Raw genomic sequence first — 56,562 nt, 5'->3', positions numbered from 1 at the left:
TCCAGCGCTACAGCAGCGCCGAGCTGGTCGACCTGATGGTCGGGCGCGAACTGGGCGAGCACATCGACCTCGGTCGCCGCCAGATCGGCCCACCTTTGCTCAGGGTCGACAGGCTCAGCCGCGGCGACAAGGTGCGCGAGGTGTCGTTCGAGGTGCGGGCAGGGGAGATCTTCGGGGTCTCAGGGCTGATCGGCGCTGGCCGGACCGAGCTGCTGCGCCTGATCTACGGCGCCGACCGCGCCGACAGCGGCAGCATCGCCCTCGGCCAGCCGCCCCGGCCGGTGGCCATCGATTCGCCCAAGGCCGCCGTGGCGGCCGGCATCGCCCTGGTCACCGAGGATCGCAAGGGCGAAGGCCTGCTGCTGTCCCAGTCGGTCAGCGCCAACCTCGCCCTGGGCAACCTGGGTGCGGTGTCCCGTGGCGGTATCCTCGATGCTGGCGCCGAGCGCGCCCTGGCCGATCGGCAGATCGCCGCCATGCGCATCCGCAGCGCAGGCCCGGCCCAGGCCGTGGGCGAGCTGTCCGGGGGCAACCAGCAGAAGGTGGTGATCGGCCGCTGGCTGGAGCGCGACTGCCAGGTGCTGCTGTTCGACGAGCCGACCCGAGGCATCGATGTCGGCGCCAAGTTCGACATCTATGGCCTGTTGGCCGGGCTGGCGCGCCAGGGCAAGGCGCTGGTGGTGGTGTCCAGCGACTTGCGCGAGCTGATGCTGATCTGCGACCGCATCGCCGTGCTCAGCGCCGGCCGCCTCATCGATACCTTCGCGCGTGACGACTGGAGCCAGGACCAGCTCCTCGCCGCCGCCTTCGCCGGCTACCAGAAACGTGATGCGCTGCTGCACGATGCAGCGCCCAGGATGGACGCATGAAGACCACACCTCTCGAGACCTCGGTCAGCGCATCGGTGCGCCGCGCCGGCAGCTACTTCGGCCTGGGCACCTACCTGGGCCTGGCCGGGGCTTTGCTGGCGATGATCGTGCTGTTCGCGTTCCTGAGCAGCCATTTCCTGTCGTACGCCACCTTCAGCACCCTGGCCAATCAGATTCCCGACCTGATGGTGCTGGCGGTGGGCATGACCTTTGTGCTGATCATCGGCGGCATCGACCTGTCGGTGGGCTCGGTGTTGGCGCTGGCCGCCTCGACGGTCAGCCTGGCGATCCTCGGCTGGGGGTGGAACGTGTTGCCCGCGGCGCTGCTGGGCATGGCCGTGGCGGCCCTGGCCGGCAGCATCACCGGTGGCATCACCGTAGCCTGGCGCATCCCCTCGTTCATCGTCTCCCTCGGCGTGCTGGAGATGGCCCGGGGCCTGGCCTACCAGTTCACCGACTCGCGCACCGCCTACATCGGCGATGCCTTCGCCTGGTTCTCCAACCCCATCGCCTTCGGCATTTCGCCGGCCTTCATCATCGCCTTGCTGGTGATCGTCCTGGCCCAGCTGGTGCTGACCCGTACCGTGTTCGGTCGCTACCTGATCGGCATCGGCACCAACGAGGAGGCCGTGCGCCTGGCTGGCATCGATCCGCGCCCCTACAAGGTCCTGGTGTTCGCCCTGATGGGGCTGCTCGCCGGGCTGGCCGCGCTGTTCCAGATCTCCCGCCTGGAAGCGGCCGACCCCAATGCCGGCGCGGGCCTGGAGCTGCAGGTGATCGCCGCCGTGGTGATCGGTGGCACCAGCCTGATGGGTGGGCGCGGCTCGGTCATCAGTACCTTCTTCGGCGTGCTGATCATCTCGGTGCTGGCCGCCGGGCTTGCGCAGATCGGCGCCTCGGAACCGACCAAACGCATCATCACCGGGGCGGTCATCGTCATCGCTGTGGTGCTCGACACCTACCGTACCCGGCGCGCAGGCCGGCGGAACTGAAACCATGGCAACCATCAAAGACGTCGCGGCACTGGCCGGTATTTCCTACACCACCGTGTCCCATGTACTGAACAAGACCCGCCCGGTCAGCGAGCAGGTGCGCCTGAAGGTCGAGGCGGCCATCGCCGAACTCGACTACGTGCCCAGCGCCGTGGCCCGTTCGCTCAAGGCGCGCAGCACCGCGACCATCGGCTTGCTGGTGCCCAACAGCGTCAACCCGTATTTCGCCGAGCTGGCCCGTGGCATCGAGGACGGCTGCGAGCGCAATGGCTATTGCGTGATCCTCTGCAACTCCGATGACAACCCGCAGAAGCAGCGCAGCTACCTGCGCGTGCTCCTGGAAAAGCGCATCGACGGCCTGATCGTCGCCTCGGCGGGCCAGGCCCCCGACCTGCTGGAGAGCCTGGCCAGCGTGCGTACGCCGATGGTCATCGTCGACCGCGCCCTGGAAGGCGTCGATGCCGACCTGGTGCGCATCGACCATGAGCAGGGCGGCTACCTGGCCACGCGCCACCTGCTGGAGCTGGGCCACCGCGACATCGCCTGCATCGGCGGCCCGGTCGATACCGGCGCCAGCCAACTGCGCCTGGCCGGCTTTCGTCGTGCCATGGCCGAGGCGGGGCTGGCGGTGGCCGAGGGCCGCGAGCTGCATTGCGACTTCACCAGCCCGGGCGGCCATGCCGCCGCGGCCCGCTTGCTGGATGGCGCGCGGCCCACGGCGATCTTCGCGGGCAACGACATGATCGGTTTCGGCGTGCTGCGCGCCGCCGCCGAGCGCAATATCAGCGTGCCAGGCGAGCTGTCGGTGATCGGCTTCGACGACATCGAGCTCAGCCGCTATGTCTACCCGCCGCTGACCACCGTCGGTCAGTCGATCCGCGAACTGGGCGAGAGCGCTGCGCAATTGCTGCTGGCACGCATCGCCACACCCCGGCACGGTGCGGCGCAGCAGCGGATCGTCGCGCCTCGCATCGTGCTGCGTGAATCCACCGGGCGGCGCCCGGACCTGTTCAATGACTATCGCTGAGGAGCGCCCATGCATGCCAAGGTAGTGGTGGTCGGCAGCCTCAACATGGACCTGGTGGCGCGTACCCAGCGTCTGCCCCGGGCCGGCGAGACCCTGGCCGGCGACAGCTTTTTCACCGTACCCGGCGGCAAAGGCGCCAACCAGGCGGTGGCGGCGGCGCGCCTGGGCGCCAGCGTGGCGATGGTCGGCAACGTCGGCGACGACGCCTATGGCCAGCAGTTGCGCCAGGCCCTGGAGCGCGAGGGCATCGATTGCCAGGCGGTCGGCGTGTGCGCCGGCGTTTCCAGCGGTGTGGCGCTGATCATGGTGGATGCCGCGAGCCAGAACTCCATCGTCATCATCCCCGGCGGCAACGGTTTGCTGACGCCTGCGACGGTGCAGCGCTTCGACCGGTTGCTACAGCAGGCCGAGGTGATCATCTGCCAGTTGGAGGTGCCAGCCGCCACGGTGGCCTGGACGCTTGCCCGCGGGCGCGAACTGGGCAAGACGGTGATCCTCAACCCCGCGCCGGCCAGCGGCCCCTTGCCGGCGGACTGGTTCGCCCACATCGACTACCTCACCCCCAACGAAAGCGAAGCCGAGGCCCTGGCCGGCGTGCCCGTCACCGACATCGACAGCGCCCGGCGTGCCGGCGAGCGGCTGCTGCAGCTGGGAGCGCGCAAGGTGATCGTGACGCTGGGGCCCCTGGGGGCGATGTTCGTCGATGGGGCAGGCAGCCGGCACTACCCGGCGACGGTGGTCAAGGCGCTGGATACCACGGCGGCCGGCGACACCTTCATCGGTGGCTTTGCCGCGGGCTTGGTGCGGGGGATGGAGGAGGGCGAAGCGATCGCCTTCGGTCAGCGCGCCGCCGCGCTGTCGGTGACCCGCGCCGGTGCCCAGCCTTCGATCCCCTACCTGGCGGAAGTGGCGCCATGCGGAAGACAATAGCGTCCTGTCCCGGACCCTTGCCGCGCTCGGGCATGGCGAGGGGGTCTGCTAACTAACTGGAGTCACGCTCATGTCCACCTCGACCATCACGGCTCCCCAGTCCGCCCCGTGCGACCTGATCATCGATACCGACCCCGGCGCCGACGACCTGGTGGCGTTGCTGCTGGCCATGGCCTGCCCGGCAGAGCTGAACATCCGCGCGATCACCACCGTGGCCGGCAACGTGAGCCTCGGCAAGACCTCGCGCAACGCCTGCCTGGCTCGGGAGTGGGCTGGCCGCGAAGACATCCCGGTCTACGCCGGGGCAGGGCGCCCGCTGGTGCGCAAGCCGGTGCATGCCGCCGAGGTGCATGGCGAGGAGGGGCTGGAGGGTGTGGCTGTCCATGCGCCCAGGCAAGGCCTGGCTTCGGGCAGCGCCGTGCAGTACCTGGTCGACACCCTGGCTGACGCCGAGCCGCACAGCATCACCCTCGCCATGCTCGGCCCGCAGACCAACCTGGCCCTGGCGCTGGTCCAGCAGCCGGGCATTGCCAGGGGCATCAAGGAAGTGGTGGTCATGGGCGGCGCCCACTTCAATGGCGGCAATATCACCCCGGTGGCCGAGTTCAACCTGTATGCCGACCCTCACGCCGCCGAAGTGGTGCTGGCCAGCGGCGTCAGGCTCGCCTACGTGCCTCTGGACCTGACCCACAAGATCATCACCAGCGACGAGCGCTTCAGGCAGTTGGCCGCGATCGGCAACCAGGCCAGCAAGCGTGTGGTGGGTATCCTCGATGCCTACGTCAAGCACGACATGGACTTGTACGGCATGCCCGGCGGCCCGGTGCACGACGCCTGCGTCATCGCCTACCTGCTCGCGCCCGGTTTGTTCAGCGGTCGGCGGGCCCACATGACGGTCGACAGCCGTGAAGGCCCGACCTTCGGTCAGACCATCGTCGACTGGTATGGCGTGCTCAAGCGTCCGGCCAATGTGCTGTGGCTGAACGACGGCGATGCCCAGGGTTTCTTCGACCTGCTCAGTGCGCGTCTGGCCCGATTGCAATAGCCGCCTGCGACGTGTAGCGCTCGAGCACCTGCTCGATGAAGCTGCGTGCCGCCTCGCTGCCGCGTTCGCGTACCAGCAGGTCGACGGCGATCAGCAGCAGTTCCTCCGGCGTGCCAGGGCTGTAGGCGCTCTGGCCCTCGGCCCATTTGACCTTGATGTCGGCATCGATGCTGTGGCTACTCATGGGAGGCTCTCGTACTGGCCCGGGCTGTGGGTCGAACACCTGACCCTGGCGTTCGAAAGGAGGCGTGATGCGCTCCGCTTCTTGCAGTAAATCATGCCTTTGCGCGGATGGCACGGCGACGTGAGCCTAAGCGGTGTGGCGTGCGGTGCAAAATCCGGTCACGATTACCCTTCGTCATGAGCGGCAGGTTCAGGCAGACTTGTCCGGTTTTGCAACAAACTGTGAGTGACGCTGTCGCATCAGGCAGTGTCCCGTGATCGATTAGGAGGATTCATGTTCCGTACCCGTGCTTACCTGGCGACCTTGCTGGCGGCTGCAGTCCTGGCAGGTTGCAGCACTGGCGGTTCTTCGGGCGCTGGCGGCAGCGCCCCGGCCCCTTCGGCCGGCAACGATGGTCGCTGCGAGGCCAGCGGCGCCGATTTCGCCATCGGCAAGCAGGGCACCGCGGAGTTGCTCGAGCAGGCGCGCAAGGCCAGTGGCTCGCAGTTGGCGCGGATCCTCAAGCCCCATGACGTGATCACCCTGGAGTATCGCTCCGAGCGCTTGAACCTGAATGTCGACGACCGCGGTGTGGTCACGCGCGTCAACTGCGGCTGAGTGTCGGTTGGGGTAGGGCGGTGGGTTGCAAAGCAGCCCCAATGCCGCACCCACAAAAAACCCGCCATGAAGGCGGGTTCTTTGTATCGGTCGCCGAATTACTCCGGACGAACCTGCGCAGCCTGCATGCCCTTCTGACCGCGCTCGGCAACGAAGGAAACGGACTGGCCTTCTTTCAGGCTCTTGAAGCCGTCGGTTTCGATGGCCTTGAAGTGTACGAACAGGTCGTCGCCGCCGCCTTGTGGGGTGATGAAGCCGTAGCCTTTTTCATCATTGAACCATTTGACGGTGCCGGTTTGGCGATTGGACATGAGGTGAATCTCCAGAAACATGGTTTTTTTTCGAGGTGCAATGTTGCCGAGGCTACGGAGCACCGGCACATCATAGTCTAATTCTGCGTATCTAGCGCCTGTTACCTTCGCCGGATACTGATCCAGGGCAAACAAAATGTGAATCGCCCGGTAAAAACCGTCAGCTTTTCGGCGCGCAGGCCTGTCGCACGACCGTCTGTGCCCGCTGCATCAGCTTGGCGTCAACGCCGTCCTTGCTGTCCAGTTCCTCGATCTCGGCTTTGGTGAAGTTCTTTTCGATGGCGTCGGCGCCACATTTGCAATGCTTGTCCGCCGTCTTGGCGTCGACGCCCTGTCCGGTGGCCACCTGGACGCATTGGTCCATGTAGGCGCCTTTCTTGCCGGCAGGCCACTGCGCATGCGCCGCCAGGGGCAGCAGCAGGGCACCAGCGGCGGTCAGGGCCAGAAGAGACTGAAGTCGCATAACCAGACACTCCTTGGGTTGGGTCTCATCAAGAGTAGGATGCTTCAGAGACTCTGATGGGAAATTTTCCGTACAAGTTCACCCGAACGGCTCAATTTCCAAATATTTCTGCCTGGCGTACAGCCCGCGTGCTAGGATGTTCGGCTTGCAGCTCATCACTAACAGCTCGCAGCTTAATTTTCCAGTCACTCTGGTTCGTCCCTGACAGGCCGAAAAGGTCTCTGCCACTGTGAGGCAGGCTTTCCCACGGGAAAGGCAGGGCGGATCTTGTACTGGCTCATCCCAACCCATGTGACCTTTGGTAGGGGTCACCACTAGGAGAGGAGGCGCCATGCCCGTAATTACTCTTCCCGATGGCAGTCAACGTACGTTCGACAAGGCCGTCACCGTTGCCGAAGTCGCCGCATCCATCGGCGCGGGCCTCGCCAAGGCCACCCTGGCCGGCAAGGTCAACGGCAAGCTGGTCGACGCCTGCGACCTGATCGAGAACGACGCCACCCTGCAGATCATCACGCCCAAGGATGAAGAGGGACTGGAGATCATCCGCCACTCGTGCGCCCACCTGATCGGCCACGCGGTGAAGCAACTGTACCCGACCGCCAGGATGGTGATCGGCCCGGTGATCGACGAAGGCTTCTACTACGACATCGCCTACGAGCGTCCTTTCACCCCCGACGACCTGGCCGCCATCGAGCAGCGCATGCAGCAGCTGATCGACAAGGACTACGACGTCATCAAGAAGATGACCCCGCGCGCCGAAGTCATCGACGTGTTCAAGAACCGTGGCGAGGACTACAAGCTGCGCCTGGTCGAGGACATGCCCGACGAGCAGGCCATGGGCCTGTACTACCACGAAGAATACGTCGACATGTGCCGTGGCCCGCACGTGCCGAATACCCGCTTCTTGAAGGCCTTCAAGCTGACCAAGCTGTCCGGCGCCTACTGGCGTGGCGACGCCAAGAACGAGCAGCTGCAGCGCGTGTACGGCACCGCCTGGGCCGACAAGAAGCAACTGGCGGCGTACATCCAGCGCATCGAAGAGGCCGAGAAGCGCGACCATCGCAAGATCGGCAAGCGCCTGGGCCTGTTCCACCTGCAGGAAGAAGCGCCGGGCATGGTGTTCTGGCACCCGGCCGGCTGGACGGTCTACCAGGTCCTCGAGCAGTACATGCGCAAGGTCCAGCGTGACAACGGCTACCTGGAGATCAAGACGCCGCAGGTGGTCGATCGCTCCCTGTGGGAAAAGTCCGGGCACTGGGCGAACTATGCCGAAAACATGTTCACCACCGAGTCGGAAAACCGCGACTACGCCATCAAGCCGATGAACTGCCCCTGCCACGTGCAGGTGTTCAACCAGGGCCTGAAGAGCTACCGCGAACTGCCGCTGCGCCTGGCCGAGTTCGGTGCCTGCCACCGCAACGAGCCGTCCGGCGCGCTGCACGGCATCATGCGTGTGCGCGGCTTCACCCAGGACGATGCGCACATCTTCTGCACCGAAGAGCAGATGCAGTCCGAGTCGGCCGCGTTCATCAAGCTGACCCTGGACGTCTACCGTGACTTCGGCTTCCAGGACATCCAGCTCAAGCTGTCCACCCGTCCGGAAAAGCGCGTCGGCTCCGACGAGCTGTGGGACCGCGCCGAAGGCGCGCTGGCCGCGGCCCTGGACGCCGCCGGCCTGCCGTACGACCTGCAGCCGGGCGAGGGCGCCTTCTATGGCCCGAAGATCGAGTTCTCGCTCAAGGACTGCCTGGGCCGCGTGTGGCAATGCGGAACCCTGCAGCTGGACTTCAACCTGCCGATCCGCCTTGGCGCCGAGTACGTCTCCGAAGACAACGGCCGCAAGCACCCGGTGATGCTGCACCGTGCCATCCTCGGTTCGTTCGAGCGTTTCGTCGGGATCCTGATCGAGCACTACGAAGGGGCGTTCCCGGCCTGGCTGGCGCCGACCCAGACGGTGATCATGAACATCACCGACAAGCAGGCCGATTTCGCCCTCGAGGTGGAAAAATCCCTGAACGGTAGCGGTTTCCGTGCCAAGTCCGACTTGAGAAATGAGAAGATCGGCTTTAAAATCCGCGAGCATACTTTGCTCAAGGTCCCGTACCTTTTGGTTATAGGGGATCGCGAAGTCGAAACGCAGACCGTCGCCGTACGCACCCGTGAAGGCCAGGACCTCGGCTCCATGCCGGTATCCCAATTCACCCAACTGCTCGCTGACGCAGTTGCCCAGCGCGGTCGCCTAGAATCGGAGTAATGACTATTAAGCGTGAAATGAGAAACGATAAACGAACTGCACCGAAGGCCCCGATCAACGAGAATATCTCGGCACGCGAGGTTCGGTTAATTGGAGCCAACGGCGATCAGGTTGGCATCGTCTCGATTGATGAAGCGCTGCGTATCGCTGAAGAAGCGAGACTGGATCTGGTGGAGATCTCTGCCGACGCGCAACCGCCTGTCTGCAAGGTCATGGACTACGGCAAGCACCTCTTCGAGAAGAAGAAGCAGGCCAACGAAGCCAAGAAGAACCAGAAGCAGATCCAGATCAAGGAAATCAAGTTTCGTCCAGGGACGGAAGAAGGGGATTACCAGGTAAAACTACGCAACCTGGTACGTTTCCTTAGCGATGGGGACAAGGCCAAGATCTCTCTGAGATTCCGCGGCCGTGAGATGGCCCACCAGGAGCTGGGGATGGAACTGCTGAAGCGGGTCGAAGCCGACCTCGCCGAATACGGTACCGTCGAACAGCATCCGAAGATGGAAGGACGCCAGCTTATGATGGTCATCGCCCCCAAAAAGAAGAAATAACCTCCTGGGCACGGCAGGCCTAATGGTTATGTGTAATTTATCGAATGCGGAGTTCCAAACATGCCAAAGATGAAAACCAAGAGCGGTGCTGCGAAGCGTTTCCTGAAAACCGCTTCCGGCTTCAAGCACAAGCACGCTTTCAAGAGCCACATCCTGACCAAAATGTCGACCAAGCGTAAGCGTCAACTGCGCGGTGCCAGCCTGCTGCACCCGTCCGACGTGGCAAAAGTCGAGCGCATGCTGCGCGTACGTTAATTCTGGTCAACGATAGAGGAAGTTACTCATGGCTCGTGTAAAGCGCGGCGTCATCGCTCGTAAGCGTCACAAGAAAATTCTGAAACTGGCTAAAGGCTACTACGGTGCGCGTTCGCGCGTATTCCGCGTCGCCAAGCAGGCGGTCATCAAGGCTGGTCAATATGCCTACCGTGACCGTCGCCAGAAGAAGCGTCAGTTCCGCGCCCTGTGGATCGCTCGTATCAACGCCGGTGCCCGCACCAACGGCCTGTCCTACAGCCGTCTGATCGCTGGCCTGAAAAAAGCGTCGATCGAAATCGACCGCAAGGTTCTGGCCGACCTGGCAGTGAACGAAAAAGCGGCGTTTGCTGCGATTGTCGAGAAAGCTAAAGCCGTCCTGGCTTAAGTACCCACGACAATCACCTGGCGGCGCTTGCGGCGCCAGGTGTTGAACGTCATCGATAGGGGAAGAGCCTGCAAGGTTCTTCCCCTATTTTCGTATCTGGAGTCTGTACATGGAAAACCTGGATGCGCTGGTCTCCCAAGCCCTGGAGGCCGTGGAGCGCGCTGAAGACATCAATGCCCTGGAACAGATCCGGGTTCAATTCCTCGGCAAGAAAGGCGAGCTGACCCAGGTGATGAAGACCCTGGGCAACCTGCCAGCCGAAGAGCGCCCCAAGGTCGGTGCGCTGATCAACGACGCCAAGGAGCGCGTCACCGAAGTGCTCAACGCACGCAAGGCCGCTTTCGAAGAGGCCGAGCTCAGCGCTCGCCTGGCGGCAGAATGCATTGATGTGACCCTGCCAGGCCGTGGCCAGACCTCCGGTGGCCTGCACCCGATCACCCGTACCCTCGAGCGCATCGAACAGTTCTTCACCCATATCGGCTACGGCATTGCCGAAGGCCCCGAGGTCGAAGACGACTACCACAACTTCGAAGCCCTCAACATCCCCGGCCACCACCCGGCCCGGGCGATGCACGACACCTTCTACTTCAATGCCAACATGCTGCTGCGTACCCACACCTCGCCGGTGCAGGTGCGGACCATGGAGTCGACCCAGCCTCCGATCCGCATTGTCTGCCCGGGCCGCGTGTATCGCTGCGACTCGGATATCACCCACTCGCCGATGTTCCACCAGGTCGAAGGCCTGCTGGTCGACCGTGGCATCAACTTCGCCGACCTCAAGGGCACCATCGAGGAGTTCCTCCGGGTGTTCTTCGAGAAGGAGCTGGCGGTGCGCTTCCGTCCGTCGTTCTTCCCCTTCACCGAGCCGTCCGCCGAGGTCGACATCCAGTGCGTGATGTGCTCTGGCAACGGCTGCCGGGTGTGCAAGCAGACCGGCTGGCTCGAGGTGATGGGCTGCGGCATGGTCCACCCGAACGTGCTGCGCATGTCTGGCATCGACCCGGAAGAGTACCAGGGCTTCGCCTTCGGCATGGGCGCCGAGCGCCTGGCCATGCTGCGCTATGGCGTCAACGATTTGCGTCTGTTCTTCGACAACGACCTGCGGTTCCTCGCGCAATTCCGCTAGGTCCGTACTTGACGCAATTTTCAGGAGAACAGCATGAAATTCAGTGAACAGTGGCTGCGCGGTTGGGTAAACCCGCAAGTCTCCCGTGACGAACTGGTCGCTCGCCTGTCCATGGCCGGCCTCGAAGTCGACAGCGTCACCCCCGCTGCCGGCCAGTTCAGCGGCATCGTGGTGGGCGAAGTACTCGCCACCGAACAGCACCCGGACGCCGACAAGCTGCGCGTGTGCCAGGTCAGCAACGGCCAGGAGACCTTCCAGGTCGTCTGCGGCGCCCCCAACGTGCGCCCGGGCCTGAAGATCCCCTTCGCCATGATCGGCGCCGAGCTGCCGGGCGACTTCAAGATCAAGAAGGCCAAGCTGCGTGGCGTCGAGTCCTTCGGCATGCTCTGCTCGGCTGCCGAGCTGCAGATCAGCGAAGAGAACGACGGCCTGCTGGAGCTGGCCGCCGACGCCCCGGTAGGTGAAGACATCCGTACCTACCTGAGCCTGGACGACGCCAGCATCGAGGTCGACCTGACCCCGAACCGCGGCGACTGCCTGTCGCTGGCGGGCCTGGCCCGTGAAGTCGGCGCCCTGTACGCCGCCCCGGTCACCCGCCCGCAGGTGCCGGCCGTTGCCCCGGCCCACGACGAAGTGCGCCCGGTCGACGTCCTGGCCCCGGCGGCCTGCCCACGCTACCTGGGCCGCGTGATCCGCAACGTCGACCTGTCCAGGCCGACCCCGCTGTGGATGGTCGAGCGCCTGCGCCGCGCCGATGTACGCAGCATCGACGCTGCCGTCGACATCACCAACTACGTGATGCTCGAACTCGGCCAGCCGATGCACGCCTTCGATCTCGCCGAAATCAACGGCGGCATCCGCGTGCGCATGGCCGAGGAGGGCGAGAAGCTCGTCCTGCTGGACGGCCAGGAAGTCGCCCTGCGTAGCGACACCCTGGTCATCGCCGACCACACCCGCGCCCTGGCCATCGCCGGCGTCATGGGCGGCGAGCACAGCGGTGTGTCCACCGAGAAGACCCGCGACCTGTTCCTCGAGAGCGCCTTCTTCGAGCCGATCTCCGTCGCCGGCAAGGCCCGCTCCTACGGCCTGCACACCGATGCCTCGCACCGCTACGAGCGTGGCGTCGATTCGCAACTGGCCCGCGAAGCCATGGAACGCGCTACTGCGCTGGTCCTGGAGATCGTCGGCGGCGAAGCCGGCCCGATCGTCGAGGCCGTCAGCGAGCAGCACCTGCCCAAGGTCGCGCCGATCACCCTGCGCGCCGAACGTATCACCCAGATGCTCGGCATGGAGATGGACGCCGCGCAAGTCGAGCAACTGCTCAACGCCCTGGGCCTGAAGACCAGCGCCAGCGGGGCAGGGCAGTGGACCGTCGAGGTTCCGAGCCATCGCTTCGATATCAGCCTGGAAGTCGACCTGATCGAGGAGCTGGCCCGCCTGTACGGCTACAACCACTTGCCAGTGCGCTACCCGCAGGCACGCCTCGCGCCCCAGTCCCGCCCGGAAGCCCGCGGCGAACTGCCGACCCTGCGCCGCCTGCTGGTCGCCCGTGGCTACCAGGAAGCCATCACCTACAGCTTCATTGACCCGAAGCTGTTCGAACTGTTCAGCCCCGGCATCGAGCCTCTGCTGCTGGCCAACCCCATTTCCAGCGACATGGCCGCCATGCGTGCGTCCCTGTGGCCGGGCCTGGTCAAGGCGCTGCAGCACAACCTCAACCGCCAGCAGGACCGGGTCCGCCTGTTCGAAAGCGGCCAGCGCTTCGTCGGCCAACTGGGCGACCTCAAGCAGCAGCCGATGATCGCCGGCGTCGCCACCGGCAGCCGCCTGCCCGAAGGCTGGGCCAACGGCCGTGACGGCATCGACTTCTTCGACGTCAAGGCCGACGTGGAAGCCCTGCTGGGCTATTCCGGCGCCCTGGACGCGTTCACCTTCGTCGCCGGCAAGCACCCGGCCCTGCATCCAGGCCAGACCGCCCGCATCGAGCGCGACGGCAAGGAAGTCGGTTACCTCGGCGCGATCCACCCGGAACTGGCCAAGACTCTCGGCCTGGACCGCCCGGTGTTCGTCTTCGAGCTGGTGCTGGGCGATGTGGTCGAAGGCCGCCTGCCGACGTTCAGCGAGCTGTCCAAGTTCCCGGAAGTGAGGCGTGACCTGGCGTTGATCGCAGGTCGTGATGTAGCTTCTAGCTCGGTGCTTGACGTAATTCGTGACAATGCAGGCGAATGGCTGACAGACCTCAGGCTGTTTGATGTCTACCAGGGTAAAGGTATTGATCCTGATAGAAAAAGCCTCGCCGTTGGCTTGACCTGGCAGCATCCATCGCGCACTCTTAACGACGATGAGGTGAACGCGACCCTGCAAGATATCCTCACCTCGCTCGAACAAAGGTTGAACACCACGTTAAGGAAATAGCGTATGGGTGCTCTGACGAAAGCTGAGATGGCCGAAAGGCTGTACGAGGAGCTGGGGCTCAACAAGCGAGAGGCCAAGGAGCTGGTCGAGCTGTTTTTCGAAGAAATTCGGCACGCACTTGAAGAGAACGAGCAGGTCAAGTTGTCCGGTTTCGGCAACTTCGACCTTCGCGACAAACGCCAGCGGCCGGGCCGCAACCCCAAGACAGGGGAAGAGATCCCGATCACCGCACGCCGCGTCGTCACCTTTCGTCCAGGGCAGAAACTGAAAGCCCGGGTTGAGGCCTATGCTGGAACCAAGCCATAACGACGAGCTGCCCCCCATTCCGGGCAAGCGCTACTTCACCATCGGTGAGGTCAGTGAGCTCTGTGCGGTAAAACCGCACGTGCTGCGTTATTGGGAGCAGGAGTTCCCGCAGCTCAACCCGGTCAAGCGCCGCGGCAACCGGCGGTATTACCAGCGCCAGGATGTGCTGATGATCCGCCAGATCCGCGCGTTGCTGTATGACCAGGGCTTCACCATCGGCGGGGCGCGCTTGCGGCTCTCCAGTGATGAGGCCAAGGATGACACTACCCAGTACAAACAGCTGATTCGGCAGATGATTGCCGAGTTGGAAGATGTACTGGTGGTGCTCAAGAAGTGACCTGACGCCGGCGAGTGGAAAGTTTTTTGAAAAAAAGCTTCCATTTATCAGAAGGTTAGGGTACATTTCTCAACGTTCTCAGCGGTATCGAGAACAGTTCGGGGCGTAGCGCAGCCCGGTAGCGCACTTGCATGGGGTGCAAGGGGTCGAGTGTTCGAATCACTCCGTCCCGACCAAAAATCCCTAGAAAATCCAAGCACTTACGGGTGCTTGGATTTTTTTATTTCTGCCATTTTTGATGGCTGATCTAACAATGACCGATCTGGTTGCCAATTGGTTGCCAATTGAGATTGGCTTTTCTGTATTGTGCCTATATGTATCCATGCCTCCGTTGTGTTGGACGTCCATTTGCGTGTGTCTCAACGGACAGGCAACACCAGGCACCCGCCCCCCATTTCTGAGGTGCGAGTTTATTTCGCCAATTACCTAAGCTCATCAAGGGTTTGCGATGGCACCAATGCTTCTTACCGAGTATCAACGCCTTTATATTGCCTGGCTGCTCACTCGGCGTGCGGCTGGTGATTCGGTTGAGTCACTTGCCTCGACCCTTGTCGACTCACAGGTTGATCTTAATCCCCATCAGGTCGATGCAGCGCTTTTTGCCTGCCGCAATCCCCTGTCACGCGGGGTGATCCTAGCTGACGAGGTGGGCCTGGGCAAAACCATCGAGGCCGGACTGGTGATCTCGCAGCGCTGGGCCGAACGGAGACGGCGCATCTTGATCATTGCTCCCGCTAATCTGCGTAAGCAGTGGCACCAAGAGTTGCAGGACAAGTTCAATCTGCAAGGTCTGATTCTGGAAGCCAAGAGCTACAACGCGCTTCGCAAGCAAGGCGTTGGAAACCCTTTCGTGTTCGCCAATGGCCCGGTGCTCTGCTCTTATCAGTTCGCCAAAGCCAAGGCGAAGGACGTCAAGGCCATTGCCTGGGAACCGCCCCTTGTCAGACTCGGCCCTTATGGAACTCGCCCGTAACACGGGGGCGGACAAACTCAAGAACCACGGATTCGAAAAGGCCGACGTTGTTGCGTCCGATGAAAAAGCCTTGCTTGCTGGCGCCGTCGTCGCCGAAGTCAACCCGGATTCCTACAAGTCAGCAATATCAAATGTGAAGCAGGGACTGGCCATCGGATTCATGCCCTTTGACACCAAAGATGGATTTTCCAATGAGCCAGATCCCGCACAGCGAAGTAAACGAGGCGAAGCGATTGATGGACTATCTGAGGTTTGAGGTGAAGGCGGCGGTATCGGTGGTGAGCTGAAAGGTGTAGCGCTGAGCAATCGGCCCGAATGACTCAGTGCTCCAGGTGCTTTCTGTGTCTGGAGCAGAGGGTTTTCTGTTCGCGAAGCGGACTTTGAAGATGAGATCCGGCCGCAAAGGCATATCCGAGGGAACGAAGTGAAAGCGACCGAAGCCAATCTGCTCAAGTTTCTCCGCAAGTCACCGCAGTTTGTCATCCCGATTTATCAGCGCAATTACTCCTGGACAGAAGAACAGTGCCGTCAGCTGTGGTCGGACATCCAGCGTGCCGGACGTGAGAAGTCCGTCAATGCCCATTTCATCGGCTCCATCGTGTATATCGAGCGCGCTCTGTCGTCGGTCACCAGTCCGGACTCGGACACCCATTCCACGCACATCCGGACAGTGATTCCACGCTGATCCGGACACTTATTCCACGAGCATCCGGACACCGATTCCATGGCCATCCGGACACTTTCCAGGCAGGCAGCTACGCAGGATTTATTCACTACCATCGACCTCTTTTTCGAAGCAGAGAGGTCGTCGTGGAGCGTTTGTCCATGCGTAAAATCCGTGAGGTGTTGCGCCTCAAGTTCGATTGCGGGCTGTCTGTCCGTAAGATCTCCCGCAGTCTGGGCATAGGCCACAGCAGTGCCGGTGATTACCTCTGTCGCTTTGCCGCCAGCGGCCTCAGTTGGCCCTGTTCGCTGTCCGATGCGGAGTTGGAGCAGCAGCTGTTCCCGCCACCGCCGGCGGTATCCTCCGAGCAACGACCGCTGCCCGATTGGGCCATGATCCACGCCGAGCTACGCCGGCCGGGCGTGACCCTGGCGCTGCTCTGTAAGCGTCTGGCCAACACACCTCCCCGATTCCTCCAGCTAGCGGCATGGTGTCCACCTGTTTTTGGTGGACACCATTTCAAGCCCCTTGTGGAGGATCTCCCGTGTCAGGCCAACGCCGCTCCTATCCCAAATCCTTCAAGGCCCAGATCGTCGAGGAGTGTACCCAGCCCGGCGCCTCGGTTGCCGGTGTGGCCTTGAGCCACGGCCTTAACGCCAATCTCGTGCATAAGTGGATTCGCCGCCAGCAGGCACAGCTGCCCGCTGTACCCTCAAGTTTTATTCCGATTCCTCTCGTCCCGAGCCTGCCGGCTACCCCGAGTGCGGCCGACATGGCCATCCAGATCGCCATTCCCCATCGGGCCGGCAAGCTGTCGGTGCAGTGGCCGGGCAACGACCCTGAAGGCTGCGCCCGCTTCCTGCGCGAGCTGCTGAAGTGATCCGCATCGAGCGCATCTGGCTCGCCACCGAGCCGCTGGACATGCGCGCCGGCACTGAAACTGCGTTGGCCCGGGTGGTTCAGGTTTTCGGTGCGGCGCAGCCGCACTGTGCCTACCTGTTCACCAACAAGCGCGCCAACCGGATGAAGGTGCTGGTGCACGATGGCTTCGGCATCTGGCTGGCCGCTCGCAGGCTGAATAAGGGGCGCTTCGTCTGGTCGGGCAACTGGCAGGGGCAGCCGTTGGAGCTCAGTCCCGAGCAGTTGCAGGCCCTGGTGATCGGCCTGCCCTGGCAGCGTCTTGGGCCGGATGCCGAGATCAGGCTCCTGTAGCCGACGTGCAATTAGGCCAATGGCCTATCGCCGAGGGCGCCGGGATTCCTCACACTCGACGCCATGAACCCTGCCGCTTTCGATCAGCTGACACCCGAGCAACTGCGCCAACTGGCCGCGCAGTTGAGTCAGCGCGTCGATCACCTGGAAACGCTCAACCAGCGGTTGAACCACGAACTCGCCGTGCTGCGGCGCCACCGCTTCGCCCGCCGCAGCGAGCAGCTCAATGGCGACCAGCTCGATCTGCTCGACGAGATGATCGATGCCGACATCGCCGCCATCGAGGCAGAGCTTGAGGCGGCCCGACCAAAGTCCGCCAAGTGCGAGCTACGGCAGCAGCCCAAGCGAGCGCCTCTGCCGGCCGAACTGCCGCGCACGCTGATACTTCACGAGCCGGACAGCACCCAGTGTGCCTGCGGCTGCCAGCTCAAGCGCATCGGTGAAGACGTCAGCGAGAAGCTCGACTACCCCCGGGCACCTTCACCGTCGAGCGGCATATCCGTGGCAAGTGGGTCTGCGCCCAGTGTGAAACGCTGATCCAGGCCCCAGTGCCGGCGCAGGTGATCGACAAGGGCATCCCGACTGCCGGGCTACTGGCTCAGGTCATGGTGGCCAAGTTCGCCGATCACTTGCCGCTATACCGCCAGGAAAAGATCTTCGCCCGCGCCGGACTGGCTATCGCGCGTTCCACGCTGGCGCAATGGGTCGGCGCTTGCGGTGTCCAGCTGCAACCCCTGGTCGATGCCCTGCGCGACTGCCTGCTCCAGCAGGACGTCATCCTCGCCGACGAAACCCCGGTGCAGATGCTCGCCCCGGGCACGAAGAAGACCCAGCGGGCTTACGTCTGGGCCTATGCACCCAGCCCCTTCGCCGACCTCAAGGCCGTGGTCTACGACTTCAGGCCGAGCCGGGCTGGCGAGCACGCGCGCAGCTTCCTGGGCGACTGGCAGGGCAAACTGGTCTGCGACGACTTCGCCGGCTACAAGGCCAGCTTCGAGCAAGGCGTGACCGAGATCGGCTGCATGGCCCATGCCCGGCGCAAGTTCTTCGACCTGCATGCCGCCAACCAGAGCCAACTGGCCGAGCAGGCCCTCCAGTACATCGGTCAGCTGTACGAGGTGGAGCGCGAAGGGCGAGAGCTGCTCGTCGAACAGCGACGGCAACTGCGCCAGGACAAAGCCAGACCGATCATCGATGGCCTGCATAGCTGGATGCTTGGGCAGCGGCAGAAGGTGCCGGAAGGCAGCGCGATCGCCAAGGCACTCGACTACAGCCTCAAACGTTGGGCAGCGTTGGTGCGCTACCTGGATGACGGCAACCTACCCATCGACAACAACTGGATCGAGAACCAGATCCGTCCCTGGGCCCTGGGGCGTGCCAACTGGCTGTTTGCCGGCTCTCTGCGCAGTGGCCAGCGTGGCGCAGCCTTGATGACGCTGATCCAGTCAGCCCGCCTGAACGGGCACGATCCGTACGCCTACCTGAAGGACGTGCTCACGCGCCTGCCGACGCAGAAGGCCAGCGCCCTGGCCGAGCTGCTGCCGCACAACTGGGTGCCCGCCAGCAAGGTGTGATGCCCGTTCGCTTACCAAGATAAGAGGGCGCGAAGTTGATGTCTAAGGTTTTGAGGGATAGCAGGTGGGTACTTTTAGGTGGCGCAGTGATACTTACGCTCTCGCTTGGGATTCGGCACGGTTTTGGACTCTTTCTGGCCCCGATGAGCGCGGAGTTTGGATGGGGCAGGGAGGTTTTCTCATTTGCAATAGCCATCCAGAACCTGGTCTGGGGGCTGGCTCAACCGTTTGCAGGCGCCCTGGCCGATCGATATGGCGCCGGTAAGGTCGTGGGGGTGGGCGGCATACTGTACGCAGTGGGCTTGGTTTGCATGAGCTTTTCCGACTCACCCTCCACACTGCTCATGAGCGCAGGTGTGCTCATCGGGATTGGGCTCTCGGGCACCTCATTTTCGGTGATACTGTGGGCGTGGTCGCTCGCGCGCTGCCTGCTGAAAAACGAAGCGCTGGAATGGGGCTTGCCAGCGCAGCGGGCTCGTTTGGTCAATTCGCAATGCTTCCTGGGTCGTTGGGTTTGATCCAAGGAATTGGTTGGGAGAAAGCGCTGTTGGTTCTCGCGCTATTTGCCTCATTGATCATTCCCCTGGTGATCATGTTGAAGGATAAGCCAATCGAGAAGCTGCCTGGTGAGCAAACCATGATTGAGGCCCTCAAATCGGCAAGCTCCCACCCTGACTTTTGGTTGCTGACATTTGGTTTCTTCGTTTGTGGATTCCAGGTCGTGTTCATAGGCGTGCATTTACCTGCCTATCTGATGGACAAAGGACTCAGTGCTCAAACCGGTACCACCGTCCTTGCCCTTATCGGGCTGTTCAATATTTTTGGCACTTACACCGCCGGCTGGCTGGGTGGTCGACTGTCCAAGCCAAAGCTCCTGACTGCATTGTATCTGTTGCGAGCTGCAGTCATTGTGGCCTTCGTTTGTTTCCCAGTTAGCGCTGCATCTGCCTATTTATTTGGAATGGCGATGGGCTTTCTCCGGCTCTCTACGGTTCCATTGACCAACGGAGTAGTGGCTGCGGTGTTTGGTGTGCGCAATCTGTCAATGCTTGGCGGCCTCGTCTACCTCTTCCATCAGGTAGGGGCATTCCTTGGGGGATGGGTCGGTGGGGCGGCTTATGACATCACGGGTAGTTATGACGTGGAAAACCGCTATTGCGCTCAGTCTGATGGCAGCGGCAGTTAACTGGGCCGTACGGGAGCAGCCTATAGCGCGAGTGCCTGCAAGCGTACCTGCTAGTTGAGTGTATGGTACCAACGCAATTTGGGTCGTGTTCTCCGGAGTACAAGCGTACTCCGCATAGCGGCAAACACACCCTGACGATCGCACCATGTGCCTGAAGCCCCCAGCGGCGCGATTGAACCGCACCGGTTTTCCAGGGCGTCATATGGACACCGCTGTGATTTTTAGCCTTCGGCACGTTGCTTCGGATTTCGTCCGTTGTACCTCCATACCAGCTGATCCTGGAGAGGGAGCTTGGTAGGCCGTTTCGGGGCCCGCGCGTATGCCCATCAGCTCGATAGCGAGCTGGCTAGCATCGGTGTGGGTCACTGAGAAACGGCCCGCATAAAGTGCACGCAACCCTCGGGATCTTAGGTCGGCCATTTCTTTGAGATCTATTGCCTGCCGAACAAGCAGGCTCTGGAGTCTTTTGCAGTTTTCGCTGCGTTGCAGGCCGTCGACAACCTCACACTGGTGGCTTGCTCGGTCTGTCAAAAAACTCTGAAGCGATAGGAAAATCCTGCCAGCGATCTCACTATTTTGTTGAGAATTCTTCCCATCCTTGCGATGCAATCCCAACGCGCGTGTCTACAACGCCGATCATTGAGAGTTCACGAAAAACGATCTATGTCATCACGAACAATCATTTTACACGACTTTCTGTCCGGCCTAGGGTGGTTCTGTGAAGCAAAGAAGCACAGCCAGTGGCGGATTCTAGATCCGAGGTTGTGGAACAAAAATAATTTATCCACTGCTACACGGAGTCAACGTGAACCATGTCCTTGATTCGCTCGATGCACCTCGTCTGCCTACTACTTACCAAGAGCTGGTTGCCAAGCAGCAACGGCTGGTAAGTATCCTCACCGCAGCAGTCCTTTGTCCCTACGCCGCTTTCGTGATCGTGGCGGCATTCTATCCCCATTTACTTGCTATCAAGATTTCAACAGATAGTGTGATTAATGTGGCGTGGCCGTTGGGCGTGTTTTTTGTGGTCGGCTCTTGGCTACTAACCGGTATCTATAACAGTTATGCCAATGGCGAGCTAGATAGACTTGCCGATAAAGTTTGTGGAGAGGCCGTATCATGAAGAAGTTTAATATCAAGCCCTTCGTTTCAATACTCATGATCGTTGCCGCGAATCGGGCTCTCGGTGCTGATGCTATTCAAAATGCTGAGCGGCAACCGTTGAATTTAACGGCGATTGTAATGTTTTTGCTTTTTGTGGTTGCTACCCTATTTATCACTTACTGGGCGGCCCGCAAAACTAGGTCAATGGACGACTTTTACAACGCTGGTGGTGGTATTACCGGCTTTCAGAATGGACTGGCCTTGGCTGGGGATTATATGTCCGCTGCCGCGTTGCTAGGCGTGACCAGTATGATCTACTTCAACGGGTTCGATGGAGTTCTGTACTCGGTCAGTTTTTTTGTTGCGTGGCCTCTTTTGCTGTTTCTCTTTGCTGAACGTATTAGGAATCTCGGTCGAACTACGATTTCCGATATCGCGTCCTTTCGCCTCGATCAGCAAAGAATAAGAACTCTGACTGCCTTCGGATCCCTGACAGTTGTTTGCTTTTACTTGGTCGTACAAATGGTTGGTGCGGGGCAGTTGATTCAACTGCTGTTTGGCTTGCCTTACAACTATGCCGTCATTGCTGTGGGACTGCTCATGGCAATCTACGTGACGTTTGGCGGCATGGTTGCAACAACCTGGGTGCAAATCATCAAGGCGGGATTGTTGTTGGTTGGAGGCACTTTGCTAGCAGGGTTGGCGCTCAGTCAATTTGGCTTCTCATTTGAAAACCTTTTCAGACAAGCCGTTGATGCGCATCCCCAGAGTGACGCTTTTCTGATGCCCAGCAAGCTCGTAGCAGACCCCCTTTCGATGCTGTCTCTGTCACTTGGCTTGGTATTCGGAACCGCTGGTTTGCCGCATATCCTAATGCGCTTCTTTACTGTTCCGGATGCTAAACAAGCACGTAAGTCCGTGTTCGTTGCGACGGGCTTTATCGGCTTCTTCTACCTGATAGTGGCAATCTTGGGACTGGCGGCAGTCGTGATCGTGGGTAAAAACCCTGCATTTTTCGAATCAGGTATCGTTGGTGGCAAGCTGATCGGCGGCAGTAATATGCCTGTCATGCACCTGGCCAAGGCGGTGGGTGGTAATTTGCTGTTGGGCTTTATCTCCGCTGTTGCCTTCGCCACCATTCTAGCTGTAGTGGCTGGACTCACCATGGCGGGTACCTCAGCGATAGCCCACGACCTCTATGTTAAGGTGTTGAAGAAAGGCGTGGTCACTGCAGAGTCCGAGCGTAGGATCTCAAGACTGGCCTCCGTCGGAATTGGCATCGTCGCAGTGGTGCTTGGGATACTATTTAAAGATCAGAACATTGCGTTTTTGGTTGCTCTGACATTTGGTGTGGCTGCGTCCGTTAACTTCCCAATTCTTGCACTCTCTCTTTATTGGAAAGGGCTGACCACGCGTGGGGCGCTTATTGGTGGAGTTGCCGGTCTCATATCGTCAGTGACACTGGTTGTTTTGTCTCCGGCGGTTTGGGTTAAAATTTTAGGAAACCCAGAGGCGATTTTCCCCTACGACTATCCAGCAATTATCTCGATGAACGTTGCATTCTTCTTCACATGGCTTGGATCTATTACAGATCGCAGCAACTCAGCCTCCCTGGAACGGCAAAAATTTGCTGGTCAAGTATTCAGGGCGCGGACTGGGATTGGCGCAGATAAGGCCGTGTCGCACTGATCGACTGGTTGTCTTGTGCGCTAGATGCGTAGTGAAATCGTGATGATCAAAGGAGAGTGTCATGCAGATTCGTGATAATGGTTTACGTTATTCGCCAATTACAATAATTCTTCACTGGGTTTCGGTAATTGGCTTACTCGCATTATTTGTTTTTGAGGTGATGATTGGGAGCGATATGTCTGGTTCTATAGGGCTGGTAGAAGCTCAAAATCTAACAGGGCTGATTGTATTTGTTGTAGCTACATACAGGCTTTGGGCGCGTATGAAGAGCTACCATCCTTTGCCTGTCGGTACGCCGAATCCTATCGAGGTAATCATTAGTCGATCTGTCGCTTTTGCATTGGTGTTGGCTACCGTGTTATTGCCGATCGCCATCTGGGGGGGGCGCGCTGCTGAAGGGGTTCCGGTGTCTCTACCAGGTGGAATCACACTTCCGATGGTGTTTTCACAAAGTTCAACACTAAAGTCCGTAGTTGATGTGCTCTTTAATATAGGGTCGAGTGCGTTCTTGGCTGGTTTGGCGTTGCATATGTTTGGTGCTTTCAAGAATCACTTCCTCCTAAAAAATGACACGCTCAAGCGAATGCTGGGCAAACAAGTGGAGTTGTGAACATGGATATTTCAGAATCTTCAGTGAACTCTATTGAGCAAATGTGCGGCGTGGACTATCCCATCTTTCTGGCGGGAATGGCTGCCATATCAGGCCCACAGCTGGTAGCGGCTGTTGCCAATGCTGGCGGTATGGGAGTGATGGGTGGGTTGCGGCTTGCGCCCAAGACGCTGCGACGTTGGATTCACGAGGTTCGTTCGCTGACGGATAAGCCCTTTGGAGTCAACCTGGTACCTCAGTTTGGCGGGCCTGATGTATTCGAAGCGCAATTCCAGGTGATCCTGGAGGAGAGACCGCGTCTACTGTCCCTGTTTTATGCGGAAGACTACTGTAAGGATATGATACCCCGCGCCAAAGCAGCAGGAATGCTGGTAATGGTGCAGGTTGGCACTGTAGCGTTGGCACGGACAGCGTTGGCTGCGGGGGCGGACATCATCGTTGCCCAGGGCAGCGAGAGTGGCGGTCATTTGAATCGTGGGACGATCAGTTTACTGAGTCTTTTGCCCGCATTACTGAAGGAAGCCGCTGGCAAACCTGTACTCGCTGCGGGGGGCATCACTAACAGACATGACGTGAGGACTCTGATGTCGATGGGCGCATCGGGGGTACTGGTTGGCACTGCTTTCGTTGCCACCGAAGAGTCCAATGCTCACCCACTTTATAAAGAGAAAATTGTCGAAGCGACCGTTGACGATACCGAGTACCGTACGGGTTATTCGTTTGGCTGGACATACGGAACGCCTCATCGAGTAATTCCGAATCGCGATCCCTGGAACCTGCTTCGTCTGATGGGGGGCGGCGCACGTTCGATTGACAAGCCTCGTTTGGCAAAAAAACTGTCGCTTTACGCCGGTCAAGGGGTAGGGAAGATCGATAGTGTTGTTCCTGCGGCGCAACGTATGGCCGAGCTGATTCAGGGTCTTCCTGAGGAACCATCACGATTACCGGAGGTCATCGCCAGAATTGAGACGGCAGCCTAGTCTCAGCGCCCGGAGGTCTGCGGGTGTTCAGCACAGAACGCCCGAGAACCTAGCTCCAGTGCAATATCCAAGAACGCCTTCATGGCCGATGATTGAACGCTTTCGGCGAGACGTATAAACACCGTGGACACGTTAGCAAATTCGGGAGGGAGGCTATGGCAACGGATGGCATGACGCACACTGCTATTCTGAGCCACGGACTTCGGTAGAAGGGTCACACCTAAACCTGCGGATACACACGTCAAGATACCGTCAAGTGTGCCCAGCTCCATGATTTGATTTGGTATTAGACCGGCCTGGTAGAACCAATTTTCCAGGGTCGATCGATAGAAGCATCCGGTTCGGAATACCAGAACCGTTTGTGAGGGAACCTCAGCCATCAGCGTTTCAAGATTATCGAACTGAGTGCTGCTGACCAAAACGAGCTCTTCGTTAAAGACCTCATCTTGAATTAACTTCGTGTTTTGATGGAAGCCTCCTACGAAGGCACCATCGATTTTATGTGTTTCGATAGCCTTGATCAATTCGGTTGTAGTGCCCGTCATGAGCGATAACTTGACGGTCGGATGTAGCTCGCGATAACGCGTCAATACCTGAGGGAGGCGGATAGCTGCTGTTGTTTCCATTGAGCCTAAACGCAATGGGCCGGCAGGTGTCCCGCAGTCTACGAGAGCTGTTCGGCTCTCGTCCGTCAATCGCAGAATGCGTTGAGCATAGCTAAGGAAGGTTTCGCCAGCAGGAGTCAACGTGACGCCAGTTTTTTTTCTAATGAACAGCTCGTGGCCTAACTCAGCTTCGAGCTCTTTTATTCGCATGGTGACGTTGGATTGGACAGTATTCACCTGTTCGGCAGCCGCTGTGAAGCTACCCAAGTCGGATACCGCACAGAAAATTTTAAGCTGACGCATCTCCATGCTGAATACCTATCTTTAAAGATGATTGATAACAACTGTTGAAATCATTTTACCTTATGAAGGACGATTGCGTAAAGTGGACAAGTTTGAATTGGATTGGAGCCTTACTGATGAGCGATGTCACAATCGACCACATATTTGCAGGTGGTATCACGGAACTGCAGCCAGAAGGGCAGAGCACCGGTATTTATAAGAAAAAGTTATCATGTCCAGCTTTTGTAACACGGAACGGAATCGTCGGAGACCAGCAGGCCGATAGACGAGTGCACGGTGGCCCGGAAAAAGCGGTACACCATTATGCTACCGAGAATTACAGTCTGCTTGCCGCTGAATTTCCTAACAGTGCTGATAGTCTGGTAGCTGGTAGCTTGGGTGAGAATATTTCTACCCGAGGGATGAACGAGAAAAATGTATACATTGGTGACATCTATCAGGTGGGAAGCTGCCTGATACAGGTTTCGCAACCCAGGAGCCCTTGTTGGAAAATTAATCACCGGTTCGGCGAAGAAAAAATGTCCATGTTCGTGGTGAATGAGCATTTGACAGGCTGGTATTACCGAGTACTTCGTGAAGGTTCGTTTGATGTCGGGGATGCCATACAGCTAATCAATCGAGAGACCGAGGAGTATTCAATTAAGCGGTTTTGGCAGATTCAGCTCGCGCACCGTCCTGAGTTGGATGATCTGATAAAGTTGAGCATCACACCAGGGCTCGCACGGGATTGGTGCCAGCGATTGGCTGGGAGAGCTGAATGGCTGAGAAAAAAGTATGCGTCATAATATGCAATAGATGCGCTCCCTGAGGCGGGTGCGCATTTAGGGCTAGGAAACCTTCGTCTTTGAAAACGGAACGCCGAAGGTGCATGCAGTGGCAAGCACGAGCCCTATTGCTGCGGACACCAATGATGATGCAAACGATTGATGTTGAGCATAGAGATAGCCGGCTAACAAGGGGCCGATTATCTGACCAATGCCGTAAGACGCCGTTAATATCGCAATTAGGTTGAATTTAATTGTGTGTGAAATACGTTTGGCCGCTGGCATCACAATTGTCACGGTGCCCATGAAAGTGGCACCAACAATCAGTGCGCTCGCAAGGTAGCCAATAGCATTGGGAGCCACCACTGGCAATACAACACCAACAGCTTGCAGCAAGAGGTTGGTGCGCAGCGTGACCCGGGTTCCGTAAAGTTGATGAGCCTTGTGCCAGAGGTAGCAGGATGGAGCTGCCCCCAAACCGAACACCGACCAGACATGAATAGGGTTTATGTCGCCTAAGCTATCCTTGACAAGCATAGGAAGGTAGGTGGCAGTGATGATATACCCGAATCCTGCCAGGCCATATGAGGTAATCAACGACCAAGCGCCCAACGGGATATGATGGCTTGCGTTATCCGCACCGTGGGCATGCTTTAAGTGTACCGAACGGTTATCCAGCGTGTAAATCGCGATAGCGCCCAGGATAAGACTGCCCACGCCTAAAGCCGCCCACAGTTGAGCGCTGCTGGCATTGAACGTCTCAACCAGTGCAAGAAGCTCTGCAGATAACAGTATGCCAATACCGACTCCTGCAAAAAGCATGGGCGCACCGCTTTGATGTCCTTTATGTTGCAATAGCCACAGTGACGCCGAAATCATTGAAATCGCACTGAACACACCAGCGAGGCCACGGATGATGATGATCGCACACGGTGAGTCGGTGATCGCGAGCGCGAAGAGGCAGAGAATGCTTGCGACAATGGACGCGATTACCCATTTTGAAGCCAGGTGAGCCGCTAGGCGTGCGGAAAGAAGCGCTCCAATTAAATAGCCTGCATAGTTTGCTGATGCAGCAAGAGTGCCCTCATGAACAGTAATGACGCGTTCATGTACCATAATCGGATAAATGCCGGTATAGGCGAATCGACCAAAGCCCATTCCTACGGCCATCGCCAGTGCGGCGGCGATGGCTGATATGAAAAGCTTTGTGTCGCTTTTTTCAAGAGCTCCTGAGAGCTGGGTAGTCATTTGAAATTCTCCGAGTAGGTGCTTTTGAGAAGCGCTTTGAAGCTGTTAAATGATGGGGCTGAGAAACCAGCGCGCCAAACAAGCCAGGTTGTGCTTGGAAAATCAGTAGCTATCTTTACATGATGAGTATTTCCACTGATTTTTAATACGCTATCAGGGATGACGCTATAACTTTGGCCTGCTGCAACGCACGCAAGCATGAGGTGATAAGATCCCACTTCATTGACTGCTATAGGTCTATCAGTCCAGGACCTCTTGCTTGCTATCCATTCCGTCACCGCGTTTCGATAGCTACAGCCATATTGAAATGCTGCGAGTGATAAGTCGGTGTCATTTTCAAAAATATCATCGACGTCGTATCCAAGGGGTAAGACTAACTTCAAACGCTCTTCAAAAGCACATTCTGCTTCTAATTTATGCTCTTTGAAATATTCTTCAGGGGATAAGTTGGTGTGTGGAATTGCGAGTAATGCACAATCGATCAAGCCGTCGATTAGCAAATTTATCAGTTTTTGAGAGGGCCCTGTTTCGATCAGCATGGTCACGTCAGGATGCATTTTATGAAATGCAGCGAGGGGATCAGGTAAACGGCTTGCTGCCGTGCTTTCCATTGCGCCGACGCGTAAGACACCTTGTGGCTTCTCAGGGTGCATGGCTTGCTTAGCTTCACCAGCCAGTGCCAGTAGCCGATTCGCGTACTCCAGGAAAAGCTTACCTTGCTCGGTAAGCTTCAGTTTCTTGGCCTCTCGATGAAACAGCTCGGTTTCGAGCTCCGCTTCAAGTTGTTGGATACGGGTAGTGACGTTGGACTGCACCCTGCCTAGCTGCGTAGCTGCTCGGGTGATGCTCAACTCCGACGCGACTGCTTTGAAAATTTCGAGCGTTGAACTGTCCATCATGGGGCTCAAGGAACGATGGCTAAATTCTTATGCTGAGATTGAAAATAGTCAATCTATCCCTTTTTGAGAATCAAGCATATCTGATGTGTGGTACCGAGAGGATGCGTACGCAGCATGCCGCTTCGAGCCCACCGGCTGAGGACATGGGAGGAGAGGTCATTGGCAGGTGCTCAACTGCCGTGTTGCCGGCGAGTCATCAGCAGGAACTTGGGTGGGAAAGGAGGCTAAGCAGCTGTTCTGGAAGGATGCATTTTTGAAATGTGCTTGCATCGTGAGCGATCATCACTGACGCGCAAGCACATAGGTCGGGACACCGCTATTGAGTAGTCAATTTGCTAGCCGGTGCGGTATCGATGTGAACCAGGCCCTTACAGCTCCCCAGTAAGGAACTGAGCGCGTCCAAAGCCGAAGCTCCAGTCCTCATCGTCGTTGATGACGATCGAGACCATCAGGTCGTTGTGCTCGATACCACACTTGTCTTTCAACCGTTCGGCCAGCAAGGCATAGAAGCGTGTCTTCATCTCCTGAGATCGAGGTCGACTCACCGCAGTGATTACCACGACGTTCGCGCTTCGTTCAAAGCCCAGTCCGGTATCCTGGATGATCATGTGCGATGGTTCATGCTCATTCAGAATCTGGTAACGATCACGCTCGGGCACCTGAAAGGCCTCCACCATCGCGCCATGTACCGTATCGAGTAGCAGCTGGATTTCCTCGTTGGATCTTCCTTTGATGACGTCTACTTTGAGCATTGGCATGGTGATGTCTCTATGGTGAAGTTAAGCGTTATTAAGCTCATTGACCACGGTTTCGATCAGCTTAGCCGCGGGTAGTTCACGTGTGAGGGGCGCACCTTGACCTGCCCATTGTGCGACGAAATCCGTGGAGCCCGATTTTGAAGCGAGTGCATGGAGTTGCTTGGACAGATCGTAAGCCAATGGGAACTCACCGGCGATCGCCCATTCTTCTGCCAGGTGCTCGAAGAAAAGTTTGTTTGGAAGACCACGAGCAGGCCGGCCAGAGATGCCGCGCGTCATCCGTGTGTCATAAGCTCGGTTGCTCTGCAGCGCTTCTCTGTGAGCCGTGCTAGTAGAGGATTCTGGGCAGCGGAGGAAGGCTGTACCCATTTGCACCCCTGAAGCCCCCAGATCCATTGCGGCTCGAATGCCTGCCCCATCCATAATGCCGCCAGCTGCGATCAGGGGTAGCTTAACCTGACTCGCCACCAGGCGAAGTAAGGCAAACAGACCAAGCTCTGTATCGTCGCCGCTTTCATGGTCGAATACTCCACGGTGGCCACCAGCTTCGATCCCTTGCACGATGATAGCGTCGATCCCGGCGGCTTCCACGAGATGCGCCTCGTCGACGCTGGTTGCGCATGCCAACGTGACAATCCCACGTTGTTTTAGGGCTTGCAGCCATTCTGCGGGCGGGAGTCCGAAGTGGAAGCTGACGACTTCTGGCCGTTCGCGCAAGATCGTTACCAACATCTCTTCGTTGGTCAGGAAGCTTCGGTACACTTCTTTGAGGTCGGTCGGGGCTTGGCCACCATAAGCTTCAAAGAAGGGGCTGAGCTGTTTGATCCATGCATCGTTACGAGCGCTATCAAATTTCGCCGGCTGATGGCAGAAGAGGTTTGTATTTAGGGGGCCGCCCGTTAATGCTCTGGTTTGTTCAATGAGTTCTTTAGCTTGCTCTGGGGTGCTAGCTCCCAAGCCGAGTGAGCCCAAGCCACCTGCATTAGTTACTGCTGCTGCGAGCTCTGGGGTGGCGACGCCTATCATTGGCGCCTGGATAATGGGGTGGCGCACGCCGAGAAGGTGAAGAAGCGGCTTCTGGTTCATAAGCGTTCTCATGCAAGGACTTAAATACGAAGGCCAAATGCTCAAGGAGTCAGACGGGTAGGGCTGAAGTTTCTAGCAGTTCACTGAATCAAAGTTGACGACTAGACCGGTGAACGAACCTCCTCTTGCTAGCCCTTGAGCTAGGGTCTCTGGTCGTTTATGAAGCAAAGACCCAGTGCCGCTCTAGGAAATGCAATTGGTATGCCAGGCTCTAAATCGCTGCTTTTCGAGGGTAGCGGAAGAAATCGTGTCATTAAGACGTAGTCTTAATGACTCTAGCTTTGGTCAATTTGACCATTTTCTTAGCAAGTTGTCTCAGGGTTTTTAGTATCAGGTGGTTGAGGATCGGAAGCCCTTCCGATAACCGGAGGGAGAAACACTCATATGAGTCATAAAGTGCTGGCGGAGAGAAGTGCTTGTACCAAATCCGCACTGTCCTGCGATGAACTCTACACTGTGCTCGGTGATTTCTAAATATTGTTTGGCTAGTTTCAATCGTTCCTGCAGAATCCATTTATTGTATGAAGATCCTGTCAGCGATTTGAAATTTCTCGTGAATGTACGCCTACTTATAGATAATTTAGAAGAAACTTTGTCGATTGGTAATTGGGTGTGTAGATTCTCCCTGATCCATTCCAGCAGTTGGTTCATTCGTTCGTCACTCATGTTCTTAGCGATTGGCTGCTCAATGAACTGAGCTTGGCCACCTTCGCGTTGTGGGGAGACGACAAGGCGTCGAGCCAGCGCATTTGCGATCTCCCATCCATAAATCCTGCTCACGATATGTACGCAGCAATCAATACCGGCAGCTACCCCGGCGGACGTCATGACGTTGTTCGACTCCACATAGAGTACTTTGGGGTCAACCTCGATTTCCGGGTAGGTAAGGGCAAGCTCATCAGCCCAGGCCCAGTGGGTCGTAGCCCGTTGACCGTCTAGTAACCCAGCGGCTGCAATCACAAAAGCGCCTAGGCATAGGCCAACAATCAGTGCTCCGTTGTCACTGGCTCGTCTCAGAGCTTCCAGTAGTGCGTAGGGGGGCTTTTCTGCCGTATTTCTCCAGGAGGGCATGATTACGATGTCAGCGTCGGTGAGAGCCTCAAGTCCATGGTCGCAGTGAATACCGAAGCCTGCAGTGGTCTGCAGCTCTCCAGGTTCACCTGCGCACACCTTCAAATCAAACCAAGGAGAGTCGTTGACCCGTCGTTCCTTGGCGAAGACGAGGCAAGGGACAGAGAGGTGGAAAGGGCTTATCTGGTCGAAGGCGATGACAGCTACCTTCAAGGCTCTACGGCTCATAAAAGCTCCAAATGGCCCGATTCTATCGAATGATGGCTTTCGGGCCAATGGTAGCTATCGGAGGAAGGGGGCACCCTGCACAGGGTCGGATAGACGTCAGGTATTGACGATGCCGCCCATGGGGGCCTTCTGCCGATTCAAAAGTCTGGTTTGAGTTTTGAAGGTAAGTCTCCAAGTTTTTGATTCTTCAGGGGTTGAGTAGAGCTGAAATCCTGGGGCATCTATCTATTGGTAGTTTTCGTAGTTGCCTATACTGGTGGAAGGAGTCAGTGTGAAGTGTTTAAAGGTTGCTTTGCTGAGTTTGGCTGTTATGGGTGGTAGTGCAATGGTAATTACAGAAGCTACGGCATCTACAGTTTCAGTTGCCGGATATGACAGCTCTACTACGACATACCATACCCGGAATGTCGATGGGGTCAGAGTGTTTTATAGAGAGGCGGGGCCTGGGGATGCGCCAGTAGTTGTCTTGCTTCACGGGTACCCATCGTCCTCGCGCATGTGGGACTCTTTGATTCCCTTCTTGGCGGGCAGGTATCACGTGATTGCACCTGACTACCCAGGTTTCGGGCAGAGTGATAGACCTTCACCCAAGGATTATCACTACACTTTCGACAATCTAGCTAAAACGACCCTTGCATTACTAGATGATCTTAACCTGACCCGCTATACACTTTTCATGCAAGATTATGGCGGCCCTGTGGGCTTCCGAATGGCACTCACCAAACCTGATCAGGTTCAAGCGATAATTGTGCAAAATGCCAACGCCTACCAGGAGGGTCTTGGTGCGAAGTGGGCAAACATCGCTAAATACTGGGAGGATCCCAAAGGCCACCAAGAGCAAATTGATGCTTTCGTAGGCTACGATGGCACTAAGAAGCGGCATCTTGGGGATAGCCCTAATCCTGAGCGTTACAATCCTGATGCTTGGGAGGACGAATTTGTGGCCATATCTCGACCAGGGCAGAGAGAGATTCAAGCTGCTTTGCTCTATGATTACAGAACTAACGTTGCATCCTACCCGCGCTGGCAAGCATGGATGAGAGAGCGGCGCCTGCCAACGTTGGTAATGTGGGGGCGTTATGATCCGTCATTCATCACTCCCGGTGGAACGGCTTACAAGCGTGATCAGCCAGATGCGGAGATCCATGTGCTGGACGCTGGGCATTTCGCGCTTGATGAGAAAACTGAAGAAATTGCTACGCTGACCAGTAATTTCCTCGATAAAGTAAATAGTAAATAAATTTACCTACAGAATTCGCCTGGAAAGTGTAGGCAACTTTCCGGGCGATTCTTTCTCGAGATAATTAGCTGAATCCTCCTGAGAGAGCGTTTCTTAGATGATTGACAAGCGCAGTTATCGAGCGGGGTACCAAAGGGGAGTAAGGTCGGATAAGATGAATCTCATTAGCAAACACGCCTTTGAGTGTCCAGTCCGACAGTAGCGGAACGAGGTCGCCCCGTTTGATGGCGGATGTCGCACTGAAATCTGGTAACAGTGCAATCCCCAGATTATTCAAAGCAGCATCTCTTAATGACTCACTGTTATTGGTCGCAAAATTCCCGGATATCGGTACAGTCAAACGCTCCGTATCGCTTTCATCTTTTGTTTTGCGCTCAAACGTCCAGGTAGGATGATCCGAGCGAGGATAGTATAAGCAGTTGTGTTTGGACAGCTCAGTCGGGTGGGCAGGGTGTCCGTGGCGGGCAAGATACCGCTCGGATGCAACCAGAACTGAGAATGTATCGCAGAGCTTCCACGCGACATGTGTTTCGGGAACCTGGAAGCTATGTCTCACAGCCAGATCATAGCCTTCAGAGGCAATAGAGCTTAATGCATCACTTACGTCTAACTGGATGCGAACTTCAGGATAGCGTTCGACGAATGAGGACAGATTAGGTACCAGTTGTTGGCGTGCGAATGCGACTGGAGCGGTGACGCGAATCAACCCTCTGATAGATCCGACCGACTCTTTGATGGAGGCGAAGCTGTGTGCGATCTGGCTGTAGGCGCTTCTGACGTCCCGCGTGAGGGCTGTTCCGGCTTCCGTTAGCCTGACACTTCTGGTCGTCCTGGTGACCAGCTGGGTTCCTGCGGCTTTTTCGAGCTCAGCAATGCGCTGGCTTACAGCTGATTTGCTGACACCCAGACGCGCGGCAGCAGCCGTGTACGTGCCTTGCTCTTCCAGCACCGATAGCCAGTGGATGTGCGACCAGAGGGCTTCGATCTCAAATTTTTCCATGCGGATTGTTCGCCACAAAAGACAATGAGTTTCCAATTTTGCTCTCGTTTTGAACAAAATCAAGCGCTATCGTGGCTCCATTGCTGACCGCCCGATCCCGGGTGGCGGTAGAAGATCTTTCTAGCGGAGGGTTAGGCGATGCAAAACACGATTGAGCACTACATCAACGATGAGCGCGTGTCTCGAGATGACCGCTATCAGGATGTGTATAACCCTGCGACCGGTGTGGTGACTGGCAAGGTTGCTCTGGCAAGCGTTGCGACAGTGAATGAAGCGGTCGCTGCGGCTCAGGCGGCGTTCGCCGGCTGGAGCGACACTCCTCCGATTCGCCGAGCACGCGTGCTCTTTCGCTACCTGCAACTGCTGCAGGAACGAAAGGACGAGTTGGCACACATCATTACTGCCGAACACGGCAAGGTCTTTACCGATGCTCAGGGAGAGGTTGATCGTGGCATCGATATCCTTGAATTCGCATGTGGGATCCCGAATCTGCTGAAAGGTGATCACACGGATCAAGTGTCCCGTGGCATGGATAACTGGACGTTGCGTCAACCACTCGGCGTGGTCGCGGGCGTGACGCCATTCAACTTCCCTGTGATGGTTCCGATGTGGATGTATCCGATTGCGATCGCTGCAGGTAACACCTTCATCCTGAAACCTAGCCCTACCGATCCAAGCGCTTCTTTGTTCATGGCTGATTTGCTGCGTGAAGCTGGTCTGCCAAAGGGTGTATTCAACGTCGTCCAGGGCGACAAAGAGTCTGTAGATGCACTGATCGAACACCCTGATGTCAAAGCAGTCAGCTTCGTGGGTTCTACTCCGATTGCTCAGTACATTTATGAGTCAGGCGCTCGCAATGGCAAGCGTGTGCAAGGACTTGGTGGCGCGAAAAACCATATGGTTGTGATGCCGGACGCTGATATCGACCGTACGGTAGATGCGCTGATCGGCGCAGCATACGGCAGTGCCGGCGAGCGCTGCATGGCTATCTCTGTCGCCGTTCTGGTAGGGGATGTAGCAGACAAGATCGTTAAAGCGGTTGCAGAGCGAGCTCGCGAGCTTCGGATTACTGACGGGCGCGATCTCAAGGCTGAGATGGGGCCAATCGTAAGCCAAGCTGCATTGCAGCGCATTAGTGGCTACATCCAGCAAGGTGTCGACGCAGGTGCTCAGTTGCTGGTTGACGGACGCGACTTCGTTCCTCAAGAAGCCGAGCTGCGTGATGGCTTCTGGATGGGGGCGACACTCTTTGACCACGTCACTCCAGATATGAGCATTTACCGCGAAGAAATCTTTGGCCCTGTGCTCGCTTGCGTGCGTGTTCCTGACTTTGCGACTGCGCTGAAGCTGATCAACGAGCACGAATTCGGTAACGGTGTTAGCTGCTTCACTCGTGACGGCAACGTCGCTCGTGAGTTCGGTCGTCTTGTGCAAGTTGGGATGGTTGGGATCAACGTACCTATCCCCGTTCCGATGGCGTGGCACGGCTTTGGTGGTTGGAAGAAGAGCCTCTTCGGTGACACCCATGCCTACGGGTCTGAAGGTGTTCGCTTCTACACCAAACAAAAATCGATTATGCAACGTTGGCCAGAAAGCATCGAGAAGGGTGCCGAGTTCACGATGCCGGTCTCGAAGTAAGTTTTTGAGGAGTAAAGTCTGATCCGTGCGCCGTTGTTTTGGCGTTTTTAAGGGGTGGCCGTGTGGATGACGGTCGCCTCTCTTTTTATTACTTCGTTAGCAGAACTGTCCCGCCTTCCTTGGGTAGTATTTGACCGAAGGGGTATCCCCATGGGTATCAAGCTCAATAATGTTGGACCGGCCCGACCGTCTTCTGGTAGCAAAGGCGGGAAGAATGAAGGGAAAAAACCGCAGGCAAAGGCGGCGGTGGTGGGGAAGGGGGCACAGCTATGGGCCTTGGAAGTGGCGTGCATGCCGAGAACACGCCAGATCCGCATCATTGATGCTTGGCCAAACGCCGAGCCATCCTGCAGCGAGCCGGGTTACCGTTAGGTGATTTGATGGCATGATGACGCTTTCTATTGCACATTCGCTGCAGGCTGATTGCAGCAATATTTACGCAAGGAATGCTCTTCGATGTCGCCACTTCCTCGATCCAGTGGCCTGGTATTCGATCTGGAGGTCGTGCCGGCCAAGGGTACGCAGCCTGCTCGTATCGTGATGGTTGGCGCCTTGCGGCCCAACTCCGGGGCAGCGTTGGAAGTTAAGGTCCCTGGCAACTTCTCCTTGGAGGAGATGGGCTGCTGGTCAACGGCTCGCAGATCACCCTGTATCTGCGGCACGGCGTAACGGGGGGCGTCCAGCCAGTGCTTGAACTGCCGAATCATTTCGGCCGCAGATCGATCTCGATCAATGTGAAGCGGCGGCTGTGTTGGTGCGGTTTGCTGAAGACAATGAGGAGCGGTATCGGGCTTTCAGTAAGTGCGAGCGCTGGGAAGTGGTTGTGCCGAGAGGTGAGCTGCGTCAGCGCTTGAAGCGTGAATCGGATTTTCCCTATTCCATGTAGTCCATTTCCGAAAAGTGCCGTGTTACTGGTATGGCTGTTGTAGTGCCCTGGAAGGCGTTCTAGTCTCGCCTTGTTCGCCGTTCTTCACCGATGAGGGCAGGCCAGGCTACGGGCAGAAGCCTGCGTAGGGTTCGCGCGGGTTGGTTTGGGAGGCCAGGTTGGTGTTGAACGGCGGGCCCTAACTGCTTCGAACGCCTCCAGTCAATGCTGGAGGCGTTTGTTTATGAGGCCCTCGACCCCGTCGATTTAGCGGGGACTTTTGGAGGCGCCGGCTTGTCGGCGATGAGCTGCGAAGCAGCCCCCGACCGATCAATAGCGGGGATCGATGCCCGCCGCCCAGGTGGCTTACAAGCGGCTGGCTGCGAGCGCCTGTTCGAGGTCGGCAATGATGTCGTCACAGTGCTCGATGCCAATCGACAACCGCACCATGTCCCGCGGCACCCCAGCCTTCTCCAGCTCTTCATCGTTGAGCTGGCGATGGGTGGTGGACGCCGGATGACAGGCCAGCGACTTGGCATCGCCGATGTTCACCAACCGTACCACCAGCTTCAGCGCGTCGATGAACCGCGCCCCTGCCTCCTGCCCACCCTTGATCCCGAACGACAGGATCGACGCTGGCCTACCCCTGGTATAACGCTGGGCCAGCTCATGCTCCGGATGATCCGGCAACCCTGCATACTTCACCCACGCCACCTGCCCGTGCCCCTGCAGATAGCGGGCGACTTTCAGTGCATTCTCCGTATGCCGCTCCATCCGCAGCGCCAGCGTCTCCAGCCCCTGCAGGATCAGGAATGCATTGAACGGCGACAACGCTGCCCCAGTATTGCGCAATGGCACCACCCGGCACCGACCGATGAATGCCGCCGGCCCGAACGCCTCGGTGTAGGTCACCCCGTGATACGAAGGATCCGGCGTATTGAGCAGCGCGAATCGCGCCTTGTTCTGCGCCCACGGAAACTTGCCCGAGTCGATCACGATGCCGCCGATGCTGGTGCCGTGCCCGCCAATGTACTTGGTCAGCGAATGCACCACGATATCCGCGCCGTGCTCGAAGGGCCTGCACAGGATGGGCGTGGCCACGGTATTGTCGACGATCAGTGGTACGCCATGCCGGTGCGCAGCGTCGGCCAGGGCCTGCAGCTCGACGATATTCCCCGCCGGGTTGCCGATGGATTCGCAGAACACCGCCTTGGTGCGCTCGTCGATCAGCGCTTCGAGCGCGGCGATGTCGTCGTGGGGCGCGAAACGGGTCTGGATGCCCATGCGCGGCAGGGTATGGGCCAGCAGGTTGTAGGTGCCACCATAGAGCTTGGCCACCGAGACGATGTTGTCGCCGGTTTCGGCCACGGTCTGGATGGCGTAGGTGATTGCCGCCATGCCCGAGGCCACGGCCAGGGCGCCGACGCCACCTTCGAGGGCGGCCATGCGCTGTTCGAGGACGTCGTTGGTGGGGTTCATGATGCGCGAGTAGATATTGCCAGCTACCTTCAGGTCGAACAGGTCGGCACCGTGCTGGGTGTCGTCGAAGGCGAACGAGGTGGTCTGGTAGATCGGGACGGCGACGGCCTTGGTTGTCGGATCGGGGCTGAAGCCCGCGTGGATGGCCAGGGTTTCCAGCTTCATGCAATCGTTCCTTGAGCGTAGGTGGAAGGGCTTGAGCATGCGGCGGGGCACAGGCGTGGGTCAAGGCTGTGACCTTGTCGACATGCGCATCGTTGAATACCAACCCTTGCCCCCACCCCAGGAACTTGGCACGCTTTGCCAGCCATTTCGTGCCACCCACATAGCGAAAGAAGGAACCGCCAAGGTGAGTTGGGAAAAAGTCGGGAAATCCCTCGTGGGCCTGCTGGTCGTCGCCGCTTCCGCCGCCGCGTTCTATGCGATGTTCAAGGACGACGACGGCCTGCAGGCGCGCCTGACCTATTCCTACCTGACCTACCCGAGCCAGTTCAGCGAGCGCATCAGCAAGACCAACGAGCTGCTCAAGTACGAGCGACTGCACGCCCAGATCAGGGAGGTTGGCAAGGGCGCGCTCAATCGTCAGCAGCTCGACAAGCTGGTCGACCTGGCCCAGGCGCCTTACCTGCAACTGTTCGCCAAGCCCTTCGAGGCGGGCCTGGTGGATCACCGTACCGGGCTGCTCATCGAGTTGCGCAACAAGGGCGATGCGCCCGTGCGCGACGTGCGGATCCGCTTGCCGGCCAAGGGGCTGGTGCAGATCCGCGACGAAAACGGCAACGACAACATCCTTCAGGAGCCGACTGGCCTTATCGACATCGCCTCGATCGGCCGGGAAGGTCACTGCAAGGTCTGGGTCTATTTCGATTCGGACTACTCGCAGATCCGCCAAGGTGGCATCAGCATCCGGCATGCCGATGGGCTGGCGGATGTGCAGGTCTACCGGGAGTTCGTTGGCTTCCCGGCCTGGGCAGGCAGGTATAGCAGGGAACTGATGTTGTTGCTGGCGTGCCTGTTCATCGGTGTGTTGGGGTTGGGCTACGTCTGCCTGGCGCAGCGTCGGGCGCTTGGCCGTTCTGGCACGCCGTTGTAGGAAACCGTGCCGCGACCGGCTCGGCAACCTTGCCTGCCGACCCGTTCCTCGAGCCGCCCCAGTGCTGACGATGCTCGTCGGCGGTAGTGCCGGTTGCGTGCTGCGCTGAGTACTGTTGGGCAGGGGCTGCCCGTCACGCGGCTGTCATCCGTGGTTGCTAAGGTGCTGGCGATTCTTCCGTCCAGCCCTGGCCTCAAGGTGACACGCACGGTGTACCCCAGCATGCCCCGCAAGCGGATCATCCTCCGCTGCGCCGATATGTCCAGCGACGCCTTCGGTGCGCTGTTCGCGAGAATGTTCGGCAACCTCTACGCCGATACGCCGCCACTGCCGGAGCACATCGTCATCGGTGGCGTCTACGGCCGTCATGAGGGCATCAGCTTCCGCCGCATGCACTACCAGGGCGATTTCTCCATCGCCTTTCCCAAGCCCCAGGACGAAATCACCTTCGTCCTGCCCACGGCGGGCAAGATCATCTTCGAGCATGCGGCCGAGTCGGTTGGCTTCGCCCGGGTGGGGCTTGCCATCGACAAGGCTGCGATACGCTCCGTGCGCTTTGCCGACAACCACGCCCAGTGCGGCATGTCGATCCGGCGGGGGCTGTTTACCGAGCGGCTGGCCGTGCTGCTGGGCAAGCCGGTGTTGCAGCCGATCTGCTTCGAGCCGGTGGTGAGCCTGGTTATCTCGGCGTTCCAGGGCATCCGCGCCTTGCTCGAGCTGGCCACTGGCAGCGAGTTCGAGCAATTGATCCACAGCGGCGCGCTGATGCCGCTGCGCCTGCAGGAAATGCTGGTGGACGCCGTGCTGGAGGCCTGGCCGCACAACCATACCGAGACCCTGCGTCGCCCGCTGCCGCCGATCGCGCCGCGGCACGTGAGGCTAGCTATGGATTACATGCGCGAACACCCAGGGAACGTCGTGGCGGGCGCGGAGCTCGCGGGCCTGGCCAATGTCAGCCTGCGTGCCTTGCAGCAAGGTTTCCGTCGGTTCGTCGGCATGTCGATCGTGGAATACCAGCGGCAGGTGCGCCTGGAACGGGCCTACCAGGCCCTGGTGGACGGGCAGGAGGTGTCGGTGGCGCAGGTGGCGCTGCGACATGGGTTCAGCAATGCCGGCCGGTTTTCACGGTATTTTCAGCAGGCCTACGGGGTGCGCCCGGCTGATGTGAAGTGCGGAGGGCGAGGGTAGTGAAGCACCAGGCCGCCCCGGCGGGAGCGGCCGGCGCTACCCGTCAGAACGCATAGCTGGCTTTCAGGCTTGCGCTGGCCCCATGGCTATCGCCGCCGCCGCTGGCATTCACTTCGGCGCCCAGGCTCAGGGCACCCAGGCTGGCCATCAGGCTGGCGCCAGCGGTGAACTGGTCACGATCGTCGAACGCCGCTCGCTGCTCGATATCCAGCCCCAGCAGATGGCCCTCGCTGTCCACCTGGTGGTCGCCCAGCACATGTTCGTAACCCATCGACAGGCCCGGCAGCAACTGCCATCCGCCACCCAGCGGGACAGGCGCGAAGGAGGCCCTCAGGCTGGCCACGGCGCTGCGCCGGGTTTGCTGGATGGCGTCGACTTCAAGGGCCAGTTCGCTGCCTTTTTCCGTGAAGCCCGACAGGTCCACATGGCTGATCCGCACGCCCAGGCTCGGTTCCAGCACCATCGCGCCCGTGTGCAGGCGATAACCCAGCGCCAGGCTTGCCCCGGCCAAGTTGCCATGGCTGCTGCCCTTGGCCGTGCCCAGGCCTCCGCCGAGCTCACGCTTGCTGTCGTAGTCGAGCCAGCCGGCGCTGGCGTTGGCGTCGATGAACATGCCACGCTCCAGGCCGTCCGGGGCGAAGCGGGCACCTGCCTTGAGGAACGTCAGGTCGGTGTCCGCTTCGCCGCCGGCCCCGCCGATATTGCCGTGGCTGTAGCCGAAACCGGCATGGGCGCTGAGCTGTTCGGAAAAACGCTGGGTTAGGCCGATCACCATGCCCTGGCTGTGTTCGTTGCTGCTGCGCGCGTGGGCGCTGCCGTCGGTGCCTTGGTAACCGGCCAGGGCGGCACTCCATAGGTGCGCCTGGCCAATCGCGAGGTCGGTACCGCTGGCCATGGGGGCGGTCGCCTGGTCGATCAGCGTACCCTGGCGCAGCAGGTAGCTGGCGGCGTCGGCATGCACCTGGCCGCCGACGGTGGCTTCGACGCCGCCCAGGGTGCCTGCATCGATGGCCGATTGCAGGTAGTAGTTGTAGGCGCTGTAGGTGCCCGACAGGTCGGTGTCCTGCAGCTGTTGCAGCAACCGTGCGCCAGCGGCGGCGTTGCCTTGCAGCCCCGCTTGGCCGGGCAGGCTGCCGTAGCGCACCATCTTGCCGCGCAGCACGTAGATCGTCTCCTGCGACAGGCCCAGGCCCTCCTTCAGGTAGTTGTCCATGCTGCCGTACTGCGTATTCACCTCGTCCAGGCCGGCCTGCAGGTAGCTGGCGTCCACGCCCAGCAACGGCGCATAGATCGCGGCCGTCTCCGGCGGCATCGCTGCGAGGGTGGCTGCCATGCGTTCGGCCGTGTAGTCGTTGGTGGCCAGGTAGTTGCTCATGAGGGTGGCATCGTCGACCCCGGCGATGCTTTGCAGCACCGCGGCGGTCCAGCCGGTGCGGTCCTTGCCTGCGGTGCAATGGAACAGGGCCGCACCCTCGGCGCTGGCCAGTTCGTTGAACAGCACCGCGAACTGGCCGCGCATGCCGGCGTCGCTGACGAAGGCGCGATTGGTCTCCTGCATCATGGCGGTGGCTTCGGCGGCGCTGGAGAACGCGATATGGGTGATGTCCGCGCCCGAGGTGGTGCTGCCGATGATGTCGATGTTCTGGTAGCGCGAGCCGGCCGGCAGGGTGTCGGGCGTAGCCGCGATCTCGCTGGGTGTGCGCAGGTCGTAGACGTTGCTGATGTTCAGGCCGTTCAGCGTGACCAGGTCAGACGCGGTCGGGGTCAGGGCGTTGGCGCGGTAGAACACCCCGGCGCGCATCGTGCCGTCGTGGGTGGTGCCATAGGCGGTGGTGGTGCCGGCGATGTCACGGAAATTGTCCATGCCGCTCAGGCGTGGCGTGGTCAGCGGCTCGGTGGCGTGGGCGGCGGAGATGGCGAGCGTCAGCAGGGACAGGGAGCAAAGGAAACGTTGCAGCACGGATCTAGCCTCGTTGAATACGTTGGGCTGGCTACTATCCGTGGGCTAGGTGAAACCAGATATTGCAGAAAGCCAGGGCGTGAGAATGAATGCGCGATCCGTCCGCGGCGTTCGTTTTCTGTCCATTGGCGGGGTGCGAGCAGGGGGCTGCAAAGCAGCCCCGAAAAGTCCTAATTGCCCAGCGAGTTTCAGGGCTGCATTACCCAAGGCTGCCAAGGCCGGGAATGCCTCAGTCCCAGGCCGGCGCCAGGCCGTCAGGGCTGACTTCGCGACCGTTGCGTTCGAGCGTGGCGATGCGTGCCATGTCCTCGTCGTCCAGGCGCAGGTCACGGGCGAGCAGGTTGCTGGCAAGGTTCTCGTGCTTGGTGGAGGAGGGGATCACCGCGTAGCCCAGTTGCATCGCCCAGGCCAGCGCGACCTGCGCCACGGTGGCCTTGTGCTTGGCGGCGATGCTGGCCAGCACCGGGTCCTTGAGCACCTTGCCGTAGGCCAGGGTCATGTACGAGGTGACGGTGATGCCCTGTTCCTTGAGGAAGGCCACGAGCTTGGCGTTCTGCAGGTAGGGGCTGAGCTCGATCTGGTTGGTGGCGATCTCGCCCTTGCCCACCACGTCGATGGCCTGGCGGGTCAGCTCGATGTTGAAGTTGGAGATACCGATCTGGCGGGTCAGGCCCTGCTTCCTGGCTTCGGCCAGGGCGGTCATGAACTCGCCCAGCTCGACGCCGTTGCCAGGCGCCGGCCAGTGGATCAGGGTCAGGTCGACATGGTCGGTGCGCAGTTTCGCCAGGCTTTCGCGCAGGCTGGGGATCAGTTTGTCGGCAGCATAGTTGTCGACCCAGATCTTGGTGGTGATGAACAATTCGCTACGATCGATGCCGCTCTCGGCGATGGCCTGGCCGATATCGGCCTCGTTGCCGTAGACCTGTGCGGTGTCGATGGCGCGGTAGCCCAGCGCCAGTGCGGCCTTCACCGAATCGATGACAGCCTGGCCAGTCAGGCGGAAGGTGCCGAGGCCGAAGGACGGGATGCTCATGGGATGTGCTCCTGGATGGGGGAGTTGCAGCTTGCAGCTCGCGGCTTGCAGCTATCTCCAGTGTGGACGTTTGGCGGGATGGGATTAAGGCTTGCGGGGAGCAAGGTCTTTTGACTTGGAGTCAGGAATGGCGGGGTTTGCAGGTTGGAAACGAACCGGCCCGCCAAAGGGCGGGCCGGTGGGGGAGGCATCGATCAGCGGCGGCGGAACAGCGGCAGCGGTTCGTCGGTGGCGGCCTGGTAGGTGACCGAGAAGTCCTTCAGTCCCTGCAGGGCATCTTCCGGATCTTTGTCGGCACGAATGGCGAAGGCATCGAAGCCGCAGCGGGCCATGTAGAACAACTGGTCGCGCAGCACGTCGCCGATGGCGCGCAGCTCGCCCTTGAACTTGTAGCGGTCACGCAGCAGGCGCGCGTTGGAGTAGTTGCGCCCGTCGGTGAAGGCCGGGAAGTTCAGGGCGATGACCTGGAAGTGCTCGACGTCGTCGCCGATCTCCTCGGCCTCTTCATCGCTGTCCAACCACACGCCCAGGCCGCCGTCGCGGGCCTTGAGGGCGTGGGCATGCTCGCGCCACAGTTGCAGCGGGACGATGTAGTCGTCGCAGTTGGTCAGCTCGTCGAGAGGCGTGTCCTTGGGCAGCAGGTGCCAGGTCTCGTCGACGATCTCGTTGTTCTTAATGATTCGCTGCATAGACGCGTTCCTTGAAAGGGTCGATGCCGATACGCTGGTAGGTGTCGATGAAGCGCTCGTCCTCGGTACGTCGTTCCACGTACACCGAGATCAGCTTCTCGATCACATCGGCCATTTCATCCTGGGCGAAGGACGGGCCGAGGATCTTGCCCAGGCTCGCATCGCGCGCGGCGTTGCCGCCCAGGGAAACCTGGTAGAACTCCTCGCCCTTCTTGTCGACGCCAAGGATACCGATGTGGCCGACGTGGTGGTGGCCGCAGGCGTTCATGCAGCCGGAGATGTTCAGGTCGATCTCGCCGATGTCGAACAGGTAGTCCAGGTCGTCGAAGCGGCGCTGGATGGATTCGGCGATCGGGATCGACTTGGCGTTGGCCAGGGAGCAGTAGTCGCCACCCGGGCAGCAGATGATGTCGGTCAGCAGGCCGATGTTCGGCGTGGCGAAGCCCAGCTCGCGCAGTTCCAGCCACAGGGCATGCAGCTGGCGCTGCTCGACGTCGGCGAGGATGATGTTCTGCTCATGGGAGGTGCGCAGGAAGCCGAAGCTGTAGCGGTCGGCCAGGTCGGCGACGGCGTCGAGCTGCTTGTCGGTCAGGTCGCCCGGGGCAACGCCAGTGGGCTTGAGCGACAGGGTCACGGCAACGTAGCCCGGGCGCTTGTGGGCGCGGGTATTGCGCGAGCGCCAGCGGGCGAAGCCTGGGAATTCCTGGTCGAGGGCGCTGTAGTCGACGTTGTCCAGGGTCAGGTAGGCCGGGTCGACGAAGTGGCGCGAGACGCGCTCGACTTCCGCTTCGGTCAGGGTCGTGCTGCCGCCACGCAAGTGGGCCATCTCGGCCTCGACCTTCTCGGCGAAGACTTCCGGGGTCAGGGCCTTGACCAGGATCTTGATCCGCGCCTTGTACTTGTTGTCACGGCGACCGTAACGGTTGTACACGCGCAGGATGGCGTCCAGGTAGCTGATCAGGTCCTGCCAGGGCAGGAACTCGTTGATGAACGCACCGACCACGGGGGTACGGCCCAAGCCACCACCGACCAGCACGCGGAAGCCCAGCTCGCCGGCCTCGTTGTACACCGGCTCCAGGCCGATGTCGTGCACCTCGATGGCCGCGCGGTCTTCCTTCGAGCCGTTGATGGCGATCTTGAACTTGCGCGGTAGGTAGGCGAATTCCGGGTGGAAGGTGGTCCACTGGCGGACGATCTCGCACCAGGGGCGCGGGTCGATCACTTCATCGGCGGCAACACCGGCGAACTGGTCGGTGGTGGTGTTGCGCAGGCAGTTGCCGCTGGTCTGGATCGCGTGCATCTGCACGGTGGCCAGTTCGGCGAGGATCTCTGGGACGTCTTCCAGCGCCGGCCAGTTGTACTGCACGTTCTGCCGGGTACTGATGTGTGCGTAGCCCTTGTCGTAGTCGCGAGCGATCTTCGCCAGCATGCGCACCTGGGTCGAGTTCAGCTGGCCATAAGGCACGGCGACGCGCAGCATCGGGGCAAAACGTTGGATATAGAGGCCATTCTGCAGGCGCAGAGGGCGGAATTCTTCTTCGCTCAGCTCACCGGCCAGGTAGCGGCGGGTCTGATCACGGAACTGCTTGACGCGGTCCTCGATGATCCGCTGATCGTACTCGTCGTATACGTACATATAAGTCCTGTCTCAGGCTGCATGCAGCTAATCGCGCGCACGGCCGCGCACTCCGCTTCGGAGCGGGGGAACGATAGCAGTTTGTGTTTATGCGCTAAAGTGATGTTTTTGCATATGAAAAGAACCAATTGGACTAAGTGAGATTGACTGGCATTTGCCGGCGATGATGGCGCGAATACGGTGCGGGGATGTGGCGGTATCTTTACCGACTGTGGGGCGATTTTCAGCATTACAGCGCCGAAGGTTGGTGGCGCGGGTTTTCCGTGCCCTAGTTGGTCGTCGGTCGTCGATTACCGAAAGCCCCTGCTTGAGAGAAGGGCATTGCTAGGCTTAACTGCTGGAGGTGAAGTGCATTCCCATAACCACTACAAGAGGCAATGCAATGGGAAACTCGACCAAGCTGCGCAAGACTGACAGCACTGTGGATGCCTGGGCGATCCTTTGCCTGATCGTCCTGGTAGTCGTGGCCGCTGTGTATTGGGTCAGCCATCAGTAGCTTTCATTCGCAACGACCTTGATCCAAGCCTGAGCCGCCTGCGGAAGGGATATCCGCAGGCGGGTTGCTCTGGCTCCAGCATTCACGCAAATCTCTGACTGACCGGCAGTGGGACAAGCCGCAGGCCTAGCGCGCAGTCAGGTGCAGCGCCAGTTGCACCAGGCCGATCAGCACGAGGATGAACACCAGGGTGAACAGCGTGCCCAGCACGATGAAGTGGCTGGCCTTGCCATGGGTGAAGTCGCGCGCACGGTTCTTGCCGCTTTGCACGCCGAAGGCCGCGGCGAGGACGCTGTGCAGCATCTGCCAGAAGGTGGGTGGTTTGTCCTGGTCGCGGTCGTCCATGAGTGGCTCCTGATGTCAGAGGCAATCAGGGATAGTGTAGGCAACCCGGGGATTTGGGTGGGCTGTACCGGCCTCTTCGCGGGGCAAGCCCGCGAAGAGGCCAGAATGGCTTGTAAAGAAGCTGGACCTAGCCCTCGTAGCCCAGGTTCGGCGCCAGCCAGCGCTCGCTGACGCTGATGTCCTGGCCCTTGCGCGCGCTGTAGCGCTCGATCTGGTCCTTGTCGACCTTGCCCACGGCAAAGTACTGGGCCTGCGGATGGGCGAAGTACCAGCCGCTGACCGCCGCCGCCGGGAACATGGCGAAGTGCTCGGTGAGGAATACACCACTCGGCCCTTTCTCGCCGATGGCGGTGCCATCGAGCAGGCGGAACAGGGTGGCCTTCTCGGTGTGGTCCGGGCAGGCCGGGTAGCCGGGGGCCGGGCGGATGCCGCTGTATTGCTCCTTGATCAGCGCCTCGTTGTCCAGCTGTTCGTCCTTGGCATAGCCCCAGTATTCCTTGCGCACCCGCTCGTGCAGCCATTCGGCGCAGGCCTCGGCCAGACGGTCGGCGAGGGCCTTGACCATGATCGAGCTGTAGTCGTCGCCCTTGTCCTGGTAGGCCTTGGCCACTTCCTCGGCACCGATGCCGGCGGTGGTGATGAAGCCGCCGATGTAGTCGGTGACACCGCTGTCCTTCGGCGCGACGAAGTCGGCCAGCGACAGGTTGGGCTTGCCGTCGGGCTTGATGGTCTGCTGGCGCAGATGGTGCAGGGTGGCCAGTTTCTCGCCGCCGTCGCCATAGACCTCGATGTCGTCGTGCTCCACCTGGTTGGCCGGCCAGAAGCCGAGCACCGCGCGGGCGCTGATCAGCTTCTCGTCGATCAGCTTGTCGAGCATCTCGCGGGCATCCTTGTACAGCGCCGTGGCCGCCTCGCCGACCACTTCGTCGGTGAGGATGCGCGGGAACTTGCCGGCCAGGTCCCAGGAGATGAAGAACGGCGTCCAGTCGATGTACTCGGCCAGCATTCGCAGGTCGATGTCCTCCAGCACCTTGACGCCGGTGAAGGAGGGCACCGCCGGGGTGTAGCCGGCCCAGTCGTACTGGGGCTTGGCGGCGATGGCCTGGTCGTAGCCCAGGCGCTCGGTGCGGGCGCTGCGGTTGGCGGTGCGCTCGCGCACCTGCTGGTATTCCTCGCGGGTCTTCTCGACGAAGCCGGCCTTGAGCTCCTTGGACAGCAACTGGGTGGCCACGCCCACGGCGCGGGAGGCGTCGGTGACGTAGACCACGGCGTCGTTGGAGTACTTGGGCTCGATCTTCACCGCGGTGTGTGCCTTGGAGGTGGTGGCGCCACCGATCATCAGCGGCAGTTCGAAGCCCTGGCGCTGCATCTCGCGGGCGACGTGGACCATCTCGTCCAGCGACGGGGTGATCAGGCCGGACAGGCCGATGATGTCGCACTTCTGCTCGCGGGCGGTCTGCAGGATCTTCTCTGCCGGCACCATCACGCCCAGGTCGACGATGTCGTAGCCGTTGCAACCGAGCACCACGCCGACGATGTTCTTGCCGATGTCGTGCACGTCACCCTTGACCGTGGCCATGAGTATCTTGCCCTTGGCCTCCGGGGTGTCGCCTTTCTCCGCTTCGATGAAGGGGATCAGGTGCGCCACGGCCTGCTTCATCACCCGGGCGGACTTGACCACCTGGGGCAGGAACATCTTGCCGGCGCCGAACAGGTCGCCGACCACGTTCATGCCGCTCATCAGCGGCCCTTCGATGACCTCGATGGGGCGCGCGCACTGCTGGCGGCACTCCTCGGTGTCCTCGACGATGTGCGCGGTGATGCCCTTGACCAGGGCGTGCTCCAGGCGCTTGTCGACCGGCATGGCGCGCCAGGCCTCGTCCTCGACTTCCTTGCTGGCGCCGCCGCCCTTGTATTCGTCGGCGATGGCCAGCAGGGCATCGGTGCCTTCCGGGGTACGGTTGAGCACCACGTCCTCGACCCTGTCGCGCAGGGTCGCGGGGATCTCGTCGTAGATCTCCAGCTGGCCGGCGTTGACGATACCCATGGTCAGGCCGTTGCCGATGGCATGGAACAGGAACACCGAGTGGATCGCCTCGCGCACCGGGTTGTTGCCACGGAACGAGAACGACACGTTGGACACGCCACCCGACGACAGCGCGTAGGGCAGGTGGTCGCGGATGTAGGCGCAGGCTTCGATGAAGTCCACGGCGTAGTTGTTGTGCTCTTCGATGCCGGTGGCCACGGCGAAGATGTTCGGGTCGAAGATGATGTCTTCCGGCGGGAAGCCCACTTCATTGACCAGGATGTCGTAGCTGCGCTGACAGATTTCCTTCTTGCGCGCGGCGGTGTCGGCCTGGCCGACCTCGTCGAAGGCCATCACCACCACTGCGGCGCCGTAGCGCTTGCACAGGCGGGCATGGTGCTTGAACTGCTCGACGCCTTCCTTCATGGAGATCGAGTTGACGATGCCCTTGCCCTGGATGCACTTGAGGCCCGCCTCGATCACGTCCCACTTGGAGGAGTCGATCATGATCGGCACGCGGGAGATGTCCGGCTCGCCGGCGATCAGGTTGAGGAAGCGGACCATGGCAGCCTTGGAGTCGAGCATGCCTTCGTCCATGTTGATGTCGATCACCTGGGCGCCGGCCTCGACCTGCTGCAGGGCGACCTCCAGGGCCTCGGTGTAGTTCTCCTCGCGGATCAGCCGGGCGAACTTGGCCGAACCGGTGATGTTGGTGCGCTCGCCGACGTTGACGAACAGCGACTGGCGATCGATGGTGAACGGCTCCAGGCCCGAGAGGCGGCAAGCCCTGGGGATTTCCGGGATCTCACGCGGCTTGTACTTGGCCACGGCCTCGGCGATGGCCTGGATGTGCGGCGGGGTGGTGCCGCAGCAACCGCCGATGATGTTGAGAAAGCCGCTGGCAGCGAACTCCTCGACCACCGCGGCCATTTCCGCCGGGGTTTCGTCGTATTCGCCGAAGGCGTTGGGCAGGCCGGCATTGGGGTGGGCCGAGACATGGGTGTCGGCCTTGGTCGCCAGCTCTTCCAGGTAAGGGCGCAGGTCCTTGGCGCCGAGGGCGCAGTTCAGGCCCACGGAGATCGGCTTGGCGTGGCGCACCGAGTTCCAGAACGCCTCGGTAGTTTGCCCGGACAGGGTGCGGCCGGAGGCATCGGTGATGGTGCCGGAAATCATGATCGGCAGTTCGACGCCGTCTTCCTCGAACACCTGCTGCACGGCGAAGATCGCCGCCTTGGCGTTGAGGGTGTCGAAGATGGTCTCGATCAGGATCAGGTCGGCGCCGCCCTCGATCAGGCCACGGGTGGCCTCGGTGTAGTTTTCCACCAGTTCGTCGAAGGTGACGTTGCGGTAGCCCGGGTCGTTGACGTCCGGGGAGATCGAGCAGGTACGGCTGGTCGGGCCGAGCACGCCGGCGACGAAACGCGGTTTGTCCGGGGTCTCGAGGGTCTTGGCGTCGGCCACCTGGCGGGCGATGCGTGCGCCCTCGACGTTCAGTTCGTAGACCAACGCCTCCATGCCGTAGTCGGCCTGGGAAATCTGCGTGGCGTTGAAGGTGTTGGTCTCGAGGATATCGGCGCCGGCGTCCAGGTAGGCCTTCTCGATGGCGGCGATGACATCGGGCTGGGTCAGCAGCAGCAGGTCGTTGTTGCCTTTCACGTCGCTTGGCCAATCGGCGAAGCGCGTGCCACGATAGTCGTGTTCCTCGAGGCGGTAACTCTGGATCATAGTACCCATGCCGCCGTCGAGGATCAGTATGCGCTCCTTGAGTGCTTGCTGAAGTGCTTGGAAACGAGCGCTGCGGTCGGACATAGGAACTACCTGGTCGGGCAAATGACAGAGGGTGCGCCATGATAACAAAGGTGCGCGGTTTTTAGACGCATCGCCCGTTTGCATGAATTTCCTTCATGTTCGCGCACCCACTACCCGCCAGGCACATCGTGATGGCTTACAGGAACCAGGACATTCGGCACATGGTGCATCGCTTACTTGCCGGCGCCTTCGCGCTGCTCATCAGCGGCGTGGCGGCGGGGCAAGCCCCGCAATCGAGCCCGGCAATCTCCTACACCCGGGATATTCAACCGATTTTCACCGAGAAATGCGTGGCCTGCCACGCCTGCAACGATGCCGCCTGCCAGCTCAAGCTGGAAAGCCCCGAAGGGGCGGTGCGCGGGGCATCCAAGGTCCCGGTGTACCAGGGCGACCGCAGCAAGGCGGTGCCCACCACGCGCCTGTTCTACGATGCCCACAGCGAGGAGCAGTGGCGCAAGAAGGGCTTCTACTCGGTGCTCGACGGCCAGGGCAGCCAGGCCGCGCTGATGGCGCGCATGCTCGAGCTCGGCCACAAGACCCCGCTCACACCCAACGCCAAGTTGCCCGAAGAGATCGTCCTGGGGCTCAACCGCAACAACATGTGCCCATTGCCCCATGAGTTCGACGCCTATGCCGGCGCCCATCCCAAGGAGGGCATGCCCCTGGCGGTCACCGGCCTGACCGACGCCGAGTACCAGACCTTGCAGCGCTGGCTGGCGGCCGGTGCTCCGGTCGAATACCAGCCGCTCCAGCCCAGTGCGGCCGAGGCCAGGCAGATCGCCGAGTGGGAGGAGTTGCTCAACCGCCCGGGCTCTACCGAGGCCCTGGTCGGCCGCTGGCTGTACGAGCACCTGTTCCTTGCCCACATCTATTTCGTCGGTGGCGAGCCGGGCCACTTCTTCCAGTGGGTGCGCTCGCGCACGCCGAGCGGCCAGCCGGTCGACGTGATCGCCACCCGCCGGCCCAATGACCCGCCGGGGACCGACTTCTACTACCGCCTGGTCCCGGTGCAGGGCGTGATCGTGCACAAGACCCACATCACCTACCCGATGGGGCCGCAGAAGCTCAAGCGGGTCAAGCAGCTGTTCTACAGCGGCGACTGGCACGCCACTTCGTTGCCCGGCTATGGCCCGCGTCACCGCGCCAACCCGTTCGAAACCTTCGAGGCGATCCCGGCGGTGGCGCGCTACCAGTTCATGCTGGACAACGCCGAGTACTTCGTGCGCACCTTCATCCGAGGCCCGGTGTGCCGCGGCCAGATCGCCACCGACGTGATCCGCGACCACTTCTGGGCACTGTTCCAGGAGCCGGCCTACGACCGCTATGTCACCGATGCCCGATACCGTGGCGAGGCCACGCCACTGCTGGCCATGCCGGGGCAGATCGACGACGTCGGCAGCGTGCTGACGCTCTGGCACGCCTACCGCGACAAGCGCAACGCCTATGAGACTCTGCGCCGCGAGGCCTACGCGCAGATGCCGGCGCCGAGCTGGTCGACCCTGTGGGCGGGTAACGACAATGCGCTGCTGACCATCTTCCGCCACTTCGACAGCGCCTCGGTGAGCAAGGGCCTGATCGGTGACGTACCCTTGACCGTCTGGCTGTTCGACTACCCGTTGTTCGAGCGCACCTACTACCAGTTGGCGGTCAATTTCGACGTGTTCGGCAACGTCTCGCACCAGCTGCAGACGCGCCTGTACTTCGACCTGATCCGCAATGGCGCGGAGGTCAACTTCCTGCGCCTGATGCCCGCCGACCAGCGCGGCGCGATCCTCGGCGACTGGTACCAGAACAGCGGCAAGGTGAAGATGTGGCTCGACTACGAGGACATCGATACCAGCACCCCGAGCGCGCTCAAGCTGGACGAGCACGACCCCAAGCGCGACTTCGGCCTGAAACTGTTGCAGCGTACCGGCAGCCTCAATGCCGCGCCCGACCCGATCAACCGCTGCCAGGGCGCCTATTGCTCGCGGCCGGGGTTGGCGTCGGAGTTCCGTGACGCCGAGCAGAGCCTCAGCCGCCTGGTGTCGCGCCCGGCCGCAGGCTTGAAGGTGATCGGCCAACTGCCCGAGGCGACCCTGCTGCGCATCGAAGGGCAGGGCGGCCAGCGCCAGGTCTACAGCCTGCTGCGCAACCGCGCGCACAGCAACGTCGCCTTCCTGCTCGGCGAGGCCTACCGCTACCAGCCGGGCCTGGACACCCTGACGCTGTACCCGGGCGTGCTCAGCAGCTACCCCAATTTCATCTTCAACATTCCCACCCGCGATGTGCCGGAGTTCGTCGAAGACATGGAGGCGGCCCGTGACGACCAGGGCAAGTTCGAGACCCTCGTCGAGCGCTGGGGCGTGCGCCGTAGCCATCCGCAGTTCTGGCGTTACTTCCATGACCTGAACCGCTACATCCAGGAGACCGACCCGGTGGAGGCAGGCGTGCTGGACATGAACCGCTACGAGAACCTTTGATCGGTCGCCGGGACGGGCGCCTGACCTTTCCCGGCATCCTGCGGTCCCACGCACGGGCGGTCCCGCTTGGAGCTGCCTGGCCTGTGGGAGCGCCCGCTGAGGAACGGCGCTACCCCTGTGGGGCGAGCTTGCCCGCGAGCGCGTGCGAGGCACGCGCCAGGCGATGAAAGCGGGGCCTGAATGCACCAGAAAACGCAGGGCAATCCATGCTGTATTCGCTTCAGGCACTACGGGCGTTCGCCGCCTGGGTGGTGGTCTGCCACCATTTCATGCAGATCTTCTTCGACTTCCATGCCACCGGCCCCATCGGCCGACTGTTCAGCCACCGCGGCGCGGTAGGCGTCGATATCTTCTTCGTCATCAGCGGGATGGTGATCTACCTCTCGACCCGCGACAAAGCGGTCGCCCCTGGGCAGTTCCTGCTCAACCGGGTGTTGCGTATCGTCCCGGCCTACTGGTTCTACACCTTGCTCATGGCCTTGCTGTTGCTCGCCGCCAGCCGTTGGATGCCGCACCAGGTGTTCGAATGGCAGCACCTGCTGCTGTCGCTGCTGTTCATCCCCGCCGAGAACCCAGGAGGCTACGGGCTGTACCCGACCCTCAATGTGGGCTGGACGCTCAACTTCGAGATGTTCTTCTACCTGCTGTTCGGCCTGGCCTTCCTGGTGCGCCAGCGCCATCACCTGGTGCTGGTCAGCGCCGCGTTGCTGCTGGTCAGCGAGGTACTGGGGCGCCTGGGCGTGCTCAGTCGCTTCTACAACAACGACATCATCTACGAGTTCCTGCTCGGCATCGGCCTGGGCGTGCTGTACCGTCGCGGCATGATCCGCGAAGGGCTGTGGCTGCCCCTGGCGGTGCTGGCGGCGGCAGGCTTTGCGCTCTATCACCTGGACGCTTCGATGCGGCTGCTGCACTGGGGCCTGCCCAGTGCCCTGGTGGTGTTCGCGTTCGTGGCCCTGGAGCCCTGGTTCCGGGGCAACCGGGTGCTCAAGGCACTGGGCGACTGTTCCTACTCGGTGTACCTGATCCATGTGCTGGTGCTCTATGGCGGGTGGTTCGCCAGCCGACGCCTGGGGTTGGACCCCTACCTGGCGTTCGCTTTCTGCGTGCCGCTCATTGGCCTGATGTCGTGGCTCAGCTACCACTGGCTCGAGCGCGGCCTGTACCGGCGACTGCAGGCCTGGTTCGCGGCGCGGCCTGGGCAACGCCAGGCACTGGCGCTTTCCCGAGTCAAATGCTAGGACTTTGTTCAGGCGCCAGCTTGGCGTACACTTGCCGGCAAGTCTGTGAGGAACTTCCATGAGCGCTATAACCATTACCGACGCCGCCCATGATTACCTGGCCGATCTGCTGTCCAAGCAGAACACCCCGGGTATCGGCATCCGTATCTTCATCACCCAGCCGGGCACCCAGTACGCCGAAACCTGCATCGCCTACTGCAAGCCGGGCGAGGAAAAACCCGACGACACCGCCGTGGGCCTGAAGAGCTTCACCGCCTACATCGATGCGGTCAGCGAGCCCTTCCTCGAGGACGCGCTGGTCGACTACGCCACCGACCGCATGGGCGGCCAGCTGACCATCAAGGCGCCGAACGCCAAGGTGCCGATGGTCAACGAGGACAGCCCACTCAACGAGCGGATCAACTATTACCTGCAGACCGAGATCAACCCGGGCCTGGCCAGCCACGGCGGCGCCGTGAGCCTGGTCGACGTGGTCGAAGACGGCATCGCCGTGCTGCAGTTCGGTGGCGGTTGCCAGGGCTGTGGCCAGGCCGACGTCACCCTCAAGGACGGCATCGAGCGCACCCTGCTCGAGCGTATTCCCGAGCTCAAGGGCGTGCGTGACGTGACCGACCACAGCAACAAGGAAAACGCCTACTACTGATCGGCAGGCGACAGGCGTTTGTCATGTGGGGCCGCTTCGTGCCCCAAGATGGCAAGCGCCGCTTGACTGTCTGGCACCTGACAGCGTCTTCATCTAGCAACAAACTGTTACCGATTCAACCCCTGCGACAACAGGCCGCAGCCCGTATTCAAAGGCCTGCAGGCCGATGCCCCCTTCCTCGGGTAGAAGACCCGCGGGTGTCATGCCAGAATGCCCCGGTTTTTCGCTGGCCTGTCCCAAGGGCCGGCACCTTCCCTGTAAAGGATGGTTCCATGACTGATCTACTGACCCGGCGTGCTGTCGTCGCCGGGATGGGCGTTCTGGGGCTTGGCCTGCTGGCGGGCTGCAGCCCGGCCCGGGGGCTCGAGTTCAAGTATGGCAAGAACATGAGCAACGAGATCCTCGGGCGCAAGTTCCGCCTGAAGGACACCCAAGGCAACGAGCGCACCCTGTCGAGCTTCTACGGCACGATGCCGATGATCTTCTTCGGTTTCACCCAGTGCCCGGCGGTGTGCCCGACCGCCCTGGCGCGCGCGGTGCAGATCAAGAAGCTGATGGGGCGCGATGCCGGCTTCCTGCAGGTGGTGTTCATCACCCTGGACCCGGAGCGCGACACCCCCGAGGTGCTCGATGCCTACGTCAAGGCCTTCGACCCGTCGTTCACCGCCCTGACTGGCACCCCGGAGGAAATCGCCGAGGTGGCCAAGGAGTTCAAGGTGTTCTACGAGAAGGTGCCGGCCGGCGACACCTACACCATCTCCCATTCGTCCACCAGCTACGTCTACGATTCCCGTGGCACCCTGCGCCTGAGCCTGGGTCATTCCCTGAACGCCAAGGAATGCAGCGAAGACCTGCTCACCCTGATGGAGATCTGCTAATGGCAATTTCGATGCAACCGATCAAGCGCGGCCTGGCCGCCCTGGCCTTGATGGGCCTGGCCCTGCCGGCCCTGGCCGAAACCACCGTGAGCGACGCCTGGGTCCGCGCCAGCGTGCCGCACCAGCAGTCCACCGGTGCGTTCATGACCCTGACCGCGAGCAGCGACAGCAAGCTGGTGGGCGTGGCCTCGACGGTCGCCAAGACCGTGCAGATCCACGAAATGACCATGGATGGCGACGTGATGGGCATGCGGGAAGTCAAGGCCGTCGAGCTGCCTGCCGGCAAGGCCGTGAGCCTGGACCCGAGTGGGTACCACGTGATGCTGATGGGCTTGAACAAGCAGGTCAAGGAAGGCGAGCAGGTGCCGCTGACCCTGACCATCGAGGACGCCAAGGGCGCCAAGCAGACCTTGCAAGTGCAGGCCCCGGTACGCCCGCTGACCGAAGGCGCCGGCCACGGTCACGACCACGCGCACATGCACTGACCTCCCACCTCGCCCGGGGCTGCTGCGCAGCCCATTCGCGGCGGCCCGGCAAGCCCGCTCCTACAAAGCCCACGTCGACCACACATGATGCGGCCTGCAGGTTCGTGTGGGAGCGGCCCCGCTCTTAAGAACTGCATTAAACATTCTGTTTATTTAGTCAGCAGATTATTTGGCTTTGGTGTAGGTGTTTTCCTTAAGATATTTCCGGTGGGATTAAAAATAACTTATTACATGTTTTAAGTTGCTTCTCGGTTGTCGGGGGCGTAGTTTTCCACGCCGCAGGTATTGGGTTTTTAAATTTAGAATTTACTAAAGATGAAGGCGCATATATTGGGTGATGCGCCAGGAAACGTTCATTGGTCTACGTGCACCTGGTTACGCCGGGCTGTGGCGTCACCAGGATGAGTCGCTCCATGCGGAAGGCTAGGCTCTGTACGAAAAGTACTGTCGTAGACATCGCCGCCAGCAGGCCAATGTGACCATGGCGGCATAGCTTTTCGCGAGCTTGCAGTAACGGGTCGCCAAGCGACGATGCTCCTTCAGCCAGCCGAACAGTCGCTCGATAACGTTGCGTTCCCGGTACTTGGGTTTGTCGAACAGACGCGGCAATCCAGGTTTCGGTTTGCGCTTCATGATTCGGTAGGGAATCACGGGCTGCATGCGATACCGGTCGCAGTACTGCCGCAGCGTTTCTGCGTCGTAGCCTTTGTCCGCTATCAGCTTGCGGCATCGCTTACGGGGCCTACCTCGTTCGGTGGGAATGTGAACACCGTCCAGCAAGGGTTCAGCATGGGAAATATCGCTGGCTTGTCCACCGGAGAGGATGAAATGCAATGGCACACCTCGGGTGTCGCAGACCATGTGAATTTTCGTTGTCAGCCCACCCCGGCTTCTTCCGAGTGCGTGGTCCGTTGGTTCTTCCGCCCCCCTTTTTGGCCTGCTCCAGATGAGGCCCGGGACGCTTTGACTGCCGTTGAATCAATGCACCAAGTGTCCAAGTCGATCAGGCCTTGAGCGTTGAGTTTCACGTGTAGGCGCTTGAGCATTTTGTTGAAGATGCCCTGGTTTCGCCAATCTCGGAAGCGCTGATAGACCGTGGACCAAGGCCCGAATCGCTCCGGCATGTCTCGCCATGCGGCGCCAGAGCAAAGCACCCACAGCACGCCATTGAGCATCAGGCGATCATCAGCTCTTGGGCGTCCGGTACGCCGAGGGGCAGTAAAAAGATCGGCGACTATTTCCCAGTCTGCGTCGGAAAGTTCGTATCGCTTGGGCATGGCAGAATGCTTCGCCTAAAAGGTGAGAACTCTACGGAAAATCAGGCTTTCAGCGGCTCTGGTGGCGTTTCAAAGGTT

52 protein-coding genes, 1 tRNA gene and 3 pseudogenes (1 of these 56 cut by a window edge) are annotated in these 56,562 nt (G+C 60.1%); 38 read left to right on the top strand and 18 right to left on the bottom strand.

Going from position 1 to position 56,562, the window contains the following annotated elements; all coding sequences use genetic code 11:
* From ACDI39_RS07150 to ACDI39_RS07130, 5 genes are all read left to right on the top strand, one after another.
* A protein-coding gene (locus tag ACDI39_RS07150) for a sugar ABC transporter ATP-binding protein (RefSeq protein WP_253091146.1) crosses the window boundary here: on the top strand, window positions 1-869 show its 3' portion. 685 nt of this gene lie to the left of the window's left edge; the window shows 869 of its 1,554 coding nt (coding positions 686-1,554); its start codon lies off the left edge, out of view; it ends in the stop codon at window positions 867-869.
* Window positions 866-1,861 (top strand): ABC transporter permease, encoded by a 996-nt coding sequence (locus ACDI39_RS07145; protein WP_225788376.1) that lies wholly within the window; start codon window positions 866-868, stop codon window positions 1,859-1,861. The genes ACDI39_RS07150 and ACDI39_RS07145 overlap by 4 nt, the downstream gene beginning before the upstream one ends.
* Before the next feature lie 4 nt (window positions 1,862-1,865).
* Window positions 1,866-2,888, top strand: coding sequence for a LacI family DNA-binding transcriptional regulator (locus tag ACDI39_RS07140; protein ID WP_225788375.1), 1,023 nt, complete (start codon window positions 1,866-1,868; stop codon window positions 2,886-2,888).
* Window positions 2,889-2,897: 9 nt separating this feature from the next.
* Complete coding sequence (rbsK, locus tag ACDI39_RS07135) at window positions 2,898-3,818, top strand: ribokinase (protein ID WP_225788374.1); 921 nt, start codon at window positions 2,898-2,900, stop codon at window positions 3,816-3,818.
* A gap of 70 nt (window positions 3,819-3,888) precedes the next feature.
* Entirely contained in the window at window positions 3,889-4,863 is a 975-nt protein-coding gene (locus ACDI39_RS07130) for a nucleoside hydrolase (RefSeq protein ID WP_486538172.1), read from the top strand.
* Here the strand turns inward: ACDI39_RS07130 and ACDI39_RS07125 are convergent.
* Window positions 4,835-5,047, bottom strand: coding sequence for a hypothetical protein (locus ACDI39_RS07125; RefSeq protein WP_225788372.1), 213 nt, complete (start codon window positions 5,045-5,047; stop codon window positions 4,835-4,837). The genes ACDI39_RS07130 and ACDI39_RS07125 overlap by 29 nt on opposite strands.
* A 273-nt stretch (window positions 5,048-5,320) precedes the next feature.
* Here ACDI39_RS07125 and ACDI39_RS07120 point away from each other — a divergent pair, with 273 nt between their 5' ends.
* Complete coding sequence (locus tag ACDI39_RS07120; RefSeq protein ID WP_225788371.1) at window positions 5,321-5,644, top strand: I78 family peptidase inhibitor; 324 nt, start codon at window positions 5,321-5,323, stop codon at window positions 5,642-5,644.
* Between the two features lie 98 nt (window positions 5,645-5,742).
* Here ACDI39_RS07120 and ACDI39_RS07115 read toward each other — a convergent pair whose 3' ends face one another.
* Together ACDI39_RS07115 and ACDI39_RS07110 are read right to left on the bottom strand one after the other, a co-directional pair.
* Complete coding sequence (locus tag ACDI39_RS07115; protein WP_225788483.1) at window positions 5,743-5,955, bottom strand: cold-shock protein; 213 nt, start codon at window positions 5,953-5,955, stop codon at window positions 5,743-5,745.
* Window positions 5,956-6,115: 160 nt separating this feature from the next.
* The gene (locus ACDI39_RS07110) at window positions 6,116-6,418 is read right to left on the bottom strand and encodes a hypothetical protein (protein WP_225788370.1); all 303 of its coding nucleotides are present in this window, start codon (window positions 6,416-6,418) and stop codon (window positions 6,116-6,118) included.
* Window positions 6,419-6,749: 331 nt separating this feature from the next.
* Between ACDI39_RS07110 and thrS the strand changes: the two genes are divergently transcribed.
* The 21 genes and pseudogenes from thrS to ACDI39_RS07005 all read left to right on the top strand — a co-directional run bounded on the left by thrS (window position 6,750) and on the right by ACDI39_RS07005 (window position 24,039).
* On the top strand, window positions 6,750-8,672 hold the full coding sequence (gene thrS / locus ACDI39_RS07105; protein WP_486538169.1) for a threonine--tRNA ligase: 1,923 nt from the start codon (window positions 6,750-6,752) through the stop codon (window positions 8,670-8,672).
* On the top strand, window positions 8,672-9,223 hold the full coding sequence (gene infC, locus ACDI39_RS07100) for a translation initiation factor IF-3 (RefSeq protein WP_225788368.1): 552 nt from the start codon (window positions 8,672-8,674) through the stop codon (window positions 9,221-9,223). Before thrS ends, infC begins: the two co-directional genes overlap by 1 nt.
* A gap of 60 nt (window positions 9,224-9,283) precedes the next feature.
* Window positions 9,284-9,478, top strand: a complete 195-nt coding sequence (rpmI, locus tag ACDI39_RS07095; RefSeq protein WP_003250667.1) for a 50S ribosomal protein L35 — start codon at window positions 9,284-9,286, stop codon at window positions 9,476-9,478.
* A gap of 28 nt (window positions 9,479-9,506) precedes the next feature.
* Window positions 9,507-9,863 carry a 50S ribosomal protein L20 gene (rplT, locus tag ACDI39_RS07090; protein WP_003250671.1) on the top strand — a complete coding sequence of 119 codons (357 nt, stop codon included), beginning with the start codon at window positions 9,507-9,509 and terminating at the stop codon, window positions 9,861-9,863.
* 109 nt (window positions 9,864-9,972) lie between these two features.
* Window positions 9,973-10,989 carry a phenylalanine--tRNA ligase subunit alpha gene (gene pheS, locus ACDI39_RS07085; RefSeq protein ID WP_225788367.1) on the top strand — a complete coding sequence of 339 codons (1,017 nt, stop codon included), beginning with the start codon at window positions 9,973-9,975 and terminating at the stop codon, window positions 10,987-10,989.
* 33 nt (window positions 10,990-11,022) lie between these two features.
* A complete protein-coding gene (gene pheT, locus ACDI39_RS07080; protein ID WP_225788366.1) occupies window positions 11,023-13,404 on the top strand; it encodes a phenylalanine--tRNA ligase subunit beta in 2,382 nt (793 codons plus the stop codon).
* Window positions 13,405-13,407: 3 nt separating this feature from the next.
* A complete protein-coding gene (gene ihfA, locus ACDI39_RS07075) occupies window positions 13,408-13,710 on the top strand; it encodes an integration host factor subunit alpha (protein ID WP_003250679.1) in 303 nt (100 codons plus the stop codon).
* Entirely contained in the window at window positions 13,691-14,047 is a 357-nt protein-coding gene (locus ACDI39_RS07070; RefSeq protein ID WP_043213594.1) for a MerR family transcriptional regulator, read from the top strand. The genes ihfA and ACDI39_RS07070 overlap by 20 nt, the downstream gene beginning before the upstream one ends.
* Window positions 14,048-14,146: 99 nt before the next feature.
* Window positions 14,147-14,223: transfer RNA gene (locus ACDI39_RS07065), tRNA-Pro, on the top strand.
* Window positions 14,224-14,495: 272 nt separating this feature from the next.
* Window positions 14,496-15,020, top strand: a complete 525-nt coding sequence (locus tag ACDI39_RS07060; RefSeq protein WP_486538165.1) for an SNF2-related protein — start codon at window positions 14,496-14,498, stop codon at window positions 15,018-15,020.
* Complete coding sequence (locus ACDI39_RS07055) at window positions 15,004-15,276, top strand: hypothetical protein (RefSeq protein WP_486538163.1); 273 nt, start codon at window positions 15,004-15,006, stop codon at window positions 15,274-15,276. Before ACDI39_RS07060 ends, ACDI39_RS07055 begins: the two co-directional genes overlap by 17 nt.
* Before the next feature lie 168 nt (window positions 15,277-15,444).
* Window positions 15,445-15,705 (top strand): DUF262 domain-containing protein, encoded by a 261-nt coding sequence (locus ACDI39_RS07050; RefSeq protein WP_486538161.1) that lies wholly within the window; start codon window positions 15,445-15,447, stop codon window positions 15,703-15,705.
* A 125-nt stretch (window positions 15,706-15,830) separates the two neighbouring features.
* Window positions 15,831-16,178 (top strand): annotated as a pseudogene (locus ACDI39_RS07045) (IS21 family transposase); the annotation flags it as partial.
* A gap of 50 nt (window positions 16,179-16,228) precedes the next feature.
* Window positions 16,229-16,564, top strand: a complete 336-nt coding sequence (gene tnpA / locus ACDI39_RS07040) for an IS66-like element accessory protein TnpA (RefSeq protein ID WP_486538159.1) — start codon at window positions 16,229-16,231, stop codon at window positions 16,562-16,564.
* The gene (gene tnpB, locus ACDI39_RS07035) at window positions 16,561-16,896 is read left to right on the top strand and encodes an IS66 family insertion sequence element accessory protein TnpB (RefSeq protein ID WP_486538157.1); all 336 of its coding nucleotides are present in this window, start codon (window positions 16,561-16,563) and stop codon (window positions 16,894-16,896) included. Before tnpA ends, tnpB begins: the two co-directional genes overlap by 4 nt.
* A 63-nt stretch (window positions 16,897-16,959) precedes the next feature.
* A pseudogene (gene tnpC, locus ACDI39_RS07030) lies at window positions 16,960-18,470 on the top strand (IS66 family transposase).
* Window positions 18,471-18,508: 38 nt separating this feature from the next.
* Window positions 18,509-19,714, top strand: a pseudogene (locus tag ACDI39_RS07025) (MFS transporter).
* A 747-nt stretch (window positions 19,715-20,461) separates the two neighbouring features.
* Window positions 20,462-20,779 carry a DUF485 domain-containing protein gene (locus tag ACDI39_RS07020; RefSeq protein ID WP_486538155.1) on the top strand — a complete coding sequence of 106 codons (318 nt, stop codon included), beginning with the start codon at window positions 20,462-20,464 and terminating at the stop codon, window positions 20,777-20,779.
* The gene (gene actP / locus ACDI39_RS07015; RefSeq protein ID WP_486538153.1) at window positions 20,776-22,449 is read left to right on the top strand and encodes a cation/acetate symporter ActP; all 1,674 of its coding nucleotides are present in this window, start codon (window positions 20,776-20,778) and stop codon (window positions 22,447-22,449) included. Before ACDI39_RS07020 ends, actP begins: the two co-directional genes overlap by 4 nt.
* Before the next feature lie 61 nt (window positions 22,450-22,510).
* Entirely contained in the window at window positions 22,511-23,059 is a 549-nt protein-coding gene (locus ACDI39_RS07010; RefSeq protein ID WP_486538151.1) for a cytochrome b, read from the top strand.
* Window positions 23,060-23,061: 2 nt separating this feature from the next.
* Window positions 23,062-24,039: an NAD(P)H-dependent flavin oxidoreductase gene (locus ACDI39_RS07005; RefSeq protein WP_486538149.1), complete on the top strand. Its 978-nt coding sequence runs from the start codon at window positions 23,062-23,064 to the stop codon at window positions 24,037-24,039.
* Between the two features lie 2 nt (window positions 24,040-24,041).
* Here ACDI39_RS07005 and ACDI39_RS07000 read toward each other — a convergent pair whose 3' ends face one another.
* Complete coding sequence (locus tag ACDI39_RS07000) at window positions 24,042-24,953, bottom strand: LysR family transcriptional regulator (protein WP_486538147.1); 912 nt, start codon at window positions 24,951-24,953, stop codon at window positions 24,042-24,044.
* 110 nt (window positions 24,954-25,063) lie between these two features.
* Between ACDI39_RS07000 and ACDI39_RS06995 the strand changes: the two genes are divergently transcribed.
* A complete protein-coding gene (locus ACDI39_RS06995; RefSeq protein WP_486538145.1) occupies window positions 25,064-25,732 on the top strand; it encodes an MOSC domain-containing protein in 669 nt (222 codons plus the stop codon).
* Between the two features lie 42 nt (window positions 25,733-25,774).
* Here ACDI39_RS06995 and ACDI39_RS06990 read toward each other — a convergent pair whose 3' ends face one another.
* The 5 genes from ACDI39_RS06990 to ACDI39_RS06970 all read right to left on the bottom strand — a co-directional run bounded on the left by ACDI39_RS06990 (window position 25,775) and on the right by ACDI39_RS06970 (window position 31,001).
* Complete coding sequence (locus ACDI39_RS06990) at window positions 25,775-26,959, bottom strand: YbfB/YjiJ family MFS transporter (RefSeq protein ID WP_486538143.1); 1,185 nt, start codon at window positions 26,957-26,959, stop codon at window positions 25,775-25,777.
* Window positions 26,956-27,855: a LysR family transcriptional regulator gene (locus ACDI39_RS06985; RefSeq protein ID WP_486538141.1), complete on the bottom strand. Its 900-nt coding sequence runs from the start codon at window positions 27,853-27,855 to the stop codon at window positions 26,956-26,958. The genes ACDI39_RS06990 and ACDI39_RS06985 overlap by 4 nt, the downstream gene beginning before the upstream one ends.
* A gap of 371 nt (window positions 27,856-28,226) precedes the next feature.
* Window positions 28,227-28,616 carry a tautomerase family protein gene (locus ACDI39_RS06980; RefSeq protein WP_457470698.1) on the bottom strand — a complete coding sequence of 130 codons (390 nt, stop codon included), beginning with the start codon at window positions 28,614-28,616 and terminating at the stop codon, window positions 28,227-28,229.
* Between the two features lie 21 nt (window positions 28,617-28,637).
* Window positions 28,638-29,702 carry an NAD(P)H-dependent flavin oxidoreductase gene (locus tag ACDI39_RS06975; RefSeq protein WP_486538138.1) on the bottom strand — a complete coding sequence of 355 codons (1,065 nt, stop codon included), beginning with the start codon at window positions 29,700-29,702 and terminating at the stop codon, window positions 28,638-28,640.
* A gap of 330 nt (window positions 29,703-30,032) precedes the next feature.
* Window positions 30,033-31,001: a GlxA family transcriptional regulator gene (locus ACDI39_RS06970; protein WP_486538136.1), complete on the bottom strand. Its 969-nt coding sequence runs from the start codon at window positions 30,999-31,001 to the stop codon at window positions 30,033-30,035.
* Between the two features lie 310 nt (window positions 31,002-31,311).
* Between ACDI39_RS06970 and ACDI39_RS06965 the strand changes: the two genes are divergently transcribed.
* Window positions 31,312-32,241 (top strand): alpha/beta fold hydrolase, encoded by a 930-nt coding sequence (locus ACDI39_RS06965; RefSeq protein ID WP_486538966.1) that lies wholly within the window; start codon window positions 31,312-31,314, stop codon window positions 32,239-32,241.
* Window positions 32,242-32,305: 64 nt separating this feature from the next.
* Here ACDI39_RS06965 and ACDI39_RS06960 read toward each other — a convergent pair whose 3' ends face one another.
* Window positions 32,306-33,241, bottom strand: coding sequence for a LysR family transcriptional regulator (locus ACDI39_RS06960; protein WP_486538964.1), 936 nt, complete (start codon window positions 33,239-33,241; stop codon window positions 32,306-32,308).
* Between the two features lie 138 nt (window positions 33,242-33,379).
* Here ACDI39_RS06960 and ACDI39_RS06955 point away from each other — a divergent pair, with 138 nt between their 5' ends.
* A complete protein-coding gene (locus ACDI39_RS06955; RefSeq protein ID WP_486538134.1) occupies window positions 33,380-34,879 on the top strand; it encodes a CoA-acylating methylmalonate-semialdehyde dehydrogenase in 1,500 nt (499 codons plus the stop codon).
* Between the two features lie 150 nt (window positions 34,880-35,029).
* Window positions 35,030-35,251 carry a hypothetical protein gene (locus tag ACDI39_RS06950; RefSeq protein WP_486538131.1) on the top strand — a complete coding sequence of 74 codons (222 nt, stop codon included), beginning with the start codon at window positions 35,030-35,032 and terminating at the stop codon, window positions 35,249-35,251.
* Between the two features lie 859 nt (window positions 35,252-36,110).
* On the opposite strand, the gene ACDI39_RS06945 is transcribed toward ACDI39_RS06950, so the two are convergent.
* A complete protein-coding gene (locus ACDI39_RS06945; protein WP_486538129.1) occupies window positions 36,111-37,388 on the bottom strand; it encodes a bifunctional O-acetylhomoserine aminocarboxypropyltransferase/cysteine synthase in 1,278 nt (425 codons plus the stop codon).
* 184 nt (window positions 37,389-37,572) lie between these two features.
* On the opposite strand from ACDI39_RS06945, the gene ACDI39_RS06940 reads away from it, so the two are divergent.
* Complete coding sequence (locus tag ACDI39_RS06940; RefSeq protein WP_486538127.1) at window positions 37,573-38,316, top strand: hypothetical protein; 744 nt, start codon at window positions 37,573-37,575, stop codon at window positions 38,314-38,316.
* 222 nt (window positions 38,317-38,538) lie between these two features.
* Window positions 38,539-39,504, top strand: coding sequence for a helix-turn-helix transcriptional regulator (locus ACDI39_RS06935; protein WP_486538125.1), 966 nt, complete (start codon window positions 38,539-38,541; stop codon window positions 39,502-39,504).
* 43 nt (window positions 39,505-39,547) lie between these two features.
* Here the strand turns inward: ACDI39_RS06935 and ACDI39_RS06930 are convergent, their stop codons facing one another.
* From ACDI39_RS06930 to metH, 6 genes are all read right to left on the bottom strand, one after another.
* On the bottom strand, window positions 39,548-41,464 hold the full coding sequence (locus ACDI39_RS06930) for a tyrosine-protein phosphatase (RefSeq protein WP_486538123.1): 1,917 nt from the start codon (window positions 41,462-41,464) through the stop codon (window positions 39,548-39,550).
* 229 nt (window positions 41,465-41,693) lie between these two features.
* Window positions 41,694-42,497 (bottom strand): 2,5-didehydrogluconate reductase DkgB, encoded by an 804-nt coding sequence (dkgB, locus tag ACDI39_RS06925; RefSeq protein WP_486538121.1) that lies wholly within the window; start codon window positions 42,495-42,497, stop codon window positions 41,694-41,696.
* A 194-nt stretch (window positions 42,498-42,691) separates the two neighbouring features.
* Window positions 42,692-43,186: a DUF934 domain-containing protein gene (locus ACDI39_RS06920; RefSeq protein ID WP_225789728.1), complete on the bottom strand. Its 495-nt coding sequence runs from the start codon at window positions 43,184-43,186 to the stop codon at window positions 42,692-42,694.
* The gene (locus ACDI39_RS06915) at window positions 43,170-44,822 is read right to left on the bottom strand and encodes a nitrite/sulfite reductase (RefSeq protein ID WP_225789727.1); all 1,653 of its coding nucleotides are present in this window, start codon (window positions 44,820-44,822) and stop codon (window positions 43,170-43,172) included. The genes ACDI39_RS06920 and ACDI39_RS06915 overlap by 17 nt, the downstream gene beginning before the upstream one ends.
* Window positions 44,823-45,444: 622 nt before the next feature.
* A complete protein-coding gene (locus ACDI39_RS06910) occupies window positions 45,445-45,663 on the bottom strand; it encodes a DUF2970 domain-containing protein (RefSeq protein WP_225789726.1) in 219 nt (72 codons plus the stop codon).
* A gap of 127 nt (window positions 45,664-45,790) precedes the next feature.
* Complete coding sequence (gene metH, locus ACDI39_RS06905) at window positions 45,791-49,498, bottom strand: methionine synthase (protein WP_253091203.1); 3,708 nt, start codon at window positions 49,496-49,498, stop codon at window positions 45,791-45,793.
* A gap of 161 nt (window positions 49,499-49,659) precedes the next feature.
* Between metH and ACDI39_RS06900 the strand changes: the two genes are divergently transcribed.
* The 5 genes from ACDI39_RS06900 (at window position 49,660) to ACDI39_RS06880 (ending at window position 55,207) form a co-directional block, all read left to right on the top strand.
* Entirely contained in the window at window positions 49,660-51,960 is a 2,301-nt protein-coding gene (locus tag ACDI39_RS06900) for a fatty acid cis/trans isomerase (RefSeq protein ID WP_253091204.1), read from the top strand.
* A gap of 206 nt (window positions 51,961-52,166) precedes the next feature.
* On the top strand, window positions 52,167-53,201 hold the full coding sequence (locus tag ACDI39_RS06895; protein ID WP_225789723.1) for an acyltransferase family protein: 1,035 nt from the start codon (window positions 52,167-52,169) through the stop codon (window positions 53,199-53,201).
* A 58-nt stretch (window positions 53,202-53,259) separates the two neighbouring features.
* Window positions 53,260-53,844 (top strand): Fe-S biogenesis protein NfuA, encoded by a 585-nt coding sequence (gene nfuA / locus ACDI39_RS06890; protein WP_253080340.1) that lies wholly within the window; start codon window positions 53,260-53,262, stop codon window positions 53,842-53,844.
* A gap of 272 nt (window positions 53,845-54,116) precedes the next feature.
* Window positions 54,117-54,722: an SCO family protein gene (locus tag ACDI39_RS06885; RefSeq protein WP_225789721.1), complete on the top strand. Its 606-nt coding sequence runs from the start codon at window positions 54,117-54,119 to the stop codon at window positions 54,720-54,722.
* Between the two features lie 5 nt (window positions 54,723-54,727).
* Window positions 54,728-55,207, top strand: coding sequence for a copper chaperone PCu(A)C (locus ACDI39_RS06880; RefSeq protein WP_225789736.1), 480 nt, complete (start codon window positions 54,728-54,730; stop codon window positions 55,205-55,207).
* A 423-nt stretch (window positions 55,208-55,630) separates the two neighbouring features.
* On the opposite strand, the gene ACDI39_RS06875 is transcribed toward ACDI39_RS06880, so the two are convergent.
* Window positions 55,631-56,484 (bottom strand): IS5 family transposase gene (locus tag ACDI39_RS06875; RefSeq protein WP_262967485.1). Its coding sequence is split into 2 segments (ribosomal slippage): window positions 55,631-56,140 and window positions 56,143-56,484, totalling 852 coding nucleotides; the frame shifts between segments, so codons are not numbered across the junction.
* Between the last annotated feature and the right edge of the window lie 78 nt (window positions 56,485-56,562).

It is taken from the genome of Pseudomonas sp. Tun-23181 (assembly GCF_057415455.1).
This window is presented reverse-complemented; position numbering and strand designations above follow the sequence as displayed.

Excerpts from the sequence above, each read along its gene's own strand:
- ACDI39_RS07145 (WP_225788376.1), top strand. The coding sequence starts at position 866 with ATGAAGACCACACCTCTCGAGACCTCGGTCAGCGCATCGGTGCGCCGC.
- ACDI39_RS07140 (WP_225788375.1), top strand. The coding sequence starts at position 1,866 with ATGGCAACCATCAAAGACGTCGCGGCACTGGCCGGTATTTCCTACACC.
- rbsK (WP_225788374.1), top strand. The coding sequence starts at position 2,898 with ATGCATGCCAAGGTAGTGGTGGTCGGCAGCCTCAACATGGACCTGGTG.
- ACDI39_RS07130 (WP_486538172.1), top strand. The coding sequence starts at position 3,889 with ATGTCCACCTCGACCATCACGGCTCCCCAGTCCGCCCCGTGCGACCTG.
- ACDI39_RS07125 (WP_225788372.1), bottom strand. The coding sequence starts at position 5,047 with ATGAGTAGCCACAGCATCGATGCCGACATCAAGGTCAAATGGGCCGAG.
- ACDI39_RS07120 (WP_225788371.1), top strand. The coding sequence starts at position 5,321 with ATGTTCCGTACCCGTGCTTACCTGGCGACCTTGCTGGCGGCTGCAGTC.
- ACDI39_RS07115 (WP_225788483.1), bottom strand. The coding sequence starts at position 5,955 with ATGTCCAATCGCCAAACCGGCACCGTCAAATGGTTCAATGATGAAAAA.
- ACDI39_RS07110 (WP_225788370.1), bottom strand. The coding sequence starts at position 6,418 with ATGCGACTTCAGTCTCTTCTGGCCCTGACCGCCGCTGGTGCCCTGCTG.
- thrS (WP_486538169.1), top strand. The coding sequence starts at position 6,750 with ATGCCCGTAATTACTCTTCCCGATGGCAGTCAACGTACGTTCGACAAG.
- infC (WP_225788368.1), top strand. The coding sequence starts at position 8,672 with ATGACTATTAAGCGTGAAATGAGAAACGATAAACGAACTGCACCGAAG.
- rpmI (WP_003250667.1), top strand. The coding sequence starts at position 9,284 with ATGCCAAAGATGAAAACCAAGAGCGGTGCTGCGAAGCGTTTCCTGAAA.
- rplT (WP_003250671.1), top strand. The coding sequence starts at position 9,507 with ATGGCTCGTGTAAAGCGCGGCGTCATCGCTCGTAAGCGTCACAAGAAA.
- pheS (WP_225788367.1), top strand. The coding sequence starts at position 9,973 with ATGGAAAACCTGGATGCGCTGGTCTCCCAAGCCCTGGAGGCCGTGGAG.
- pheT (WP_225788366.1), top strand. The coding sequence starts at position 11,023 with ATGAAATTCAGTGAACAGTGGCTGCGCGGTTGGGTAAACCCGCAAGTC.
- ihfA (WP_003250679.1), top strand. The coding sequence starts at position 13,408 with ATGGGTGCTCTGACGAAAGCTGAGATGGCCGAAAGGCTGTACGAGGAG.
- ACDI39_RS07070 (WP_043213594.1), top strand. The coding sequence starts at position 13,691 with ATGCTGGAACCAAGCCATAACGACGAGCTGCCCCCCATTCCGGGCAAG.
- ACDI39_RS07060 (WP_486538165.1), top strand. The coding sequence starts at position 14,496 with ATGGCACCAATGCTTCTTACCGAGTATCAACGCCTTTATATTGCCTGG.
- ACDI39_RS07055 (WP_486538163.1), top strand. The coding sequence starts at position 15,004 with ATGGAACTCGCCCGTAACACGGGGGCGGACAAACTCAAGAACCACGGA.
- actP (WP_486538153.1), top strand. The coding sequence starts at position 20,776 with ATGAAGAAGTTTAATATCAAGCCCTTCGTTTCAATACTCATGATCGTT.
- ACDI39_RS07010 (WP_486538151.1), top strand. The coding sequence starts at position 22,511 with ATGCAGATTCGTGATAATGGTTTACGTTATTCGCCAATTACAATAATT.
- ACDI39_RS07005 (WP_486538149.1), top strand. The coding sequence starts at position 23,062 with ATGGATATTTCAGAATCTTCAGTGAACTCTATTGAGCAAATGTGCGGC.
- ACDI39_RS07000 (WP_486538147.1), bottom strand. The coding sequence starts at position 24,953 with ATGGAGATGCGTCAGCTTAAAATTTTCTGTGCGGTATCCGACTTGGGT.
- ACDI39_RS06995 (WP_486538145.1), top strand. The coding sequence starts at position 25,064 with ATGAGCGATGTCACAATCGACCACATATTTGCAGGTGGTATCACGGAA.
- ACDI39_RS06990 (WP_486538143.1), bottom strand. The coding sequence starts at position 26,959 with ATGACTACCCAGCTCTCAGGAGCTCTTGAAAAAAGCGACACAAAGCTT.
- ACDI39_RS06985 (WP_486538141.1), bottom strand. The coding sequence starts at position 27,855 with ATGGACAGTTCAACGCTCGAAATTTTCAAAGCAGTCGCGTCGGAGTTG.
- ACDI39_RS06980 (WP_457470698.1), bottom strand. The coding sequence starts at position 28,616 with ATGCCAATGCTCAAAGTAGACGTCATCAAAGGAAGATCCAACGAGGAA.
- ACDI39_RS06975 (WP_486538138.1), bottom strand. The coding sequence starts at position 29,702 with ATGAACCAGAAGCCGCTTCTTCACCTTCTCGGCGTGCGCCACCCCATT.
- ACDI39_RS06970 (WP_486538136.1), bottom strand. The coding sequence starts at position 31,001 with ATGAGCCGTAGAGCCTTGAAGGTAGCTGTCATCGCCTTCGACCAGATA.
- ACDI39_RS06965 (WP_486538966.1), top strand. The coding sequence starts at position 31,312 with ATGGGTGGTAGTGCAATGGTAATTACAGAAGCTACGGCATCTACAGTT.
- ACDI39_RS06960 (WP_486538964.1), bottom strand. The coding sequence starts at position 33,241 with ATGGAAAAATTTGAGATCGAAGCCCTCTGGTCGCACATCCACTGGCTA.
- ACDI39_RS06955 (WP_486538134.1), top strand. The coding sequence starts at position 33,380 with ATGCAAAACACGATTGAGCACTACATCAACGATGAGCGCGTGTCTCGA.
- ACDI39_RS06950 (WP_486538131.1), top strand. The coding sequence starts at position 35,030 with ATGGGTATCAAGCTCAATAATGTTGGACCGGCCCGACCGTCTTCTGGT.
- ACDI39_RS06945 (WP_486538129.1), bottom strand. The coding sequence starts at position 37,388 with ATGAAGCTGGAAACCCTGGCCATCCACGCGGGCTTCAGCCCCGATCCG.
- ACDI39_RS06935 (WP_486538125.1), top strand. The coding sequence starts at position 38,539 with ATGCCCCGCAAGCGGATCATCCTCCGCTGCGCCGATATGTCCAGCGAC.
- dkgB (WP_486538121.1), bottom strand. The coding sequence starts at position 42,497 with ATGAGCATCCCGTCCTTCGGCCTCGGCACCTTCCGCCTGACTGGCCAG.
- ACDI39_RS06920 (WP_225789728.1), bottom strand. The coding sequence starts at position 43,186 with ATGCAGCGAATCATTAAGAACAACGAGATCGTCGACGAGACCTGGCAC.
- ACDI39_RS06915 (WP_225789727.1), bottom strand. The coding sequence starts at position 44,822 with ATGTACGTATACGACGAGTACGATCAGCGGATCATCGAGGACCGCGTC.
- ACDI39_RS06910 (WP_225789726.1), bottom strand. The coding sequence starts at position 45,663 with ATGGACGACCGCGACCAGGACAAACCACCCACCTTCTGGCAGATGCTG.
- metH (WP_253091203.1), bottom strand. The coding sequence starts at position 49,498 with ATGTCCGACCGCAGCGCTCGTTTCCAAGCACTTCAGCAAGCACTCAAG.
- ACDI39_RS06900 (WP_253091204.1), top strand. The coding sequence starts at position 49,660 with ATGGTGCATCGCTTACTTGCCGGCGCCTTCGCGCTGCTCATCAGCGGC.
- ACDI39_RS06895 (WP_225789723.1), top strand. The coding sequence starts at position 52,167 with ATGCTGTATTCGCTTCAGGCACTACGGGCGTTCGCCGCCTGGGTGGTG.
- nfuA (WP_253080340.1), top strand. The coding sequence starts at position 53,260 with ATGAGCGCTATAACCATTACCGACGCCGCCCATGATTACCTGGCCGAT.
- ACDI39_RS06885 (WP_225789721.1), top strand. The coding sequence starts at position 54,117 with ATGACTGATCTACTGACCCGGCGTGCTGTCGTCGCCGGGATGGGCGTT.